This is a genomic window from Pseudomonas sp. Q1-7 (assembly GCF_028010285.1).
GTDB lineage: Bacteria > Pseudomonadota > Gammaproteobacteria > Pseudomonadales > Pseudomonadaceae > Metapseudomonas.
The window spans coordinates 1,440,981-1,497,858 of the sequence record NZ_CP116304.1; the positions used below are offsets into that span (position 1 = coordinate 1,440,981).

General features: G+C 66.0%; 49 protein-coding genes and 1 pseudogene (2 of these 50 only partly in view). 23 read left to right on the forward strand and 27 right to left on the reverse strand.

What is annotated here, in order from left to right; translation table 11 throughout:
- Positions 1-418 carry the 5' portion of a LysR family transcriptional regulator gene (locus tag PJW05_RS06725; protein WP_271410943.1) on the reverse strand. It extends 494 nt beyond the left edge of the window, so 418 of the gene's 912 nt are visible here — the first part of the coding sequence; it begins with the start codon at positions 416-418; its stop codon lies off the left edge, out of view.
- 153 nt (positions 419-571) lie between these two features.
- On the opposite strand from PJW05_RS06725, the gene PJW05_RS06730 reads away from it, so the two are divergent.
- From PJW05_RS06730 to PJW05_RS06755, 6 genes are all read left to right on the forward strand, one after another.
- Entirely contained in the window at positions 572-2,257 is a 1,686-nt protein-coding gene (locus PJW05_RS06730; protein ID WP_271410944.1) for a hypothetical protein, read from the forward strand.
- Positions 2,258-2,449: 192 nt separating this feature from the next.
- Positions 2,450-3,763, forward strand: a complete 1,314-nt coding sequence (locus PJW05_RS06735) for a serine hydrolase domain-containing protein (protein WP_271410945.1) — start codon at positions 2,450-2,452, stop codon at positions 3,761-3,763.
- 89 nt (positions 3,764-3,852) lie between these two features.
- Positions 3,853-5,712, forward strand: a complete 1,860-nt coding sequence (locus PJW05_RS06740; protein WP_271410946.1) for a DUF1302 domain-containing protein — start codon at positions 3,853-3,855, stop codon at positions 5,710-5,712.
- A 14-nt stretch (positions 5,713-5,726) separates the two neighbouring features.
- On the forward strand, positions 5,727-7,076 hold the full coding sequence (locus PJW05_RS06745) for a DUF1329 domain-containing protein (RefSeq protein WP_271410947.1): 1,350 nt from the start codon (positions 5,727-5,729) through the stop codon (positions 7,074-7,076).
- Between the two features lie 76 nt (positions 7,077-7,152).
- A complete protein-coding gene (locus PJW05_RS06750; RefSeq protein ID WP_271410948.1) occupies positions 7,153-8,274 on the forward strand; it encodes a WD40/YVTN/BNR-like repeat-containing protein in 1,122 nt (373 codons plus the stop codon).
- The gene (locus PJW05_RS06755) at positions 8,271-10,670 is read left to right on the forward strand and encodes an efflux RND transporter permease subunit (RefSeq protein WP_271410949.1); all 2,400 of its coding nucleotides are present in this window, start codon (positions 8,271-8,273) and stop codon (positions 10,668-10,670) included. The genes PJW05_RS06750 and PJW05_RS06755 overlap by 4 nt, the downstream gene beginning before the upstream one ends.
- A 417-nt stretch (positions 10,671-11,087) precedes the next feature.
- Here the strand turns inward: PJW05_RS06755 and PJW05_RS06760 are convergent, their stop codons facing one another.
- From PJW05_RS06760 to PJW05_RS06770, 3 genes are all read right to left on the reverse strand, one after another.
- Entirely contained in the window at positions 11,088-12,281 is a 1,194-nt protein-coding gene (locus PJW05_RS06760; protein WP_271410950.1) for an L-dopachrome tautomerase-related protein, read from the reverse strand.
- A 545-nt stretch (positions 12,282-12,826) separates the two neighbouring features.
- On the reverse strand, positions 12,827-13,591 hold the full coding sequence (locus PJW05_RS06765) for an SDR family oxidoreductase (protein WP_271410951.1): 765 nt from the start codon (positions 13,589-13,591) through the stop codon (positions 12,827-12,829).
- 23 nt (positions 13,592-13,614) lie between these two features.
- On the reverse strand, positions 13,615-14,412 hold the full coding sequence (locus PJW05_RS06770) for an SDR family NAD(P)-dependent oxidoreductase (RefSeq protein ID WP_271410952.1): 798 nt from the start codon (positions 14,410-14,412) through the stop codon (positions 13,615-13,617).
- A 104-nt stretch (positions 14,413-14,516) separates the two neighbouring features.
- On the opposite strand from PJW05_RS06770, the gene PJW05_RS06775 reads away from it, so the two are divergent.
- A complete protein-coding gene (locus PJW05_RS06775; protein WP_271410953.1) occupies positions 14,517-15,467 on the forward strand; it encodes a GlxA family transcriptional regulator in 951 nt (316 codons plus the stop codon).
- A 161-nt stretch (positions 15,468-15,628) separates the two neighbouring features.
- Here PJW05_RS06775 and PJW05_RS06780 read toward each other — a convergent pair whose 3' ends face one another.
- A complete protein-coding gene (locus PJW05_RS06780) occupies positions 15,629-16,282 on the reverse strand; it encodes an intradiol ring-cleavage dioxygenase (RefSeq protein WP_271410954.1) in 654 nt (217 codons plus the stop codon).
- A gap of 214 nt (positions 16,283-16,496) precedes the next feature.
- On the opposite strand from PJW05_RS06780, the gene PJW05_RS06785 reads away from it, so the two are divergent.
- The 3 genes and pseudogenes from PJW05_RS06785 to PJW05_RS26700 all read left to right on the forward strand — a co-directional run.
- Positions 16,497-17,861 (forward strand): multicopper oxidase family protein, encoded by a 1,365-nt coding sequence (locus PJW05_RS06785; RefSeq protein ID WP_271410955.1) that lies wholly within the window; start codon positions 16,497-16,499, stop codon positions 17,859-17,861.
- A 7-nt stretch (positions 17,862-17,868) separates the two neighbouring features.
- Complete coding sequence (tadA, locus tag PJW05_RS06790) at positions 17,869-18,360, forward strand: tRNA adenosine(34) deaminase TadA (RefSeq protein WP_271410956.1); 492 nt, start codon at positions 17,869-17,871, stop codon at positions 18,358-18,360.
- A 272-nt stretch (positions 18,361-18,632) separates the two neighbouring features.
- Positions 18,633-18,752 (forward strand): annotated as a pseudogene (locus PJW05_RS26700) (hypothetical protein); the annotation flags it as partial.
- 60 nt (positions 18,753-18,812) lie between these two features.
- On the opposite strand, the gene mltF reads toward PJW05_RS26700, so the two are convergent.
- A complete protein-coding gene (mltF, locus tag PJW05_RS06795) occupies positions 18,813-20,276 on the reverse strand; it encodes a membrane-bound lytic murein transglycosylase MltF (protein ID WP_271410957.1) in 1,464 nt (487 codons plus the stop codon).
- Between the two features lie 166 nt (positions 20,277-20,442).
- Between mltF and purL the strand changes: the two genes are divergently transcribed.
- The 3 genes from purL to PJW05_RS06810 all read left to right on the forward strand — a co-directional run bounded on the left by purL (position 20,443) and on the right by PJW05_RS06810 (position 25,217).
- Complete coding sequence (purL, locus tag PJW05_RS06800) at positions 20,443-24,339, forward strand: phosphoribosylformylglycinamidine synthase (protein ID WP_271410958.1); 3,897 nt, start codon at positions 20,443-20,445, stop codon at positions 24,337-24,339.
- 142 nt (positions 24,340-24,481) lie between these two features.
- Positions 24,482-24,742, forward strand: a complete 261-nt coding sequence (locus PJW05_RS06805; RefSeq protein WP_271410959.1) for a CDGSH iron-sulfur domain-containing protein — start codon at positions 24,482-24,484, stop codon at positions 24,740-24,742.
- 157 nt (positions 24,743-24,899) lie between these two features.
- Positions 24,900-25,217 carry a Nif3-like dinuclear metal center hexameric protein gene (locus tag PJW05_RS06810; protein ID WP_271410960.1) on the forward strand — a complete coding sequence of 106 codons (318 nt, stop codon included), beginning with the start codon at positions 24,900-24,902 and terminating at the stop codon, positions 25,215-25,217.
- Here the strand turns inward: PJW05_RS06810 and PJW05_RS06815 are convergent, their stop codons facing one another.
- On the reverse strand, positions 25,218-26,090 hold the full coding sequence (locus tag PJW05_RS06815) for an AraC family transcriptional regulator (protein ID WP_271412183.1): 873 nt from the start codon (positions 26,088-26,090) through the stop codon (positions 25,218-25,220).
- 147 nt (positions 26,091-26,237) lie between these two features.
- On the opposite strand from PJW05_RS06815, the gene PJW05_RS06820 reads away from it, so the two are divergent.
- Both PJW05_RS06820 and PJW05_RS06825 read left to right on the forward strand, forming a co-directional pair.
- A complete protein-coding gene (locus tag PJW05_RS06820; protein ID WP_271410961.1) occupies positions 26,238-27,143 on the forward strand; it encodes a DMT family transporter in 906 nt (301 codons plus the stop codon).
- Positions 27,140-27,460 carry a cupin gene (locus tag PJW05_RS06825; RefSeq protein ID WP_271410962.1) on the forward strand — a complete coding sequence of 107 codons (321 nt, stop codon included), beginning with the start codon at positions 27,140-27,142 and terminating at the stop codon, positions 27,458-27,460. Before PJW05_RS06820 ends, PJW05_RS06825 begins: the two co-directional genes overlap by 4 nt.
- Before the next feature lie 4 nt (positions 27,461-27,464).
- Here the strand turns inward: PJW05_RS06825 and PJW05_RS06830 are convergent, their stop codons facing one another.
- A complete protein-coding gene (locus PJW05_RS06830) occupies positions 27,465-27,833 on the reverse strand; it encodes a hypothetical protein (RefSeq protein ID WP_271410963.1) in 369 nt (122 codons plus the stop codon).
- 187 nt (positions 27,834-28,020) lie between these two features.
- Between PJW05_RS06830 and bufA2 the strand changes: the two genes are divergently transcribed.
- Genes bufA2 through PJW05_RS06845 form a run of 3 tightly spaced genes read left to right on the forward strand, consistent with a single transcriptional unit; the run spans position 28,021 to position 29,930 of the window.
- Positions 28,021-28,278 (forward strand): BufA2 family periplasmic bufferin-type metallophore, encoded by a 258-nt coding sequence (gene bufA2, locus PJW05_RS06835; RefSeq protein ID WP_271410964.1) that lies wholly within the window; start codon positions 28,021-28,023, stop codon positions 28,276-28,278.
- A gap of 51 nt (positions 28,279-28,329) precedes the next feature.
- On the forward strand, positions 28,330-29,175 hold the full coding sequence (gene bufB / locus PJW05_RS06840; protein WP_271410965.1) for an MNIO family bufferin maturase: 846 nt from the start codon (positions 28,330-28,332) through the stop codon (positions 29,173-29,175).
- Positions 29,166-29,930 carry an HvfC/BufC N-terminal domain-containing protein gene (locus PJW05_RS06845; protein ID WP_271410966.1) on the forward strand — a complete coding sequence of 255 codons (765 nt, stop codon included), beginning with the start codon at positions 29,166-29,168 and terminating at the stop codon, positions 29,928-29,930. Before bufB ends, PJW05_RS06845 begins: the two co-directional genes overlap by 10 nt.
- A 20-nt stretch (positions 29,931-29,950) precedes the next feature.
- Here the strand turns inward: PJW05_RS06845 and PJW05_RS06850 are convergent, their stop codons facing one another.
- The 15 genes from PJW05_RS06850 to yaaA all read right to left on the reverse strand — a co-directional run bounded on the left by PJW05_RS06850 (position 29,951) and on the right by yaaA (position 49,299).
- On the reverse strand, positions 29,951-30,781 hold the full coding sequence (locus PJW05_RS06850) for an SDR family oxidoreductase (protein WP_271410967.1): 831 nt from the start codon (positions 30,779-30,781) through the stop codon (positions 29,951-29,953).
- 157 nt (positions 30,782-30,938) lie between these two features.
- Positions 30,939-31,403 (reverse strand): multidrug transporter, encoded by a 465-nt coding sequence (locus PJW05_RS06855; protein ID WP_271410968.1) that lies wholly within the window; start codon positions 31,401-31,403, stop codon positions 30,939-30,941.
- A gap of 47 nt (positions 31,404-31,450) precedes the next feature.
- Positions 31,451-32,893, reverse strand: coding sequence for a mannose-1-phosphate guanylyltransferase/mannose-6-phosphate isomerase (locus PJW05_RS06860; protein ID WP_271410969.1), 1,443 nt, complete (start codon positions 32,891-32,893; stop codon positions 31,451-31,453).
- A 139-nt stretch (positions 32,894-33,032) separates the two neighbouring features.
- Entirely contained in the window at positions 33,033-33,677 is a 645-nt protein-coding gene (locus PJW05_RS06865) for an alginate O-acetyltransferase AlgF (protein ID WP_271410970.1), read from the reverse strand.
- 70 nt (positions 33,678-33,747) lie between these two features.
- The gene (locus PJW05_RS06870; RefSeq protein ID WP_271410971.1) at positions 33,748-34,893 is read right to left on the reverse strand and encodes an alginate O-acetyltransferase; all 1,146 of its coding nucleotides are present in this window, start codon (positions 34,891-34,893) and stop codon (positions 33,748-33,750) included.
- A gap of 13 nt (positions 34,894-34,906) precedes the next feature.
- Positions 34,907-36,382, reverse strand: a complete 1,476-nt coding sequence (locus PJW05_RS06875; RefSeq protein WP_271410972.1) for an MBOAT family O-acyltransferase — start codon at positions 36,380-36,382, stop codon at positions 34,907-34,909.
- Positions 36,383-36,640: 258 nt separating this feature from the next.
- Positions 36,641-37,738 (reverse strand): mannuronate-specific alginate lyase, encoded by a 1,098-nt coding sequence (locus PJW05_RS06880; protein ID WP_271410973.1) that lies wholly within the window; start codon positions 37,736-37,738, stop codon positions 36,641-36,643.
- Positions 37,739-37,752: 14 nt separating this feature from the next.
- Positions 37,753-39,177: an alginate O-acetyltransferase gene (locus PJW05_RS06885; protein ID WP_271410974.1), complete on the reverse strand. Its 1,425-nt coding sequence runs from the start codon at positions 39,175-39,177 to the stop codon at positions 37,753-37,755.
- An 11-nt stretch (positions 39,178-39,188) separates the two neighbouring features.
- Positions 39,189-40,736 carry a mannuronan 5-epimerase AlgG gene (gene algG, locus PJW05_RS06890; RefSeq protein WP_271410975.1) on the reverse strand — a complete coding sequence of 516 codons (1,548 nt, stop codon included), beginning with the start codon at positions 40,734-40,736 and terminating at the stop codon, positions 39,189-39,191.
- A gap of 41 nt (positions 40,737-40,777) precedes the next feature.
- Positions 40,778-42,220 carry an alginate export family protein gene (locus PJW05_RS06895; protein ID WP_271410976.1) on the reverse strand — a complete coding sequence of 481 codons (1,443 nt, stop codon included), beginning with the start codon at positions 42,218-42,220 and terminating at the stop codon, positions 40,778-40,780.
- 150 nt (positions 42,221-42,370) lie between these two features.
- Positions 42,371-43,729 (reverse strand): alginate biosynthesis TPR repeat lipoprotein AlgK, encoded by a 1,359-nt coding sequence (algK, locus tag PJW05_RS06900; protein WP_271410977.1) that lies wholly within the window; start codon positions 43,727-43,729, stop codon positions 42,371-42,373.
- Between the two features lie 13 nt (positions 43,730-43,742).
- On the reverse strand, positions 43,743-44,903 hold the full coding sequence (locus tag PJW05_RS06905; RefSeq protein WP_271410978.1) for an alginate biosynthesis protein Alg44: 1,161 nt from the start codon (positions 44,901-44,903) through the stop codon (positions 43,743-43,745).
- 29 nt (positions 44,904-44,932) lie between these two features.
- Positions 44,933-46,414: a mannuronan synthase gene (alg8, locus tag PJW05_RS06910; RefSeq protein ID WP_271410979.1), complete on the reverse strand. Its 1,482-nt coding sequence runs from the start codon at positions 46,412-46,414 to the stop codon at positions 44,933-44,935.
- Positions 46,415-46,473: 59 nt separating this feature from the next.
- The gene (gene algD, locus PJW05_RS06915; RefSeq protein ID WP_271410980.1) at positions 46,474-47,784 is read right to left on the reverse strand and encodes a GDP-mannose 6-dehydrogenase; all 1,311 of its coding nucleotides are present in this window, start codon (positions 47,782-47,784) and stop codon (positions 46,474-46,476) included.
- A gap of 735 nt (positions 47,785-48,519) precedes the next feature.
- Entirely contained in the window at positions 48,520-49,299 is a 780-nt protein-coding gene (gene yaaA, locus PJW05_RS06920; RefSeq protein WP_271410981.1) for a peroxide stress protein YaaA, read from the reverse strand.
- Positions 49,300-49,751: 452 nt separating this feature from the next.
- Here yaaA and PJW05_RS06925 point away from each other — a divergent pair, with 452 nt between their 5' ends.
- The 5 genes from PJW05_RS06925 to PJW05_RS06945 all read left to right on the forward strand — a co-directional run bounded on the left by PJW05_RS06925 (position 49,752) and on the right by PJW05_RS06945 (position 53,549).
- Positions 49,752-51,143 (forward strand): PhoH family protein, encoded by a 1,392-nt coding sequence (locus PJW05_RS06925; protein ID WP_271410982.1) that lies wholly within the window; start codon positions 49,752-49,754, stop codon positions 51,141-51,143.
- A gap of 81 nt (positions 51,144-51,224) precedes the next feature.
- Complete coding sequence (gene moaC, locus PJW05_RS06930; protein WP_271410983.1) at positions 51,225-51,698, forward strand: cyclic pyranopterin monophosphate synthase MoaC; 474 nt, start codon at positions 51,225-51,227, stop codon at positions 51,696-51,698.
- A complete protein-coding gene (locus tag PJW05_RS06935; protein ID WP_271410984.1) occupies positions 51,698-51,946 on the forward strand; it encodes a MoaD/ThiS family protein in 249 nt (82 codons plus the stop codon). Before moaC ends, PJW05_RS06935 begins: the two co-directional genes overlap by 1 nt.
- A 1-nt stretch (position 51,947) precedes the next feature.
- Complete coding sequence (gene moaE, locus PJW05_RS06940; protein ID WP_271410985.1) at positions 51,948-52,397, forward strand: molybdopterin synthase catalytic subunit MoaE; 450 nt, start codon at positions 51,948-51,950, stop codon at positions 52,395-52,397.
- Between the two features lie 375 nt (positions 52,398-52,772).
- Positions 52,773-53,549 (forward strand): ABC transporter substrate-binding protein, encoded by a 777-nt coding sequence (locus PJW05_RS06945; protein ID WP_271410986.1) that lies wholly within the window; start codon positions 52,773-52,775, stop codon positions 53,547-53,549.
- 67 nt (positions 53,550-53,616) lie between these two features.
- On the opposite strand, the gene PJW05_RS06950 is transcribed toward PJW05_RS06945, so the two are convergent.
- The 4 genes from PJW05_RS06950 to PJW05_RS06965 form a co-directional block, all read right to left on the reverse strand.
- The gene (locus tag PJW05_RS06950) at positions 53,617-54,378 is read right to left on the reverse strand and encodes an amino acid ABC transporter ATP-binding protein (RefSeq protein ID WP_271410987.1); all 762 of its coding nucleotides are present in this window, start codon (positions 54,376-54,378) and stop codon (positions 53,617-53,619) included.
- Between the two features lie 10 nt (positions 54,379-54,388).
- The gene (locus PJW05_RS06955; RefSeq protein ID WP_271410988.1) at positions 54,389-55,486 is read right to left on the reverse strand and encodes an amino acid ABC transporter permease; all 1,098 of its coding nucleotides are present in this window, start codon (positions 55,484-55,486) and stop codon (positions 54,389-54,391) included.
- Between the two features lie 10 nt (positions 55,487-55,496).
- Positions 55,497-56,681, reverse strand: coding sequence for an amino acid ABC transporter permease (locus PJW05_RS06960; protein ID WP_271410989.1), 1,185 nt, complete (start codon positions 56,679-56,681; stop codon positions 55,497-55,499).
- Between the two features lie 108 nt (positions 56,682-56,789).
- Positions 56,790-56,878, reverse strand: partial view of an amino acid ABC transporter substrate-binding protein gene (locus PJW05_RS06965; RefSeq protein WP_271410990.1) — the 3' portion only. Its footprint extends 940 nt past the window's final position; only the last 89 of its 1,029 coding nucleotides appear in the window; its start codon lies beyond the right edge, outside the window; the stop codon is at positions 56,790-56,792.

The following is a 56,878-nucleotide window of genomic DNA, read 5'->3' on the forward strand; positions in this document are numbered from 1 at the left end:
CTCCCGCACGCAATAGATCCAGCAGCTCCTGGGCCAGCCGGCAGCGGATGCGCAGTTTGGCGGCAGGCCGCTCGCGCATCAGACGGCGGCAGGCGGCCACCAGGAGCTTGTCGGAGAAGGATGGCGAGTAGCCGACGCTGATCATCCCCTGTTCGCCTTTGCCGATGCTGCGCATCTCGCTCAGGGCATCGTCGTAGTCGCGCTGCAGACGCTGCGCCCTGATCAAAAACAGCTCGCCCGCCGCCGTCGGCCGCACGCCCAACGCCCCGCGCTCGAACAGGGGCACGCCAAGCTGATCCTCGACGCGGCGGACGGCTTTGGTAAGGGCCGGTTGCGTCATGCCCAGCGCATCGGCGGCCTTGCCGATGGAGGCCAGCTTCCAGACCAGTAGAACGTACTCCAGATCGCGCGTTTCCATGGCATTCCTATCGGTTATGCCTTCATTACATATGGCTCATTGTGCTTATGGGGGACGTTCTCACAGACTGCCCCGCACTACAACAAGCGTGGCCGTACTGCCCCTCCGAGAGCCGGCAGCCGACCGCTACAACGTCTCCCAGACGGAGTTCCAATGAGCCTTAACCGCCGCAAGTTTCTGAAACTCGGCGCCTCCATCGGAGGTGCCAGCCTGCTCTGCGCCGGCATGAGCCACACCGCCCAGGCGGGCGCCTGGCATGCCGGCGACCTGGCTCACCTGCTGCCCTCGGTCAACCATGAGCGCATCCGCATCAAGTGCTCCTTCCGCCAGCCGCTGCGCTCGGTGCCGCAGCTCCGGGTCGACGACCGCCTGGTGCTCGGGCAGCGTTCCGACAGTCTGGGCCGCTTCTGGCGCTTCGACGTGTCCGGCTGCCGCGCCGACCACGCCTACGAACTGCAACTGCTGGACGGCAAGGGCGCGCCCCTGTGCGATGCGTGGCCCCTGCGCACCTTCCCGGCCCCACAGGCCCGGCCCGAAGCGCTGCGAGTGCTGCTCTACACCTGTGCCGGCGGCCACCCGGCCATGCCCTCACCGGACGGCGCCAAGGCCTTCCTCGGCATGCCCGAGCGTATCCGTCTGCTCGAGCACGGACTGTCGTTCCAACCCGACGTGGTGATCGCCAACGGCGATCACATCTACTGGGATCAGAAGGCCTGGCTGGAGAGCTTCAACCCCAAGGTGCGCGAGGGCGCCAAGGCCTTCTACGGCCACTTTGGCCTGCTGCAGCGGGATCAACCGGCCCTCGGCAGCGTCAACGAGCCCATCCTCACCCAAGTCTGCGACGTGCAGATCGCCGACCTCTACGGCGTGCGTCTGCGCTCCACGCCGAGCTACTTCATCGACGACGATCACGACTATTTCGAGAACGACGACGCCGACGAGCGTTTCGTGACCTTCCCGCCCGACCACTTCATGCTCGATGCCGGGCGCAGCATGCAGCACCTCTACCTGCCGGAATACCTGCCCGATGCCTCGCGCCCCGAGTTCCTCCCGGGTAGCCTGGCCGCCGATCGCGACCCCGGCATCTCCGAGTGCTTCGGCACCCTGCGCTACGGCACCCTGTTCGAGGGGCTGATGTACGGCTGTGCGCGCTTCCTCGACCTCAAGGGCGAGCATGCGCGGCTGGTTCCCGAGGAGGCCGAAGCCTGGCTGCTGTCGCGCACCGCGGCGCTCGATACCCGCCACCTGGCGCACCTGCCCTCGCATCCCATGGGCTGGTCAGCCGGCAAGTGGCGCGAGTGGTACCCGGACATCGTCGCCAGCCGTGGCTCCACGCAAGCGGAAGGCAGCGTGCAGCAGGTGCGCTTCCTGGCCACCGAGGGCGACGACCTGGAGCTGACCACGCGCTACCGCAAGTACTTCTGGCAGGAGGGCTGGTGGGCGCAGCACCAGCGCCTGCTCGAGGCCCTCAGCGCCCAGCCGCGCACCGCCCTGATGCTGTCCGGCGACCTGCATGCCAGTGGCTGTGCGCGCATCGAGAGAAGCGGCGATCTGGATCTGTCGACCAACCCGGTGTACTCGGTGCTGACCGGCACCCTGGCCACCGCCGGCCCCGGCTGGCCCTCCTCCGGGCGCGGGCTAATTCCGTCATGCCCCAGTCACCTGAACATCGAGGAGCTGCTCAAACCGCTCGAACACAACGGTTTCAGCCTGCTCGACGTCACCCCGCAAGGTATGCGCGTGCGTCTGTTCGCCTGGGACCCGGCACGGCCGGCCGAGGCTATCGACGGGCTGCAGCCGGTCCTCGAGTTCGATCTTCCGACCCAAAGCACGGGTTGAAGCCCTTGCACTAACGCCGGCCGGCGGCTGTCGCCACTCCGGTCGGCGCTACACCCCACAGGGCGTTCCCGCTGGCTAAGGGCGGATTCGCCATGGCGCATTGAGCAGAACAAGCACCCTCGCAGACTGCGCAGGGTTGCGAAGGAAAACCGGCACCCACGACTGCCGGCCCCCATAACAAGAGAGTTAGCCATGCCCCTTTCTTCGCGTCTGTACGGCCCCCTGCTGCTCCCCGTCCTGCTCCTGCTTCCCCCCGGCTGGCAGGCCGCCCACGCCGATGTTGCGCGCCCTGCCCTCATGGAGGGCTTCCCGCCAAGCGAGCGGATGCGAGTCACCCGTGCCAACGCCTTTCAGCCGCCCTACCTGCGCTGGGCTGCCAGCCACGTGCGCGAACTCGTGCCCTCGCGCGACATACGGCGGAGCAACGCCCCACTGGCGCTGAGCCGGACACAGACGCCACCTGACTTCGATGAGTTGGCGTTCAAGGTCGGTGACGAGCGCATGAGGCTGACCGACTACCTGGTAGGCAGCGCAACGGACGGATTTATCGTCCTGCACAAGGGCGTCGTGCTGTACGAGCGATACCTGGGCGGCTTCGCCGCGCGTCAACCTCATATCTGGGCCTCGATGAGCAAGTCGGTGACAGGGCTGCTCGCCGCGCAGCTGATCGCCGAGGGCCAGTTGGCCCCCGACGCCAGGCTCGCGCGCTACGTGCCGGAGCTGGCGAACACGCCCTTCGGCGAGGCGACGCTGCAGCAGAACCTCGATATGGAAGTGGCCGTGAGCTACCCGGCGAACATTCCCCCCGATGTGGGGTTGTTCGCCGCGGTCGGCCTGCTGCCGCGCCAGGAGACGATGCCGGCCAGCATCTACGACTTCCTCGGGGTCGCCAGCGGCAGCCCCGAGCTTGCCGGACAACCGCTCTGGTATTACCAGAACGGCTCGCCCGAGGCCGTCGCCTGGGCCATCAGCAGGGTGACCGGGCAGTCCTGGAGCCAGCTGGTCGCGGAGCGCATCTGGTCGCGCTTCGCGCTCGACGACGCCTACAGCCTGATCGACCCGCAGGGCACGGACATGGCCAGTGGCGGCCTGAACAGCAGCCTTGGCGATGCTGCCCGCTTCGCCGAGACCGTGCGCCGGGCGCTGGCCAGCCCGCAGGCCGACGACTCCTTCGTCCAGGCCGTCCAGCGCAGCCTGCGCAACGCCGACAACCGGGAGCTGGTCGCGCGGGCCAACCCGGAACGCGCGGCCTACGCCTATCGCAACTACTGGTACCAGAGGGCCGATGGCGACGGCTCCGTCGAGGCTATCGGCCGCTTCGGGCAGCGGATCTACATCAACCCGGAGCGCGAGATCGTGATCGTCAAGCTGGCCTCGGGCGCCGATATGCGCCCCCGCGCCACCCACGCTGCGCAAGGCGCCCAGGCGCCAAAGCAGCCGCCCCTGGAGTCGCAGGCCGCGTTCGACAACCTGGTGGCCGCCGTGCTGCAGGCCACACCCCGCTAAATGCCTGCCTGGCCCAACCCCGCCGCTCGCCGGCGGGGCCGGCTTCGCTCGCGCCCATCCCCCCAACAACAAGAGCAAGAGGGACAACGATGCACTACCCAAACCTCAGCCGCGCGTGGATCCCCCTTTTCCTGCTGAGCCTCGGCATCAGCACGGCGAGCCAGGCCAACGACTTCGCATGGGGTGAACTCAGTGGCCGCTACAACGGCAGCATCAGCGCCGGCGCGCTGTGGGGCGCCGAAGAGCCGCGCCGAGACTTCATCTACCAGGGCAACGCCGACGCCATCGGCCTGTCCGGTAACTTCAACCCAGCCGGCGGACGCAACGGCGACGATGGCCGGCTGAACTTCCACAAGAAGCAGCGAGTGGTCTCTTCGCCCATCACCGCCCTCGCCGAGATGGAGCTGAACTGGCGCAACTACGGTGCCTTCGTCCGCGGCAAGGCCTGGTACGACTACACCCTGAACAACGAGGAAGTCGACTTCGGTCACTCGGCCAACGGCTACCAGGCCAACAGCAAGCTCGACGACAGCCACTTCGACGAGCTGGCCAAGTTCCAGGGCCTGGCCCTGCTCGATGCCTACGTCTACGGCGACTTCGACATCGCCGAGCACCCGCTGCACGCGCGCGTCGGCAACCAGGTGGTCAACTGGGGCGAGGGCTTGTTCTTCCAGAACGGCATCAACTCGATCAACCCGATCGACGTGGCCGCCCTGCGGCGTCCCGGCTCCCAGCTCAAGGAAGCCCTGCTGCCGGTACCGCTGGCCTACGTCAACTTCGGCATCACCGACGCCCTGAGCCTGGAGGCCTTCTACCAGCTGCAATGGCGCAAGTCCGTGCTGGAAGGCTGCGGCACCTACTTTTCCGCTAACGACTACATCGCCGGCGGCGAGGCAGCCTGCTTCGGGGTGCCGCGTGCCGGCACCGACGACCCGGCCACCTATGCGGGCGACCTGTACATTCGCCGCGCCAAGGACAACGATCCGTCCGACGGCGGCCAGTACGGCATCGCCTTCCGCTACTTCGCCGACAGCATCGGCACCGAGTTCGGTGCCTACGCGATGAACATCCACTCGCGCACCCCTAACGCCAGCGTCATCACCGACCTGTACGGCCCCGCCGGCTCTGGCTGGCGCAACCCGGTGGTCGGCAACAACGACGCCAACAACGCACGCTACTTCGCCGACTTCCCCGAGGATATCCGCATCTTCGGCCTCAGCTTCTCCACCAACCTGTGGGGCTCCTCAGTGTTCGGCGAGTACAGCTACCGGCCCAACCAGCCGGTGCAGTTGGCCACTGGAGACCTGATCCCGGCCTTCGCTGGCAACCCGGTCGCGACTGCCATGGCCATCGGGAAACCATTGACCCTTGGCCAGGACGCCATCAACGCTGCGCCGGGCTCGGTGTACAACGGCTACGACCGCCGCGAGATCTCCCAGCTGTCCTTCGGCTTCATCAAGTCGATTCCACAGGTTATCGGTGCCGACAGCCTGAATCTGCTCGGCGAGATCGGCATGAAGTACGTGCACGACCTGCCGGGCCTGGACGAGCGTCGCTACGTCAAGGGCGACGTCTATGGATCCGACCTGGCCCACGGCAGCACCGCAGGCTGCACCCTAGGCGTTCAGCCGCAGTACCGGAAGTACGCCTGCTCCGACGACGGCTATGCCACCCGCTTCTCCTGGGGCTACCGCTTGCGCGCCCAGTTGAACTACCCGGGCCTGCTCGCCGGCGTGAACATCTCGCCCTTCCTCGCCTTCGGCCAGGACGTCCAGGGCTGGTCCCATGACGGCAACTTCGTCGAGGACCGCCTGCTCGGCTCGCTCGGCGTCAAGGCCGATTACCTGCAGGACTACTCCGCCGAGCTGTCCTGGTCCGGCAGCGGCAACACGCCGTTCGCCCAGACCGACAGAGATTTCATCGCCCTCAGCCTGCGCATGGGCTTCTGATCATGAGGTACGACATGCACCCGAACCTGATCCCCGCCGCCCTGTTCGGCGGCCTGCTCAGCCTGGCCAGCGGCAGCGCCCTGGCCAAACTGGACGCCAGCGAAGCGGCCCGTCTGGGCCAGGATCTGACCCCCACCGGCGCCGAGATGGCCGGCAACGCCAGCGGCACCATCCCGGCCTGGAGCGGAGGCCTGACCACTCCACCGGCCGGCTTCGACTCGGCCCGGGGCTACAGCGACCCCTTCGCCGCCGAACAGCCGCTGTACAGCGTCACCCAGGCCAACCTGGCGCAGTACGCCGACCAGCTGACCGTCGGACACAAGGCCATGCTGGAGAAGTACCCCAGCTACAGGATGGACGTCTACCCGAGCCATCGCACCGCCGCGCTGCCCGCGGCCGAGTACGCGCAGATCGCCAAGGAGGCCACCCGGGTCGAGCTGGCCGCCAGCGGCAACGGCATGCTCAACTACGACAAGACCAGCGTGCCCTTCCCGATTCCCCAGTCGGGCGTCGAGGCCATCTACAACCACCTGGTGCGCTACCGCGCCGGCGGCTATCAGTACTACCCCACCGAGATGGTGGTGCAGGCCAGCGGCAGCTTCACCCCGGTACGCCGCGAGGTGAAGGTAGTGATGGCCTCGGCCATGGGCAACCCCGAGCCGAACCGCCTGTTCTACTACCTCGGCAAGGTCACCTCGCCGGAGTCCGTCGCCGGCCAGCAGACCCTGGTCCACGAGCCCATCGACCAGACCACCGAGGCCCGTCTGGCCTGGACCTATAACCCCGGCCAGCGCCGCGTGCTGCGAGCGCCCGAAGTGTCCTACGACTCGCCGGTGCTCACGTCCGACGGCCTGCGTACCAACGACTCGGCGGACATGTACAACGGCGCCACCGACCGTTACGACTGGAAGCTGGTCGGCAAGAAGGAAATGCTGGTGCCGTACAACACCTACAAGCTGGCCGACCGCAGCCTCAAGTACGCCGACATCCTCCAGGCCAACCACCTCAACCAGGATCTGGTGCGCTACGAGCCGCACCGCGTCTGGGTGGTGGAGGCCACGCTGAAGCCGGGGGCGCGGCACATCTACGCCAAGCGCACCTTCTACCTCGACGAGGACAGCTGGGGCATCCTCGCCGTCGACCTCTACGACGGTCGAGGCGAACTGTGGCGCCTGCAGGAGGCGCACATCCTGCAGCGCTACGACGTGCTCTCGGCCATCCACATCAGCGACCTCGTCTACGACCTGCAGGCCCGCCGCTATATCGCCTACGGTCTGGAGAACGAGGAGAAGACCACCAGCTTCGGCATCACCGCCAAACTCAAGGACTTCAGCCCCGCCGCCCTGCGCCGCGCCGGCCGCTGACTCCACCACGCGCAACTCCATGATCTGGGGGCGAAGGACGCGAGTCCCGAGCCCCGTTTTTTTGAGGCGCCTGCCGATGAAACTCATTTTCCGCCCTGCGTTGGCCTTGCTCTGCCTGCTCGGCACCCTGCCTGCCGCCGCCGAGCCGACCGATCGCCTGGAGCGCCCCTCGCGCCTCACCCCGCGAGCCGCCCAAGCGCCGCTCACCGACCTGCAACAGGTAGGCGACCAACTGGTGATGGTCGGCGAGAGCGGCCACGTGCTGCTGCGCGATGCAGGCGGCACGCTCCGCCAGGCCCAGGTTCCCGTGGACCTGCTGCTGACCGCCCTGCATTTCGTCGACGAGCGCTACGGCTGGGCCGTCGGCCACGACGGCGTGATCCTGCACAGCGCCGACGGCGGCCTGAGCTGGCGCAAGCAGTTCGACGGCCTGGCCATCGGCAAGCTGATGCTGGACTGGGCCGAGGCCGAGGTGGCGCGCCTGGAGGAGGCCAGCGCCGCGGCACCGGACGACGAGGCGCTGAGCGCCGCGCTGGACAACGCCTACTTCGCCGTCGACGACGCCAGGGCCGGTGTCGAGGCCGGCCCCTCGCGGCCCTTGCTCGACGTGTGGTTCCGCAACGCCGAGGAGGGCTGGGTGGTCGGGGCCTACGGCATGATCCTGCACACCACCAATGGTGGGCAGAGCTGGGCATTCGTTTCCAGCCTGGACAACCCCGAGCGTCTGCACCTGAACGCCGTACTCGGCCTGGCCGACGGCAGTCTGCTGGTGGCCGGAGAGGGCGGGCGTCTGCACCGCTCGAATGACGGCGGGCAGAGCTGGGCTGCGGGCGAGGCGCTGACCGACGCCTCGCTGTACAAGCTGTTGCAACTGAGCGACGGCCGCGTGCTGCTGCTGGGGTTCGGCGGAGCCCTGCTGAGCAGCGCCGACCTGGGCTCGACCTGGCAGCCGATCCCGCTGCCGTCGCGCGCCAACCTCTACGGCGCCAGCCAACTGGCCGACGGCAGCCTGCTGCTCGCCGGCCAGGGCGGCACCCTGCTGGTCAGCCCGGATGGCGAGCGCTTCCGGCGCTGGCAGGCGCCGAACAAGGCGGCCCTGCTCGGCGTCGCCCCCTTACCCGCGAAGCAGTTGGCAGTGATCGGTCGCGACGGCCTGCAACTGCTGCCCCATTCCGTTCTCGAGGAGCAGCTGCCATGAATGCCCCGATCAAGCAGGCACACGCAACGTCGGCCCTGCAGCGCCTGGTGAACCTCACCGAACGCGGCCTGTTCCATAACCGCCTGGCGGTGCTGGTCTGCTTCCTGGCGGCCTCTCTGCTGCTGGGCTGGAAGGCCCTGGAGCTGCGCCCCGACGCCAGCTTTACGCGGATGATTCCCACCGGCCATCCGTTCATCCAGAACTACCTGAAGTTCGAGGACGTGCTGCGCCCGCAAAGCAACGTGCTGCGTGTGCTGGTGGAGAACCCTGAGGGCGAGATCTTCACCAAGGCCTACATGGAAACCCTGCGCGAAGTCAGCGACCGGATCTTCTACCTGCCGGGCGTCGACCGCGGCAACCTGAAGTCGCTGTGGACCCCCAACGCACTGTGGAGCGAGGTCACCACCGAGGGCCTGCGCGCCGGCCGGGTGATCCCCGACGGCTACGACGGCAGCCCCGCGGCGCTGGCCCAGGTGCGGCTGAACGTGCTGCGCGCCAACATGCTCGGCAGCTATGTGGCCGACGACTCCCGCTCGACCGTCATTCGCGTGCCGCTGCTGGAGGTCGATCCGCAGACCGGGCAGCCGCTGGATTACGGCGTCTTCACCCAGCGCCTGGAGACCGTGCGCGAGCACTTCGCCGCCCAGGGCGTGAGCATCCGGGTGATCGGCTTCGCCCAGATCATCGGCGACCTGATCGCCGCCGCCAGCGACATCGCGCTGTTCTTCGCCATCACCGTCGGCCTGATCAGCCTGCTGCTGTACGCCTACTGCCGTTGCTGGCGCAGTACCGCGGTGACCGTGCTGACCTGCCTGCTCACCGTGGTCTGCCAGCTCGGTCTGCTCAGCCTGCTGGGCTACGGCCTGGACCCGTACTCGATCCTGGTGCCATTTCTGATCTTCGCCATCGGCATCAGCCATGCGGTGCAGAACATCAACCTGATGATGAGCGAGATGGGCCACGGCTGCGGCCCGGTCGAAGCCTCGCGGCGCACCTTTCGTGCCCTGTTCATCCCCGGCACCACTGCCTTGCTGGCCGACGCGGTGGGTTTCATCACCCTGCTGGTGATCGACATCGGCGTGATCCAGCAACTGGCGATCACCGCCAGCATCGGTGTGTTTGTCGCCATCTTCACCAAAATGTTCCTGCTTCCGGTGTTGATGTCCTATGTCGGCGTCAGCCCGCGCGGCATGGCCCAGCAGCGCAAACGCGCCAACTCCTCCTGGCCGGTGTTCCGCCGTCTGGCGCGGGTGGTCGAGCCGCGCATCGCCCTCCCGTTGCTGTTGGGCGCCCTGGTGTTGCTGGGTATCGGTTACCTCGAGCGCCGTGACCTGAAGATCGGCGATCTCGACGCCGGCGCCCCGGAGTTCCGCCCCGAGGCCCGCTACAACCAGGACAACGCCTACCTGCTCAAGCACTACACCACCAGCACCGACGTCTATGTGGTGATCTTCAAGACGCCGCAGGAGCAGTGCGCGCGCTTCGCCGCCGCCGACCTGGCCAACCGGTTCGAGCAGCACATGCTCGACGTCGAGGGCGTCGAATCGGTGGCCTCGCTATACGGCCACATGCGCTTCGCCATCCTGGCGCGCAACGAGGGCAACCCGAAATGGGCCGAGTTCTCGCGCGACCAATACGTGATGAACGGCGCGCGCTCCGGCGCCTCCTCCGAGTTCGTCGACTCCGACTGCAGCGTCGCGCCGATCAGCCTGTACCTGCGCGACCACAAGGCCGAGACCCTGAGCCGCGTGGTTCAGGCCGTGGAAGCCTTCGCCCGGCAGCAGCCCACCGGCGAATTCGAGATCCTCCAGGCGGCGGGCAACGCCGGCATCGAGGCGGCCATCAATATTGTCATCAGGTTCTCCGAGCCGATGATGCTGGCGTTGGTGTTCTTCATTACCTCGCTGGTGGTGTGGTGGGAGTTCAAGTCGCTCAAGGTGACCTTCGCCCTGATGGCGCCGCTGTACCTGTCCACAGTGCTCTGTGAGGCAGTAATGGCGCAGATGGGCCTGGGTGTGAAGATCGCTACCTTGCCGGTGATCGCCCTCGGAGTCGGCATCGGCGTGGATTACGGCATCTACCTGTACAGCCGCATCGAGGGCTTCCTGCACCAGGGCCTGCGCTTCCAGGCCGCGTTCTTCGAGGCGCTGAAGACCACCGGCACCTCGATTGCCTTCACCGGCCTGACCCTGGCCGTTGGCGTGGCGACTTGGGCCTTCTCGGCGCTGAAGTTCCAGGCCGACATGGGCCTGCTGCTGGTGCTGCTGTTCATCTGGAACATGGTCGGTGCGCTGGTGCTGCTACCGGCCATTGCCTCGCTGCTGAGGAGCGAGCCGGACACTCTCGGAGCAGGCCAGTCAATACGTACCCGCTTCATGAAATGGGCTCGGCGGTAGCTGATGCCCAGCAGTGTCCTAGTAGGCAGTCGATGCACAGCAACCTCGAATGTTTAAGAGTGGAGGAGGCTCAAGACTGCTTCGCGAACCGGTATGGGCGCCTTTATGAATCAGATCTATCTAGCGAGTATGGGCCTCATAAGACAGCGCCAGTTCACGGAATAGGGGACGAATTGACCGTAATGGAGCGTGCTAAGCACGCTCCATTACTCTCCGGGGCGAGGCGGCGAATCGTGTCGCGGGAACGTGGCCTCATGCGGCTTTCCCGGCATCAACCGGTCTGGGCACTGGTGGCATGGAACCCTGGGTCGCCAGTGCCCGGATGGACGATCGGCGTCTCGGGCGTGCCTCGTCCGGCGGCAAGGGCCGTCGGACGTTCTTCGGGAGTTGCTAAGCGTTGCTTGTCGGCATCGGGCTTCAATGCGTCGGCGCAGGGGCCGCGTCGATCTTCACCCGCAACAGGCTGTAGGGCTTGCTGCGCAGGTCGTGGCCATCGTTGAAGCCAGGCGAGCGGTGCAGCTGATTGGCGGTGAAGTACAGATAGCCATCCGGGCCGATGGAGAGGGTGTCCGGCCAGAGCACCCGTGGATCATGCACGATGGTTTGCCAACTGCCGTCGGCCAGGCGTTTGCGGATGCCGTTGTGCTCGTAGTCCGTAGCGTAAACGGCGCCTTCAGCGTCAGCCTCCAGTCCATCGGACGCGCCCTTTTCGCCCAGGTCGCGCACGGCCGCCTGCAATTGCGCTTCGCTCACCCGAGGATCGCGCAGCAACTTGGTAGGCACCGCGTAGAGGTGGCGGCTGGACAGTGGCGAGAAGTACAGCGTGCTGCCGTCAGCGGACAGTGCGATGCCGTCCGAAGCCACTCCCAGCGGCTTCGTCTTGCCGTCGGCGCCTTTGCTCAGCAGCGCCGGCCGGCCCTCGACCATTGGAACGAAATGGCTATCCACGGAGGTCTGTGGCGCACCGCTCAGGCGGCGGCTGGCCGCGCCGCTGGCGATGTCCATGACGATGATCCCGCCAGGGCCGGACACCGATGAGTCAGTGACGTAGACCGTACCCTGCGCGCCTGCGCGGAAGTCGAAGCGCATGTCGTTGACGTAGGTGCTCGGCAGGATCACCTCGGGTGGAAACACCAGGGTCTTGACGACCTTGTCGCTGGCGAGGTCGATGGCTACCAGCTTGGCGCCCCCGGCGCGCGGTGTGGAAAATTCCGGTGCGGCGGTGTCCAGCACCCAGACGCGCCCCTTGCCATCGGCAACCACGCTTTGCACGCTAATGAAGCCCTTGGACGGGTCGTTCGGGTCTGCGACGTTGATGGCGGCGTTGGGGTATGGCTCCACAGTGCCATTGCGGATTTCGCCGACGGTGAAGGGAACGGTGTCGCCCCAGCGCGGGAAGTTGACGAAGATGCGACCCGTCTCGCTGACGGTTACGCCAGTGGGCATCGCCCCATGAAAGGCGAACACCTGATCGATCACTCCCACCGGCTTTTCTGCGGCGGCGCTGGCCGGCAGCGGTTGCAGCTGGGCTGCAAAAGTGGCAGGGCTGAGGATGGCCAGGGCCAGGGCCAGGGCCAGAGCTGTGTGCCGGATCGGCAGGGGGATGCGCATGAGGATTCTCCGTTGTCTGCAATGAGGGCAGTAGGCTCGAACGAGTCAGAGGCTTTCAGAGCGATCTTGCCTCTGGCTGTGCCGCTTTCGATCCAGGTCTCTCGATGTGACCCAGGTGCCCGCCCCACGACGCGGCCTTCGATGGACAGACTTGGGTCGCTAACAACCAAGGTGTCCATGGGGTGACTCCTGCGGGGACATAGGCCGGGAGCGGAACGCGAAGCCATCTTCGGCTTATCGTCTGCGGAGAAAAAGGCGCTGAACCGATCAACACTTTCATTCGCAGAATGAAAATACGTTCGGTTGAAGCCCCTGACCGTTCGGGCAGTTTTGCGCTGTCGGCGGGCTCGTGCGGAATGGCGAACGTTATGCCCTTGGCTTCACCGGACCGTCGCCGGGGAGGTGGCGATCCCCTTGGATCAGCTCGACCTGTGAGTCTGTCCAGCCGTTCGGGCAGCGCCATACCGCCCAGGGCCGGACAGAAACACAGCATCGAAGACTCCGCAGGCCCGCGACCTGTCACGGGACAGGTCCAGCCGGCGTTCTCACGCCACGGGGATCGGGTTGTCCACCAGCGACTGGTTGAACTGGTTCACCAGCGTATGCTCGTTCGGTCCGACATTGGCGCGCAGTGGAACCACGCCGTCGACCAGCACTTCGGTAGTCGCCTGTTCGAGCTTGGCCAGCGTCTCGCTCAGGAACGCGTCCAATGGCATGGCGCGGGGGTCGCCGCTCTTGTGAATCAGATCGGTATCCACCCATGGCGGAGCGATCTCGAGGACCCCGACGCGGGTGTCGCGCAGGGCGAAGCGCTGCGACAGCGTGTAGGAGTGGATGGCGGCCTTGGTGGCGGAGTACAGCGCGGTCGCGGCCAGGGGCAGGAACGCCAGCACCGAGCTGTTGTTGATGATCCAGGCCTGCGGCTGGCGCTTGAGGTGCTCGACGAATGCCGCGCTGACGCGCACCGGGCCGAGCACGTTGGTGTTCAGCAGGCCAATGGCCTGATCATCGTCCAGGTCGCCCGAGGCCGGATTGTCGAACGGCATGATGCCGGCGTTGTTGATCACCACGTTCAGGTCGGGGTGGCGTGCGATCACCTGCTCGGCGACGGCCTTGATCTGCGCCGGGTCGTTGATGTCGAGTTCCACGGTATCGATACCGGGATTGGCCGTGGCGATTTCGTCCAGCAAGGCCTTGCGGCGGCCGGCGATGATCACCTGATTGCCCAGGCGGTGGAAGGCTTCGGCCAGTCCGCGGCCGATACCCGAGGTGCCGCCGGTGATGAAGATGGTATTGCCAGTCAGTTTCATGGTCTGTGCTCCTGATGTGCGATTCAGTGGGTGGCGTAACGAGGTGCAGGTGTGTTGCTGGACAGCTGAGCGGACATCTCACGACGCTTGGCCTCATAGGCGCGCCATTGCTCGAAATCGTGGAGAGACGGGATGGAGATCAGTTCGCCGCGGTCGTAGTCGGTCAGCGCCGAATCGACCAGTTGGTCTGCGCGCATGACGATCTTCGGGTCCAGGTGCTCAAGGGGCAGGCCGCCGGTCTCCCAGAACTCGGTAGCGGTCGCGCCTGGCAGTACGGCTTGAACCTGGATGCCCTGGCCGGCCAGCTCATGGTGCAGGGACTGGCTGAACGCGGTGACGAAGGCTTTGCTGCCGCCATACACGCCGTTGAGAATTTCCGGGGCAATGCTGACGATCGACGAGATATTGATGATGCCGCCATGGCCTCGTGCAACCATGCCCGGCACGGCTGCGTAGCTCAGGCGAGTCAGCGCGGTGACGTTCAGGTCGATCATGTGGCTCATCTGCTCGACGTCACTCTGCAGCAGCGGCGTGTGGGTGCCGATGCCCGCGTTGTTCACCAGCAGGGTGATGCTGGCATCTTCCTTGAGTTTGGCTTCTACCGTGGCCAGGGAAGCACGATTGCCCAGGTCGGCATCGAGGACTTCCACCGTCTGGCGGGTCTCGGTCGTGATCCGCTTTGCCAAGGCATTCAGACGCTCACGGTTGCGTGCGACCAGAATCAGGTCATAGCCGCGGCGGGCGAGGCGATCCGCATAAATGGCGCCGATGCCGGATGAGGCGCCAGTGATCAGGGCAGTACCCGCGTTTGAACGATTCATGATGGGCTCCAGGGTTGTGTTGATTCGGTGGAGCCATGTTGCCGCGTCTCGACAGCGTCTCAAATGACGTTTATGGTCGTGTTTTGAGACATTGGGGGTAGGTCATGCATCGCATCGGCTATCTGCTGGCGGACGGCTTTCAGGTGATGTCGCTGGCTACGCAGACTGTGTTCGAGTTGGCCAATCTGGTGGCGGGTGAGTCGTTCTACATAATCGAGAACTTTTCGGCCTCGGGCCGACCCGTTCGCTCGTCGCTCGGGATGTCTGTCGAAACCCGCGCGTTCCAGGCCCCCGGATACGCCGACACCTGGATGGTCGTGGGCGTCAATGATCCTCTCGGCAACCCGCCCGATCCGGATGTGCTGGCATTCGTGCGTCTTGCCGGCTCCCAGGCGCGGCGCACGGCGGGCATTTGTACAGGGGGCTTCGTGCTCGCTCAGGCTGGCCTGCTGGAAGGCAAGCGTGCGACCACGCACTGGGCGTATGCACGGGAGATGCAGAGCCGCTATCCGGCCATTCATGTCGAGGAGGACCGCATCTTCATCATCGATGGCGCGGTATGGACATCGGCTGGCATGACTGCGGGACTCGACCTGGCGCTCGGCATGGTGGAAAAGGATCTTGGCGCCGAGGTGGCGCGCTCCGTCGCGCATAAGCTCGTCATGCACCAGCGCCGCTCTGGAGGCCAGTCGCAGCATTCGGAGATGCTGGATCTGGCACCGAAATCCGATCGGATGCAGCAGGCCCTGAATTACGCCCGCCAACATCTCAACCGCGCGTTGAGCGTCGAAGAGCTGGCGGAGCACGTTCACCTCAGTCCCCGGCAATTCACCCGGGTGTTCACTGCCGAAACGGGCCAGTCGCCGGCCAAGGCCATCGAGAGCCTGCGACTGGAAGCGGCGCGCCTGATGGTTGAACAAAGCCGCCACAGCCTGGATGTCATTGCACGGGAAACCGGGTTTCGCGATCGACGCCATATGCGTGAGGTCTTTGTGCGTGGATTCGGGGTGCCGCCTCAGGCGGTCAGGAGGGCGGTGCGGAAGATGCCGGCCTGAAATGGGGCGAGCCAAGCCCGGCAGCGGGCTCGTGCGTGACCTCGGAGGCCCCTGCGCCAGGGCCCGGATGTAGCCGAACGGATCATCCAGGACGCCAGGCGCCATGCCATTCGTATGGGGCCCGTGCCGCTCGACCCACCCTTCCCGGCTTCGACACGCGATCAGGCGTTGGCGCGGGTATCGACCACCAGCGTCAACCGCGCGATGAACCCCTCGCCATCCGGCTGCATCTCGGCAACGGACTGGTCACCTTCCCGCCGGCGATAGAGGTAATCCTGCTCCCGGGAGGTCCATGCCTGGCCGGGGTGCGCGTAAGGCGGCCTGGCCATGGCGGGGCGGATGATGTCCTCGGGGAAATACAGCTGGCCGGTGTGGATATCCCGTTCGCTCAGATGCACCTTGAGGTGCACGTGGTTGGTGCGACCCGGGTAGTAGCCCGGGAGGATGCTGCGGAACTCCGCGCGGCCTTCTTGATCGGTGATCTGCACGCCGCGCAGGAAGCGGCTCGTGTCGCCCGCGCCGACGCCCGAATAGGCGCCCCCGGCATCGCAATGCCAGATCTCCAGCGCGGCATCGCCCAAGGGGCGGCAGCCATCCAGCTCCAGCACGTCGAATTGCAGGCGCAGGGGCGTGCCCGGTTTGCCGTCCGTGATGTCCTGGCGCAGCAGCGCATCTTCCAGGTAGAAGGGCCCGGCGGTCTGTTCCGGGCTGAGGCGGCAGGTCCTGGTGTTGTCGGCCTGGCCGAATCGCGGCCAGCTCAATAGCACCAGGCCGCCGAGACCGAATTGCATCAGTTGACGGCGGGTGGGATGCATGGAGACGCTCCTCTGCAGAGAGTCGGGACATCCTTTTCAGCCTAGGCCGGGCACGGCAGAACTGCTGCGCCCATCGGTCGCGGCCATTGCACAGGCTTTCGCTTATCTTTCTTGGTTGCTGGGTGTATCGTGTGCGCCCCTAAGCCGGCCCGGCAGAGGCCGGTTCGATTAGCCGATGGGACAGCCCCGTTCTTTTCCAGAGGAGCCTGACCCCATGTCCTTCACCCGCAGACAGATTCTTGGTGGCCTGGTAGGCCTCGGCGTGGTCGGCCTCGGCGCCGGTGGCGCCCGCTATTGGCTGGGCCGCACCCTGGACGCCAAGACCCACGACTACGAGCTGATCGCCGCCCCGCTGGGCGTCGAACTGGTCACCGGCCACACCACCCCGGCCTGGGCCTATGGCGGCCAGGCACCGGGGGTGGAGCTGCGTTCGCGTCAGGGCGACTGGCTGCGGGTGCGCTTCATCAACAAGCTCGACGAGCCCACCACCATCCACTGGCACGGTATCCGTGTGCCGCTGGAAATGGATGGCGTGCCCTATGTGTCGCAGCTGCCGGTGCTGCCCGGCGAGTACTTCGATTACCGCTTCAAGACCGATGACGCCGGCAGCTTCTGGTACCACCCGCACCTGTCCAGCGCCCACCAGCTGGGGCGCGGCCTGGTCGGTCCGCTGATTGTCGAGGAGCGCGAGCCCACCGGGTTCAGGCACGAGAAGGTGCTCAGCCTGAAGACCTGGCATGTGGACCAGCAGGGGGCTTTCACCGCGTTCAGCGTGCCCCGCGAGGCCGCCCGCGAAGGTACGCGCGGCCGCCTGACCACCGTCAACGGGAAGCCGCTGCCGACGCTGGAGCTTCCGGCCGGCCAGGTGGTGCGTCTGCGCATCCTCAACCTGGACAACACGGTGACCTACCGCCTCAACCTGCCGGGTGGCCAAGCGCGCATCTACTCCCTCGACGGCCATCCCGTGGAGCCCCGCGACCTGGGCAAGGAATACTGGCTGGGGCCGGGCATGCGCCTGGAGCTGGCGCTGAAGGTGCCGGCGGAAGGCACCGAACTGCCGCTACGCAATGGCCCGCTGCGCCTGGCGACCCTGAAGAGCGTGGCCAGCAGCGAAGCGCCCGGCGATTGGCCGGCGGCGCTGCCGGCCAACCCGGTGCCGGAGCCCGACCTGGAGAAGGCCCAGGTGCTGCGTTTCAACTTCGAATGGGCGGCGACCCTGGCCAGCGGCGCCGGCCGGCCGAGCAACTATTGGCAGATCAACGGCCGCGCCTGGGACATCGACGACAAGACCTGTGCGGATCGCCCCATCGCCAAGCTGAAGAAGGACGGCCACTACATCTTCGAGCTGCGCAACATGGCCCAGTACCTGCACCCGATCCATTTGCACGGCATGGCTTTCAAGGTGCTGGATTCCGATCGCAAGTCCATCATTCCGTACTTCACCGACACCTACCTGCTGGGCAAGAACGAAACCGCGCGCATTGCGCTGGTGGCGGACAACCCGGGGGTGTGGATGTTCCACTGCCACGTCATCGACCATATGGAAACCGGCCTGATGGCCGCCATCGAGGTTGCCTGAGCCGAGCATGCGCCAGCCCCAGATCATCGACCGCAGCCGCGACGAACACTTCATGCGCGAAGCCCTCGAACTTGCCCGCCAGGGGGCGGAGCTGGGCGAGGTGCCGGTGGGCGCGGTGCTGGTCAAGGACGGCGAGATCGTCGGCCGCGGCTTCAACTGTCCGATCTCCGGCCATGATCCCAGCGCCCACGCCGAGATGGTGGCGGTACGCGACGCCGCCAGCCGCCTGGAGAACTACCGGCTGGTGGGCAGCACCCTGTACGTCACCCTGGAGCCCTGCAGCATGTGCGCCGGGCTGATCGTCCATTCGCGGATCACCCGCGTGGTCTATGGCGCCACCGAGCCCAAGGCGGGCGTGGCGGTCAGCCGCGGCGAGTTCTTCAACCAGGAATTCCTCAACCACCGCGTGCTGGTGGAGGGCGGGGTGCTGGCGCAGGCCAGCAGCGAACTGCTCTCGGGCTTCTTCCAGGCCCGGCGGGCGGCGCGCAAGGACGCCTGATGGTTCATCGCCATGCGACCAAGGTCGCGCGCGTCTTGCCTGGCCCCTCGCGCCCGATGTGTAAGGTGCGCGCCCGCCCGTGAAGGGCGGTCCGGAGCGGTCCGATCCGACCCGCCTGGGCGGGTCCCGCATCCGGGGCCAATGCCAGGAGGCGCCCTCAATAGGCTGACCTCCTGCTGGGGGGGCTGGGCGGCAGCATCCTGACCCACATCTTCGACACGTTTCGCCGGCTCGGCCCGGAAACCAGCCAAAGAATCGGCTGCTGGTGCTCGGCCTGGCAGTGCGGTTGGATTGCCCATCCGCTGGTGCAGGTGGTCATCGTACTGATCTACCTGGCCAGTGCGGCCTACGCCATCTACAGCGCGCTGAACCTGCTGCGTTCGGACGGGTGATCGGCAGTCAGCAAAAAGACCCGCTTCGTGCGGGCCTTCTTCTGTACCCCGGGACGGGCATCAGAGCTTTTCGTCCGGTTGCTCTTCCGGTGGACGTGTCTTGTTGATGCCGGGCAGGTGGCTGGTGTTCTCGGCCAACTGGCTGCCTTCCATCTGCGGCTGGGTCACCCAGGTGAGGATGTCGTAGTAGCGGCGGATGTTCTGCACGAAGTGCACCGTCTCGCCGCCGCGTGCATAGCCGTAGCGGGTCTTGCGGTACCACTGCTTCTGCGACAGGCGCGGGAGCATTTTCTTCACGTCCAGCCACTTGTTGGGGTTCAGGCCTTCGGCTTCCGCCAGCTTGCGCGCGTCGCCCAGGTGGGCGATGCCGACGTTGTAGGCGGCGAGGGCGAACCAGGTGCGGTCCGGCTCCTTGAGGTCCTCGGACAGCCCGTTCTTGATCATGGTGAAGTACTTGCCGCCACCGAAGATGCTCTGCTTGGCGTTCAGGCGGTTGGACACGCCCATGGCCTTGGCGGTGTTTTCGGTCAGCATCATCAGGCCGCGCACGCCGGTCTTGGACGTGGCGGTGGGTTGCCAGAGCGACTCCTGGTAGCCGATGGCGGCCAGCAGGCGCCAGTCCACGTCGTTTTTCTGGGAGGCCTGGCGGAAGTGCTGCTCGTACTTGGGCAGGCGCTGTTGCAGGTGCTTGGCGAAGGTGTAGGCGCCGACATAGCCGAGCACGTCGACATGGCCGTAGTAGCGGTCCTTCAGACGCTGCAGGGTGCCGTCCTTGCGGGCCTTGTCGAGGAAGGCGTTGACCGCGTCGTACAGGCTGTCGTCCTCGCCCGGCGCCATGGCCCAGGCCAGGCTGGTGGCGTCGCCCAGGTCGAAGGCCACGCGCACGTTGGGGAAGTAGACCTGGTTCATCGCCAGTTCGTTGGAGTCCACCAGGGTCAGGTCGATCTGCCCTTCGTCGACCATGCGCAGCAGGTCGACCACTTCCACTTCGTCGGACTCCTCGTACGTCAGGCCGGGCAGGGTGACCTTCAGCGCCGCCAGCTGCTCGGCGTGGCTGCTGCCCTTGAGCACCAGGATGCGCCGGTCGACCAGGCCCTCGGGGCGGGTGGGGCGGCGTTCGCCGTTGCGGTAGATGACCTGCGGGGTGACGTCCAGGTAGGAGCGGGAGAAACGTATTTCGCTGCGGCGCGCCTCGCTGGCCACCAGACCGGCGGCCGCCAGCACCGGACCATTGGCCTGGCCCAGGCGGGAGAAGACTTCGTCCAGTTTGTCGGCGGTTTCGATTTTCAGCTCGACGCCCAGGTCATCGGCGAAGCGCTTGACCAGTTCGTACTCGAAACCGGTTTCGCCGTTGCGATCCTCGAAGTAGGTGGCCGGGCTGTTGCGGGTTATCACACGTAGCACACCTTCCTCCTGAACGCGCTCGAGGGTGGTGGGCTGCTTGCAGCCGACGAGCATCAGGAAGAATCCGGTAGCCAGGGCCCAAAAGGCCCGACGTGTGCCGAACACGTGGTGATTTAGCATCCACGGAGTATACGCAAAGCCTGGCGGGTGCCATATCTCGACAGGGCGCATCATCTCTGCTAGCGGTCGGGCGACGCGAGGCACCTTCGGAGGTGCCGGAAAGCGGCGCTTTGCGCTAGAATGCACGGCCTCCCAGCACACCCCTTCCCCAGAGGCTGTCCCGAAGATGTTGATCCTGCGCGGTGCTCCCGCCCTTTCCGCTTTTCGCCACGGCAAACTGCTCGAGCAATTGACCCAGAAGGTCCCCGCCGTCAGCGGACTCTACGCCGAGTTCACCCACTTCGCCGAAGTGACTGGCGTACTCAGCGGGGAGGAAGAGCAAGTCCTGGCCCGTCTGCTCAAGTACGGTCCCAGCGTCCCGGTGCAGGAGCCCAGCGGCCGCCTGTTCCTGGTGGTGCCGCGCTTCGGCACCATCTCGCCCTGGTCGAGCAAGGCCACCGACATCGCCCGCAATTGCGGCCTGGCCAAGATCGAACGCCTGGAGCGTGGTATCGCCTACTACGTGGCCGGCGAGATCAGCGACGCCGACGCGCAACTGATCGCCAGCAGCCTGCATGACCGCATGACCCAGCTGGTGCTGGCCGGCGAGGAAGAGGCTGCCGGCCTGTTCAGCCACGCCCAGCCCAAGCCGCTGACCGTCGTCGACATCCTCGCCGGCGGCCGCGCCGCGCTGGAGAAGGCCAACGTCGAACTGGGCCTGGCGCTCGCCGAAGACGAGATCGACTACCTGGTGAAGAGCTTCAACGAACTGGGCCGCAACCCCCACGACGTCGAGCTGATGATGTTCGCCCAGGCGAACTCCGAGCACTGCCGCCACAAGATCTTCAACGCCAGCTGGGACATCGACGGCCAGGCGCAGGAGAAGAGCCTGTTCGGCATGATCAAGAACACCTACGAGATGCACCGCGAAGGCGTGCTGTCCGCCTACAAGGACAACGCTTCGGTGATCGAGGGCTTCACCGCCGGCCGCTTCTTCCCGGACCCGGCGACCCGCCAGTACGGCGCTACCCAGGAGCCCGTGCACATCCTGATGAAGGTGGAGACCCACAACCACCCGACCGCCATCGCCCCGTTCCCCGGCGCCTCCACCGGTTCCGGCGGCGAAATCCGCGACGAAGGCGCCACCGGTCGCGGTGCCAAGCCCAAGGCCGGCCTGACCGGCTTCACCGTCTCCAACCTGCAGATTCCCGGTTTCGAGCAGCCCTGGGAGAAGCCCTACGGCAAGCCCGAGCGCATCGTCACCCCGCTGGACATCATGATCGAAGGCCCGCTGGGCGGCGCCGCGTTCAACAACGAGTTCGGCCGTCCGGCCCTGACCGGTTACTTCCGCACGTTCGAGCAGGCTATCGACACGCCCCACGGCGAAGAAGTGCGCGGCTACCACAAGCCGATCATGCTCGCCGGCGGCATGGGCAACATCCGCGCCGAGCACGTGCAGAAGGGTGAGATCTCCGTCGGCGCCAAGCTGATCGTCCTCGGCGGGCCGGCCATGCTCATCGGCCTGGGCGGCGGTGCCGCATCGTCGATGGCTACCGGCGCCAGCTCCGCCGACCTGGACTTCGCCTCGGTGCAGCGCGACAACCCGGAAATGGAGCGCCGCTGCCAGGAAGTGATCGACCGCTGCTGGCAGCTGGGCGCCGAGAACCCCATCAAGTTCATCCACGACGTCGGCGCCGGCGGCATCTCCAACGCCCTGCCGGAACTGATCAACGACGGCGGCCGCGGCGGCCGTTTCGAACTGCGCGCCGTGCCCAACGACGAACCGGGCATGAGCCCGCTGGAAATCTGGTGCAACGAGTCCCAGGAGCGCTACGTGCTTTCCGTGGATGCGGCCGACTTCGAGCGCTTCAAGGCCATCTGCGAGCGCGAGCGCTGCCCCTTCGCCGTCGTCGGCGAGGCCACCGAAGAGCGTCACCTGACCGTGAACGACAGCCACTTCGGCAACAAGCCGGTGGACATGCCGCTCGAAGTCCTGCTCGGCAAGCCGCCGCGCATGCACCGCTCGGTCAGCCGCGAGGCGGAGCGGGGCGATGACTTTGCCGCCGCCGAGCTGGACATCGAAGAAGCCGTCAGCCGCGTGCTGCGCCATCCGGCCGTGGCCAGCAAGAACTTCCTGATCACCATCGGCGACCGCACCATCACCGGCCTGGTGGCCCGCGACCAGATGGTCGGCCCCTGGCAGGTGCCGGTGGCCGACTGCGCCGTCACCGCCACCAGCTTCGACGTCTACACCGGCGAAGCCATGGCCATGGGCGAGCGCACACCGCTGGCCCTGCTGAACGCGCCGGCCTCCGGGCGCATGGCCATCGGCGAGACCATCACCAACCTGGCCGCCTCGAAGATCGAAAAACTGGGCGACATCAAGCTCTCCGCCAACTGGATGGCCGCCGCCGGCCATCCGGGCGAGGACGCCCGCCTGTACGACACCGTCAAGGCCGTGGGCATGGAGCTGTGCCCGGCGCTGGGCATCACCATCCCGGTGGGCAAGGACTCCATGTCCATGAAGACCCGCTGGCAGGACGAGGGTGTGGACAAGTCCGTCACCTCGCCGCTGTCCCTGATTGTCACCGGCTTCGCCCCGGTCAGCGACGTGCGCCAGACCCTGACCCCGCAGCTGCGCCTGGACAAGGGCGAGACCGACCTGATCCTGGTGGACCTCGGCCGTGGCCAGAACCGCCTGGGCGGCTCCATCCTCACCCAGGTCTACAGCCAGCTCGGCCAGCAGGTGCCGGACGTCGACGACGCCGAAGACCTGAAGGCCTTCTTCGCCGTGATCCAGGGCCTGAATGCCGACGGCCACCTGCTGGCCTACCACGACCGCTCCGACGGCGGCCTGCTGGCCACCGCACTGGAAATGGCCTTCGCCGGCCACTGCGGCCTGGACCTTTACCTCGACGCCCTGGCCGACAACCGCGAAGGCGTGGCGGCCGTGCTGTTCAACGAAGAGCTGGGCGCGGTCATCCAGGTCCGCCAGGACGCCACCCCGGAAGTGCTGGCCCAGTTCAGCGCGGCCGGCCTCGGCGACTGCGTGGCGGTGATCGGCCAGCCGGTGAACGGCGCCAACGTCGCCATCAGCTTCAACGGCGAAGCCGTGTTCGGTGGCGAGCGCCGCCTGCTGCAGCGCCAGTGGGCTGAAACCAGCTATCAGATCCAGCGTCTGCGCGATAACGCCGACTGCGCCGACCAGGAGTTCGACGCCCTGCTGGAAGAAGACAACCCCGGCCTGTCGATCAAGCTCGGCTTCGACGTCAACCAGGACATCGCCGCGCCCTACATCAAGAAGGGTGTGCGTCCGCAGGTGGCGATCCTCCGCGAGCAGGGCGTCAACGGCCAGGTGGAAATGGCCGCCGCGTTCGACCGCGCCGGTTTCGCCGCGATCGACGTGCACATGAGCGACATCCTCGCTGGCCGCGTCAGCCTGGACGACTTCAAGGGCCTGGTGGCCTGCGGCGGCTTCTCCTACGGCGATGTGCTCGGCGCCGGTGAGGGCTGGGCCAAGTCGATCCTGTTCAACAGCCGTGCCCGTGATGGCTTCCAGGCCTTCTTCGAGCGCAAGGACAGCTTCGCCCTCGGCGTGTGCAACGGTTGCCAGATGATGTCCAACCTGCATGAGTTGATCCCCGGCACCGAGTTCTGGCCGCACTTCGTGCGCAACCGCTCGGAGCAGTTCGAGGCCCGCGTGGCCATGGTCCAGGTACAGGAGTCGTCCTCGATCTTCCTGCGCGGCATGGCCGGCTCGCGCATGCCCATCGCCATCGCCCACGGTGAAGGCCATGCGGAGTTCGAGAGCGAGGAAGCCCTGCTGGAAGCCGACCTGTCCGGTTGCGTGGCCATGCGCTTCGTCGATAACCACGGCAAGGTCACCGAGACCTACCCGGCCAACCCGAACGGATCGCCCCGTGGCATCACCGGCCTGACCAGCCGCGACGGCCGCGTGACCATCATGATGCCGCACCCGGAGCGCGTGTTCCGTGCTGTGCAGAACTCCTGGCGCCCGGACGAGTGGCAGGAAGACGGTGGCTGGATGCGCATGTTCCGCAACGCCCGCGTCTGGGTGGATTAAAAGGCGGCAGGCCAGCCGATGACCCTCTCCCCCAGGGGAGAGGGTGCCCGAAGGGCGGGTCCGATTGGCCCCCTCGGTCATCGACAGCGAAAGGCGGGAGAAGGCACTCTTCTCCCGCCTTTTCGTTTCCGAGCCCCCTTTCATGCCGGACCCGATACTGCCTGAAGTCCGTCTGCTGCAATCCGGCGACCAGTGCCGCCTCTGCCGTTGCGGCCGGTCGGCGTGTTTGCCCGACTGCCCGGCCGAGTGTCCCGACGGCCTGCATCTGACCGCCGGCCGCGAGCAGCGCCTGCTGCTCTGCCGCTGTGGCCGCTCCGCCCGCCTGCCCTACTGCGACGGCAGTCACAGCCCGCCAGCGGCCGGCTTTGGCCAACGCTGGCGACGCTTCTGGAGGGGTGAGTAGGGCGTCGCCCTTAGTGCAAGGCAGCCTATGGCCATGCCGAACGCTTCACTGCGTTGTGGGTCCAACTCGCCGTATGTGAACGGCGCCACTGTAATATGGCGTCAAAATGCCATCATTTTGGGTATCATCTCGCCGATCCATCCCTGCGGAGAACCTGATGTACAAGCTGTGCTTCTACGTTCCGGAGAGTCACCTGGAACCCGTGAAAAACGCCATCTTCGCCGCGGGCGGCGGGCGTATCGGTGCTTATGACAGTTGCTGCTGGCAGTCCCTGGGCCAGGGCCAGTTCCGCCCGCTGGAGGGCAGCAAGCCTTTCCTCGGCCAGACGGGCGTGGTCGAGCAGGTGGCCGAGTGGAAAGTGGAGATGGTGGTCGCCGACGAGCTGATCCACGATGCGGTCAAGGCCCTGAAAAAGGCCCATCCCTACGAGACGCCAGCCTTCGAGGTCTGGCGCCTGTCCGACCTGGTGTTCTGATCAGCGGAAGGCCGCCCGGAAGGCCCCGGGCGTGCCGCCGAGCGCCGCGCGGAAGCGATTGCTGAAGTGACTGGCACTGGCGAAGCCGCACGCCAGGGCGATTTCCCCCAGCGGTAATCCGGTGTCCCGCAACAGCTTGCGGGCCCGCTCCAGGCGGCGTGCCAGCACATACTGGTGCGGCGGCACGCCGAAGCTCTCGCGAAACATCCGTGCGAAGTGATACTCCGACAGCGCCGCGAAGGTCGCCAGCTCGCCGAGGCTGACGGGCTCGGCGAGGCGATGCTCGATGTAGTCCGCCAGGCGCTTGCGCAGTGCCGGCGCCAGCCCCCCCTTCAGGCGCAGCCCCTCGCGCATCCCGGCCTGGGTCAGCAGGCTGTGGTGGATCATGTCGAAGGCCAGGCTGGTGGCGCGCAGGCGTTCGGCGGGTTCGTTCCAGTCCAGGCGGATCAGTTGGTGGAAGTTGCGTGCCTGCCGAGGGTCGTCGAGGAAGGTCCGTTCGCGTAGCTGCAGCTCGCGGGGCTCGCGGTCCAGCAGGGTCACTGCGGCCTGGGCGAAATGCTCGGCGCTGAAGTAGAGGTGGGCCAGGCGGATCTCGCCGTTGATCACCCAGGATGACTCATGCCCGGCGGGCAGGATGCACAGCTTGTCCGGCGCGCCCTTGGCATCCGGCCGTTCGCGGCGGTAGGTGCCCGTGCCGCCGGCCAGGTAGCAGGACAGGGTGTGGACCTTCGGTCCCTGGTAGTCCCGCGCATCGTGGTGGTTGCTCCACAGCGCCGCGCCCAGGCCGTCGCCCAGTTCCGCGCTGTGTTCCAGGCGGGCATGGGGCGAGCTGGCGAGGGACTGGAAGACCTGGTTCTGTTCGAGTAGCGACATGGCGACGTGGGCCGGGCAGCGAATGGGGTTCATCCTAACGCGCGCGCAGACGGCCGGGCAGGTCTCCGACGAGATAAGCGCAAGTTTGTGCAAGCGGGCGGGGTGGGGCAGGGGGAGACTGGAACCCTCGAAACCGGAGTTGCCGCGATGAACCTGTCCCTCTACCTGCTCACCGTCCTGATCTGGGGCACCACCTGGATCGCCATCAAGCTGCAGATGGGCAGCGTCGCCATTCCCGCCTCCATCGCCTACCGTTTCGCCCTGGCCGCCGCCGTGCTCTTTGCCCTCCTGCTGCTCAGCCGCCGCCTGCAGAAGCTCGACGGTCGCGCCCAGCTGATCTGCCTGGCCCAGGGCCTGTGTCTGTTCTGCGTCAATTTCATGTGCTTCTACACCGCCAGCCAGTGGATCCCCAGCGGCCTGATCGCCGTGGTGTTCTCCACCGCCACCCTGTGGAATGCCCTCAATGCGCGCCTCTTCTTCGGCCAGCGCATCGCGCCCAACGTGTTGGCCGGCGGCGGCCTCGGCCTGCTGGGGCTGGGGCTGCTGTTCTGGCCGGAGCTGTCCCACCACGCCGCCAGCCGCGAAACCCTCATTGGCCTGGGCCTGGCGCTGTTGGGGACGCTGTGCTTCTCCGCCGGCAACATGCTCTCCAGCCTGCAGCAGAAGGCCGGTCTCAGGCCGCTGACCACCAACGCCTGGGGCATGCTCTACGGGGCCCTGCTGCTCGGCGCCTGGTGCCTGGCCAGCGGTACGCCCTTCGCGATGGAGTGGAACACCCGCTATATCGGCTCGCTGCTGTACCTGGCCATCCCCGGTTCGGTGATCGGCTTCACCGCCTACCTGACCCTGGTGGGGCGCATGGGGCCGGAGCGCGCCGCCTACTGCACGGTGCTCTTCCCGGTGGTGGCGCTGAACATCTCGGCCTTCGTGGAAGGCTACCAGTGGACCCTGCCGGCGTTGTTCGGCCTGGCCCTGGTGATGGCGGGCAACGTGCTGGTGTTCCGCAAGCCCAAGCCGCTGTCGCCGGCTGTGGCCACGGCGGGGCGCGCATGAGCGCCGGCCGGGTGATTCGCGGCCGCGCGTTCACCGCGGAGCGGGCCTGGGGCGCGCTGGATGTGGCCAACCTGGACGGCACCACGGTGCGCCTGCACTGGACCGACCAGCCCTACGTCTGGCACGTCAACGATGGCCAGGAAGTCTTCGTGGTGCTGGAGGGCGAGGTGGAGATGCGCCATCGCGAGGGGGGCGAGGAGCGGCGGGTGCTGCTGGGCGTGGGCGACATCTTCCATGCCGGGGTGGGCTGCGAGCATGTGGCCCACCCCCGGGGCGCCGCCCGCATCCTGGTGGTGGAGCGGGAGGGGAGCGTCTAGCCGCTCAGCGGACGTTCGCGAAGAACCGCTCCGACAGCAGCAGCGCGGCCAGCACCGGGTAGCAGAGGTAATGCACCAGGAACAGCAGGACGCCCATGGGGCTGGGCGTGTCCTGCAGCGTCATCATCACCAGCAGTCCCAGGTACAGCAGGCCGAGCAGGCCGCCATAGACGAGCACGATGCGCCAGCGCTCGCCGGGCGACGGCGCGCGCCGCTGGATCAGCCGGAAGGCGAGGGCGATCAGCGCCGCCGTGGCAGCGGCGATCAGCAGGGTGGCGAAGAGGCCGCCGACCTTCACCAGGCTGCGCAGCAGCAGGTTCAGAACCGTGGCCAGGGCCACGCCGCCGACGGCGTAGCGCAAGGAAAGCGACATGGTGAAATCCCGTGATTGAAGTGCGGCCACTGTAACCCGGATACAGGGCGGGATCGCCTGACCCAGGTCCGTTTCCGGACGGCAAAAAAATTCCTCGCGCGGCTGTAACGCCAGGCCCCCGTCATTCTCTACCTCTATGTCCGGCGCAGTGAGCCGGCTGACGATCACTTTCCGAGGATGCATAAAAATGACCATGAAAAGCACCGCCACCTTCACCGGCTTCGCCCTGGCCCTGACCGCCGCCAGCCTGTTCGCCGGCTTGCCCGCCCAGGTCATGGCCGAAGAAGGCATGGTTCACTGTTACGGCATCAATGCCTGCAAGGGCCAGAACGACTGCAAGACCGCCAACAACGCGTGCAAGGGCCAGGGTGCCTGCAAGGGCCAGGGCTTCAAGAGCACCACGCTGGCCGAGTGCAAGTCCTCCGGTGGCAAGGTCGGCCCGTAATCCGGAACCGGGGTGGCCTGCGGGCCACCCCTGGCCCCAGGGAGGCCCGTCATGCGCGAACACTCGTCCAGCCTGGGCTTCGGCCTGGGACTCAGGAGCCAGTACCACCAGGAAATCCTCGAACAGGAACCCGCCGTGGACTGGTTCGAGGTGATCTCCGAGAACTACCTGGTGGGCGGCGGCAAGCCGCTCTATTACCTCGACGCCATCGCCGAGCGCTATCCGCTGGTGATGCACGGCGTGTCGCTGTCCATCGGCGGTCCGCACCCGCTGGATACCGACCACCTGCGCCAGCTCAGGGCCCTGGCCGAACGCATCCATCCGCGGTGGGTCTCCGACCACCTCTGCTGGAGCCGTGGCAACGCCCACCAACTGCACGACCTGCTGCCGCTGCCCTTTACCGAAGAGAGCCTGGCCCACGTGGCCGAGCGGGTGATGCAGGTGCAGGATGCGCTGGGCCGGCCGCTGGTGCTGGAAAACGTCTCCAGCTACCTGCGCTGCGCCGACAGCGAGATGAGCGAGTGGGCGTTCCTCTGTGCGCTGGTGGAGCGCAGCGGCTGCGAGTTGCTGCTGGACGTGAACAACGTCTACGTGAGCGCGTTCAACCAGGGCTTCGACCCCTGGGACTTCATCGCCGCTTTGCCGCGCCAGGCCATCCGTCAGCTACACCTCGCCGGCCACAGCGACTACGGCCACTACCTGATCGATACCCACGACGCGCCGATCTGCGACCCGGTCTGGCAGCTCTACCGGCGCACGCTCGAACACCTGGGCCCGGTGGCCACCCTGCTGGAACGGGACGACCACCTGCCGCCCCTGGATGAACTCCTGGCCGAACTGTACCAGGCGCGCGCCCTGGCCGAGGCGACGCTGGGCAAGGAGGTGGCATGCGCCTGAACGAATTCCAGCAACGCTTCGAGGCCTACCTGCTGGACGAAAGCGGCGCCGTGGCCCCCGAACTGCTCGCCGCCATTCGGGGCGGTCCCGAGCTGGGTGCGCTGGAGGGGCTGCAGATCTACCACCACGCCTACCGGGCGCGCCTGGTCGATGCCCTGCGCGGCGATTACCCGACGGTGCACCACTGGCTGGGCGACGAGGAGTTCGAGTCCCTGGCCCACGCCTACCTGCGTGTCCATCCATCGGCCCATTTCAGCCTGCGCTGGCTTGGCGCGGGGCTCGCGGACTTCATCGAAGCCTGGCTGGTGCCCGAGCAGGCCGAGCCCCTGGCCGAACTGGCGCGGCTGGAGTGGGCCTTCACCCTGGCGTTCGACGCCGCCGACGGTGAACCGCTGACCCTGGAGCACATGGCGCGATTGTCGGCCGAAGACTGGCCGGCGTTGCGTCTGGCGCTGTTACCCAGCGTGCAACGGGTGCCGTGCCGGCATAACAGTCTGGCCCTCTGGCGCGCGGTGAAGGAGGCACGCGAGTTTCCCGGCAGCCGGCTGCTGGAGCGGCCCGAACTCTGCCTGGTCTGGCGCCGGGGGCTGGTCGGGCAGTACCGCAGCCTGTCCGGGGAAGAAGGCGGGGCGCTGCTCGGCATGGCGGTGGAGGGATGGAACTTCGCCCGGCTCTGCGAGGAGCTGGGCGAGCCCCTGCAGGCAGCGCAGTGGTTGAAGCTGTGGATAAGCGAAGGGGTGGTCGCGCGGGTCTGACGGGCAGCGCTTCGCGCGGCTCAGAGCGATACACCGAGGCCGAAGCGCTTCTTCAGCACGCGGTCCAGCAGGCTTCTCGGTACCCAGCGCGCCAGCAGCGGCAGGGCGCGGCTGCCATTGCCGATGCGCACCAGCGCCGGGCGCGGCTTGCGCTGCACGGCGACGAGCAGCCGCCGGGCGAATGCCTCGGCTGAGGTGGGGTTGTCCTGGGAGGCGCGTGCGCGGGCGCGGATGCCTTCGCGCAGCGGCCACCAGGGCGAGCCTTCGGCGATCAGCGCTTCGGCTTCGCGGGTGGCATTGGCGCCGAAGCTGGACGCGATGGCGCCGGGCTGGACTTCCATCAGTTCGATGCCGAACGGTGCCAGCTCCAGGCGCAGGGCGTCCGACAGGGCATGCACCGCCGCCTTGGACGCGCAGTAGGCGCCGGCGAAGGGCGTGACCAGCACGCCGGATACGCTGCCGATATTCACCACCAGGCCGCGGCGCTGGCGCAGCAGCGGGAAGCAGGCGCGGGTCAGGTCCACCAGGGCGAAGACGTTGGTGTCGAACTGCTTGCGCAGGGCCTCGACGCCGCCGTCCAGCAGCGGGCCCATGGCGCCGTAGCCGGCGTTGTTCACCAGCACATCGAGGCCGCCGGCCTCCCGTTCCAGGCGTCCGGCCAGGTCGGCCACGGCGTTCCGGTCGTTCACGTCCAGCGCGACCGCGACAAAGCCGGCCGCTTCAAGCGTGGCCAGGTCCTGCGCCTTGCGGGCCGTGGCCCAGACGTCGTAGCCAGCGGCCTTGAAGGTGTTGGCCAGGGCGCGGCCGATGCCGCTGGAGCAGCCGGTGATCAGGGCGATTGGGGTGGGCATCTCAAGTCCTGTGCAGGGTTGGCGTTCCGTTACCCGCTCCCGCGCGCCCTCGCCCTGAAAGGGAGAGGGGCGTAAAGCAGCACGTGCGGTGTTCGATCGCTACGCGGACCGCCCCCTCTCCCGCTTGCGGGAGAGGGTTGGGGAGAGGGCCGTGTTTTCAGTCGACGAATGTGCCACGCAGATCGGCGGCGCGAAACTCCAGGGATTGTGCGCGATAACCCTGGCGAATGGGCGGAAGGGGCAGGCAGTCCTGCCAGCTCGCGCCGGGCTGCAGTTCGGCGGGGCCGAGGTAGCGAGGCCGGTCGTAGCTGGCCTGGGCGAGATTGATGGTGTCGCCGGGGCGCATGGCCTGAACCTGCCAGGCGAAGTTCTGCAGCACGGCATCGGTGCCGTTGCGCAGGGTGATGGCCAGCGGTCGGTCGGCCGGACATTGTTCGGGATCGAGGCGGAGCTGGATTTCCAGGCGGGCGAAGCGATTTTCTTCGATGCTTTCCTGCCAGAGGACCCAGGCGGCCACCAGCCCCAGGCCGGCCACCGCGGCCATGGAAAGGGGCAGGGCCTTGGCCGGGTAGCGCAACAGCAGGATGAGCCAGGTCAGGATGAGAACGATGCCGATCAGCATGGGAGACCTCCGTGTGAGGCCTCCCATGCTAACTCAGTCAGCGGCCGTCAGCGGGCGATGCTGTGCACCGTGGCGCCTTGCGGTGCGCGACCGTAGACATCGTCCAGGCGCTCGATGTCGTCTTCGCCCAGGTAGCTGCCCGATTGCACTTCGATGATCTCCAGCGGGATCTTGCCAGGGTTGGCCAGGCGATGCACCGAGGCGATCGGGATGTAGGTGGACTGGTTCTCGGTGAGCAGGAACACCTTGTCGTCGCAGGTCACCTGGGCGGTGCCGGAAACGACTATCCAGTGTTCGGCGCGGTGGTGGTGCATCTGTAGCGACAGCTGCGCGCCGGGCTTCACCGTGATGTGCTTGACCTGGAAGCGGCCGCCCATGTCCACCGAGTCGTAGGAGCCCCAGGGGCGGTACACGGCACAGTGGTTCTGGGTCTCGCTGCGGCCGTCGGCGTCCAGCTTGTTGACCAGCTTCTTCACATCCTGCACGCGGTCCTTGTGGGCGATCATCATGGCGTCCTTGGTTTCCACCACCACCACATCGTCCAGGCCGATCACCGACACCAGCTTGCCGTTGCCGTGCACCAGGCAGTTGTGGCTGTCCTGCACCACCACGTCGCCCTTGGTGACGTTGCCGTCCCGGTCCTTGTCGTGCACTTCCCAGATCGAGCTCCAGCTGCCCACGTCGTTCCAGCCGGCGGCCAGCGGCACCACGCAGGCGCGCGCGGTCTTCTCCATCACCGCATAGTCGATGGAGTTGTCCGGGCAGCAGGCGAAGGTGGCGGCGTCGATGCTCACCGCGATGCCATCGCGCTTGCTGCGTTCCAGGGCCAGCAGGCAGGTGTCGTAGATGTCCACGTCGTGGTGCTTGAGCTCTTCCAGGAAGCGGCTGGCGCGGAACAGGAACATGCCGCTGTTCCAGAAATAGTCGCCGCTGGCCACGTACTCGCGGGCCTTGTCTTCGTTGGGCTTCTCGACGAACCGGGCGACCCGGGCGATGCCTTCCGGCAGCGCGCCGTCGGCCTGGCTGCGGATGTAGCCGTAGCCGGTTTCCGGGCGTTCGGCGGGCACGCCGAAGAGCACCATCTCGCCTTGCTCGGCAGCCAGGCTGGCCAGCGCCAGGGCCTGCTGGAAGGCACCCTGGTCACGCAGCACGTGGTCGGCCGGGAGCACCAGCATCAGCTCGTCGCGGCCCTCGGCCAGCAGTTGCATCGCGGCCATGGCCACCGCCGGCGCGGTATTGCGGCCGAAGGGTTCGAGCAACAGGCTCTGGACCGGCAGGCCGATGGCGTCGAGCTGTTCCTGGACGATGAAGCGGTGGTCCTGGTTGGCCACCAGCACGGCCGGCTGCATGCCTTCGAAGTTCAGGCGTTGCAGGGTCTGCTGGAACAGGGTGCGTTCGCCGGTGAGGGCGAGGAACTGCTTGGGGAATTGCTTGCGCGAAAGAGGCCAGAGGCGAGAGCCGCTACCGCCAGAAAGGATCACGGGAATCATGGGTGTTTCTCCTAACGCGTTTGTGGGTTTCAGGCACTGCTTCCATCGATCACATTTCGTTCTTTCCCGCCCTCTGCGTGGCGGGTAATGACCGGCGTGGTTCATCCCGCGCCGGCTGTCGCTCCGTCGAAGCGGCTGCTCAGGATTCCACCGGGCGCTTGACCCAGACCGGGGAGAGCTTGCCGCCGCTGCCGGTGACGTAGAGGCAGACCACCTCGCCGCGCTGCAGCGAGACCGGCTTCAGGTCGCTGACCTTCCTGTCGCCGTCGAACAGGGCCAGGCCCACCTTCACCGGGTTGATCTCGCGTTCGCCACGGCCTTGCGGGGCCACGTCCGCGACCACCGGGGTTTTGCCGTCGGCGGTCTTCAGGCTGAGCTTGGCGTCGGACAGGTTCTGCACGCGCAGCAGGGCCTTCTGCTTGTTGCGGAAGGGCGGCTCCTCGACCAGTTGCGGGTTCTTGCCGGTCTGGTTGACCAGGGTGTAGTAGCGGTCGGCTTCCAGCTTCACCGAGAGGCTGCCGTTGCCCACCTGGGCGCTGTAGTTGCCCGCCGGGAGGAACTTGAAGTCGCTGGAGCCCAGTGGCGGCACGTCGGTCAGCGCGGTGTTGCCGACGTTGACGCTGAGCTCGTGGCTGCCGGCGTTGTAGGCGCGGACGAAGGCGGACCCCTTGGGCGCCTGCGGGCCGTACAGGCCGCCTTCGTCGGCCTGGACCTGCAGGGCGCCGATGCCGAGCGCCAGGGCGCAGGCACAGGACATCCAGCGGCGTGTGTTCTGTCGGTTCATGAGGTGTTCCTCCATCTTCTCTCTTGATCGGACCGGGTTCGGCCCTGTGTTCCCCTGGCGAGGGGATTGCTCAGTGGCCCGTGCGCGAGGCCAGGCGTGTGTCGTCCACGCTGCCTTTGCGCAGGCCGGCGACCCAGTCGGGGTCGAAGTCGGACAGGTCGCTGGGCATCGGCAGGTAGCGCTCCGGGAACTCCCAGATCACCAGTTGCGGCGCGGCGTTCTTCAGTTCGTCGCTCTGCAGGTAGCGGAGCATCGGCAGGATCGGCCCGTGGCCATCCTCGGCATGGTTCACCAGGTCGCGCTGCAGGGCCTGGCGCAGGGCGCCGGCGAAGTTCCACTTGTCGTTGGCGCTGTAGCTGGTGCCCACCAGGGCCACCGGCACGTCGGATTCGGCGAACAGGGCGTCGTCGCCGACCGCGTCGTCCTGGCGGCGGGTGGTGCGCTTCTGCAACTGGTCCGGCGCCGGCATCAGGTCCTCGAACAGCGGCTCCAGGGGCAGGAATCGGGTCAGGTCGCCCTTGTAGTCCTCGTGGCCTTCGATCTCGGTCAGGTACTGCTGCGGCGAACCGCGCAGGGTCATGGCCTCGCCCACCGCCTGGCCCAGGCGTCCGGCCACGGCTTCGGCGCCCATGGGGGTCCAGTGGGTGTCGGTGCGCAGGAAGACCTGGCCCTGGTTCTTGGCGTCTTCGAGGGTGGCGAGCAGGTCCGGGGCGGTGATCCCGGCCTTGCGCACGGCGCCACGGAAACGCTCGTAGAGGTCCTGGCGCAGGGCCGTAGGTGTGGCCTCGCCGACATGCTCGGGGTAGAGACGCGATTTGGACGGAATGATTGCCAGCACCAGCTGGATATCGCGCTGAGCCAGTGCATCGCGCACGCCCTGGACCAGCGCCAGGTTGTCGCGCATGTGGCGGCTGCCGTCGGCGACCGGGTCGAATTCCTCATTCGAGTAGAGCCAGCCGTCCTGGCCGATGATCACGCCCTGGCGGCCTTCGCCGAACAGCCCGTAGTCCAGCAAGGCCCAGAGGTTGGTACCCAGGCGTTTGGCGGGAAATTCCTCGTCGTAATGCGTCTCGAAGGCCTGGGCCAGTGTGCCGTTGAGCACGGGCGTGCCCTCGGCCACGGAGAAGTCGAGCAGTCCGTTCAGCGACCAGAGGCTCAGTCCGGCTATCAGTCCGCCGAACGAGGTGGCGTAGAGCAGGTTTTGCGTAGGGGTCATGGGCCGGTTCCCTTCAGAACTGGAAGTAGAGGAAGGGCGAGAAGCTCTGGGCCGAGAGCTTCAGCACCGAGGCGGTGAACAGCGCGAGCAGCGCGGCGCGGGTGGCCGCGGTTGTCCACTGCAGGCGCATCGGCTGGCGCAGGCTTAGGCTGCCGTCGGCGTTGGCGATGGCCTCCACGGCCGGCTCATCGCCACGCGTCTGCGCGCGGAATTCGCGCAGGCCGAACCAGGCCAGCACCGCGTAGGCCAGCAGCAGCGTGGCGATCTGCAGATCGTTGATCTGCGCGCGGTTGAGTTCGGAGAGCTGCCAGCCGTTGAAGCTGAAGAGCGCGGCGTACATGCGCCAGGCGACGTCCAGGTTCTCCGCGCGGAAGATCACCCAGCCGAGCATCACCAGGAAGACGGTGAAAGCCCAGCGCAGCGGCTGGAACACCAGGGGTGCGGCGTTGATGCCCAGCGCCCGCTCGATGGACAGCCACAGGCCATGCCAGGCGCCCCAGATCAGGAAGGTCCAGTTGGCGCCGTGCCAGAAGCCGCCCAGCAGCATGGTGAGGAACAGGTTGCGGTAGGTCTGGAAGGTCGTGCCGCGATTCCCGCCCAGGGGGATGTAGAGGTAGTCCCGCAGCCAGGTGGACAGGCTGATGTGCCAGCGCCGCCAGAACTCGGTGATGGACTGGCTGATGTAGGGCTGGTTGAAGTTTTCCATGAAGCGGAAACCCATCATCAGGCCGAGCCCGATGGCCATGTCGCTGTAGCCGGAGAAGTCGAAGTAGAGCTGCGCGGTATAGGCCAGCATGCCCAGCCAGGCATCGCCCGTGCTGGGGTTCTGCAGGGCGAAGCAGTGGTCCACCAGCGGGGCCAGGCTGTCGGCGATGAAGACCTTCTTGACGAAGCCCTGCATGAAGCGCGTGGCGCCTTCGGAGAATGTGTCCAGGCTGTGGCGGCGGTCGGTGAACTGGTCGGCCAGGTCCTTGTAGCGCAGCACCGGCCCGGCGATGAGCTGGGGGAAGAGCGCGATGAAGGCGGCGAAGTTGATCAGGTTGCGCGTGGGCTCGGTATCCCCCCGATACACGTCCACCAGGTAGCTGATGGACTGGAAAACGTAGAAGGAGATGCCGATGGGCAGGATGACCTGGGTCAGCAGCACCGGGTCCCAGCCGAAGGACTCCAGCACGCGGTTGAGGTTGGCCGCACCGAAGTTGGCGTACTTGAAATAGCCCAGGGTGAGCAGGTTGCCCAGCACGCCCCAGAGCACCCAGCGCTGTGCGGCGCGTGTGTCCTTGCCGGCGCTGTGGATACCCAGGCCGAAGACGTAGTTCCACAGCGTGACCGCCGCGAACAGGGCGAGGAAATCCACCCGCCACCAGGCATAGAAGATGTAGCTGCCGATCAGGATCAGCAGATTGCGATAACGGTTCCCGCACAGGTAGTACAAGCCGAGGAAGGTCGGTAGGAACAGGAACAGGAACACGTTGGAAGAAAAGACCATCCGAGCCTCTCCGTTGAAGCACTCGTTTCAAGGCCGTCGCAGGGCTTTCCAGCCTGGCGTGCGGCCCGCCAATCCCTCCCCAGGGTGTGGCGAAATCCTTTGGCTCCGCCCTGTCTCTCGCAGGGTCGGAGAACCCTCTCCCCCGGCCCCTCTCCCTGAAAGGGAGAGGGGAGGCAAGCGGCCCGCGCGTGAATCGACAGCGGCACGGACGGCCCCCTCTCCCGCTTGCGGGAGAGGGTTGGGGAGAGGGTGCTTTTGCTAGCTCCCACCCTCCTTCTTCGGGTGGAACACCTGGGTCACATCCCCGCCGAGGCGGAAGGTCTTGTAGGGGCCCATCGCCGCCTTGCGTTCCAGGGTCGCGGCGGAGCAGGCGTAGAGCGAGCACCAGGGCTCCAGCCAGGCGAACTTGGCGTGCTTCTTCAGCTCGCTCATGTCCTGGTCGTCGCCGGTCTTCTCATCGAAGGCGTCGGGGTCGTCCACGCCGGCGATCACCTTCTCACCAAGGCGGCGCAGGGCGCCGTGGTTCTCCTCGCGCAGGTCCACGCCGTTGGCCTGGGCGAAGCTGGCGACCATCGCCAGCGGCGGCAGGCTGTAGTTGTGGTAGGCGAGGGCGCGCTGCTGGCGCTTGAGCTCGTTGGGCAGGAAACCGTCCTTGTCCACCTGGCCGGCGGCCACGCGGAACTGCGCCACCGACCAGTCGAAGAGGTCCTGGCGGTTGGTGGCGACGGCGGTGGCCATCACCGACCAGGCGGCCCAGTAGGCGTGGTTGTTGATCTTCTTCAGCGGCAGGCCGCTCCAGTCGCGCACCACCTGGTCGGCCAGGCGCGAGAACCAGGATTCGATCACCCGTGTCTGCGCGCCGTAGGGCGCCAGGGGCTGCGACGCGGAAAACTTCAAGCGCAGGTAGGCCGCGGCCATGCTGCCCAGGGCCCATTTGCGCATGGACTTGCCGGTGTGGTTGTACGCGGTGCTGAGCAGGGCGTTGGCCTGGGCCCAGCTACCCAGCCACTGCAGGGTGCATTCGAGTTGGGTGCGCTGGCCCTTGTGCATGTACGCCGTGACCATCCTGCTGATGCCGCGCTCCATCTCAGTGATGTCGGCGGTCTTCTCCCGGAAGGCCTTTTCCGCCTCGGGGTTCAGCGTGGCGCGAGCCTTGTCCGAGCCTTCGTACTTGCTGCGGAACTCCAGCTTGGCGGTGTAGGGCGCGGGCGGCGCCTTGCAGTGGCCGCCGGGCTTGGCGTCGACGTCCACCGCTGCGTAGTAGCCGCGCGGCGGGACCAGGTCGGCGGACTGGGCCTGTCCGGCGAGCAGGAGGCCGGCGAACAGGGGAGCGAGCAGCCAGGGTCGGGTGTGCATGGGAGCCTCCTTCCTCACTCAGCCTTGGCCGCGAGGGTGTTGCCGCCTTGGCCCGGGCGCGCGCAGACGCCGACCTCGACGCTGAGGTCCTGGGGCATCTGTTGCGGGCCGTGGATTTCCACGGCGAGCAGGTTCAGGTCGGCCCAGTCGGGATCGTTGCGCAGCTCGAACACGTAGCGCCCACCGGTGTCGGTGCGGTCGCTCTGTTCCAGCTTGACGTTCTCGCGGCGGCCGTTCAGGTACCAGATGGTGGCCTTGGCCTCGTGCACCGCGGGGTCGCTGAAGGTCAGGTCCACCTGGTAGTCACCGCCGCGCAGGTCGCGCGGGGCCGAGCCCCGGCCATTGACCAGCACCTCGTTGGCGCCGGGGCGCAGTGTCATCTTGTTCTTCAGGGCCAGGGGGCGGCCTTCGCAGCCGTTGTTCACCAGCGGCACGGCCTGGCGATAGAAGCTCTTCTGCGCCATGTCGTAGTGGGTGGCGAACTCCCAGATCAGCACCTTGGGCGGGTGTTTGTGGAATTCCTGGCTGCTCATGTACTGCAGCAGGGCGCTGTCGAAGCCGCCGCCACTGACCGCCACGTTGAGCACTTCGGCGCCGCTGTGCTGCTGCAGGAAGCCGGCGAAGTTGTAGGCGGGGCCGCTGTTGGAGGTGCCCACCAGGGCCACCTGCGGGTTGGACTCGTCGCCGAACAGGCTGTCGCCGCCATCGCCGGATGCCTCGGTCTCGTAGCGCTCCACGTACTGGGTGGCATAGCTGGTGCCGCAGAGCTGGCCGGCGGTCTTGTGCAGGGTGCCGGCCTTGGGCAGCAGGCCGACCACCTTGCTCTGGAAGTCCTTCTTGGGAATGTCGTCGAAGCCGGGAATGTCCTTCAGGGTTTCGGCCACCAGCCTGGCGGTACGGTCGGCGCCGGCGGGTGTCCAGTGGTGGTCGGCCTTGAAGTAGTAGTCGGTGCCCACGCCCTTCTCGTCGAATAGCGGCGAGAGGTCGGTGGTCCAGATGCCGGCCTTGCGGAACTGCTCCAGGGCGGCCAGGTAGTTCTGCTTCGCCAGGTCGTAGTTGAAACGGGCCTTCTCCTCAGGGGTGAGCTTCTCGCGGTTCACCAGGCCACGGGTGGGCTGGTAGACCACCAGCAGCTCGATACCCCGGGCCTTCAGTGCGTCGCGCAGGCGGCGGAATTGGCTCCAGCCGTAGCGCGTGGTGCCGAAGTCGGTGCGCAGGTCATACCGGGTGCGGAACAGCCAGTCGTCCTGGCCCTGCACCAGGGCGGTGAAGAAGCTCAGGTACTGGGTGTTGTAGCGGGCCGGGTCCTGTGCGGCGGCGCACAGCGGACCGGTGCGCTGCACGCTGTACTCGGGGGCCGCCTGGGCGCCCTGGGCAGTGGCCAGCAGGGCGACCGCCAGGGCGGAGGGGGTCAGCCAGTTGCGGGAATGTCTTTGCATGATCGCGTGCCTCAATCCTGGAGTTCGGCCTGGCTTTCGACGGGGTCGATCAGCACCGCCTGCTTGCGGCGCACCATCAGGTCGAGGATTTCGTCCTGCTTTTCGCCGAGGATGCCGGCGAAGCTGATGCCGGTGGATTTGCTCGGGGCGAGCAGTTCCACGCGGTACAGCTCGACCGACAGCGGCGAGTCGATGGAGAGGGGGCTGGAACCATTGCCGGCGAGCTTGCCGCCCACCAGGATCAGCGAGACCTTGGTGTCGAAGGGGTCGAGTTCGATGTTCCGGTCGGTATCGGAAAGGTCCTTGATGTGGCCATACACGCCGGTCAGGCCATTGGCCGCCGAGAGGTTCTCGTAGAGGCGGATGTTCACGCTGTTGCGCACGCGGATGCCGTGGCGCTGGTTGCCGAGGATCTTGTTGCCCCAGAGCAGGTTGTTGGAGCTCTCGTACAGCGTGATGCCGTCGGAATGGTTCTGGTAGACCTCGTTCCAGGCCACGAGATTGTTCACCGAGTTACGGTCGATGACGATCCCGGAGAGTTTGTTGTCGTAGCTCTTGTTGTGGACGATCCAGCTGTCGTCCACCTCGCGGGAAATGATGATCCCGTGCTTCTTCCTGGTGCCGAAAACGCTGTTGTGGGCGATGACCAGGCCGTGGGAACGGTCGTGGGGGTCGATGCCGTAGACGATGTTGTCGCGGTAGGTGTTGCCCTTGATGACGACGTTCTCCGCCTCGAAGCAGTAGAAGCCGTACCAGTGGTCGACGAACTCCGAATCCAGCAGCCAGCCGGTGGGCGCCGGGCGTTTCAGGCGCGCATGCATCCCCGGGGTGTACTGGGTGATGGAGACGCCGTAGGACTTGGAGTTGTCGTAGCCGAGGCTGGTGACCGTGCTGCCGACTATGTACAGCTCGCTACCGCCCCAGGACACCAGGAAGGGACGGAATTCCTCGGGCTTGCGGAACCAGGCCGGCGACTTGTCCTTCTCGTTCCAGGCCGTGAGCCGGGTGTCGGTGATGAACAGCTTGCCATCGTTGACGAGGAAGGCGCCGCGCTCCTGGGAGAGGCGGAAGTCCCTGGTTTCCTTGCCGATCTGCAGGCTCGCGCCCTGGGCCACCACCAGCGGCAGGCGGGCGAGGTAGACACCCGGTTCGGTCTCGCTGAACTGGCTGTCGGGCAGCGCCTTGGCGAGGTCTTGCGGGGTCACGTAGCCGCCTTCGATGAAGATCGCCTGGGGCATGCCCTGTTGGCGCTTGACCCATTCGCGCAGGCGCTCGTCACCGCCGATGAAGTCTTTCAGGGCGTCCTGCTGGAGCATACGCCGGACCACCACACGGCCACGGGTGGCGCGGTCGATCTTCGCGTCCACCGCCTGCGCGGTATAGCCGGACAGGTCCGGCACCTTGGGCGTATCCAGGTGCAGTTGTTCCGCCGGCGCGGTCAGTACCTTGTAGTTCTTGATCGGCTTGAGCTCCTGGGTCAGCTCGGCACCCTGCACCCAGGGCGCAGCGAACTGCAGGGCGCCGAGCACGACGCCGCCGATCAGCAATGTGGTTCCCATGCCACGTTTCATGGCTGTTCCTCCCTTGCGCCGGATGAGCATCAGAAGCGCCAGATGAAATCGACGAAGGCGCGGTGCATCAGCGAATCGGTGCCGCTGGCATAGGCATCGCCCGGCTTGAACACGCCGCCACGCAAGCGCACCAGGGCGGAGCGCTCATCCAGGTGCTCGGCCATGGAGGCCGGCAGCAGGCCCTGCTTGAAGTAGCGGGTGACCACCAGGTCCATCTCCTGGCCGATGTCCTTTTCGCCGTCTTCCAGTGGCGCGATGATGCCGCTCTGGCCCACGTCCTGGTTGTCGTCCACGCGCCAGAAGCGGTGGTAGACGACGCTGGCGTCGTAGTCCTCGCCCAGTTGCCAGGAGGCGAAGGCGGTGGCCACCTGCAGGTTGCTCAGCTCGCCGCGGAAGGCCTCGCCGAAGCGGTGCATGCGCGCGTCGGTGCCGGTGAAGTTGGAGCGGTTGCTTTCCAGGCCGGTCTGGCGGAACTGTTCGGAGCCGTCGTCATCGCCGCCGCTGCCACGGGCGTAAGCGCCGCCGACCTTCCACTGCTCGGAGAGGTTCCAGCGCAGGCCGAGGTCGATGGCCCAGGCGTCGACATCGACATTGCGCTTGCCGGCGGCGACGGCCTGGTCGCCGACCACGGTCTGCTGCAGCTCGTCCACATCGCCGGTCAGCCAGGTGGCCTGGGCCCAGTAGTTCAGCGGCGCGGTGGAGCGGCGGTCGTAGAAGCCGCCGTCGGCCTCCAGGCCCAACCAGGTCAGGTCACCGGTGGTGCGCTTGGACAGCTCGTCCACGTCCTCGCCCACGTTGGGCAGATCGCCGGTGTCGTGGCTGTGGTGCAGCTTGGCGCCGACCCAGTGGCCGGGACGCCACTGGGTGGCGATGTCGCCGAAGAGGTGCTGGCGGTCTTCGTCTTCCGGGGCCAGCTCGTCGATGTCGGTGCGGTACTCGCTGAAGCGCTCGGCGATGCCGGCGTGGGCGCGCAGCAGGGTGGTGTCGAAGCTCCAGCGCAGGGCCTCGATATTGGTGTCCCACCAGGTGCCTTCGTCGCTGCGCACACGCTGGCGACCGAAGCGCAGGTGCTCGCCGGGGTAGGCGGTGAGGCCGCCGTAGTCGACCCAGAATTCGCGCATCGCCAGGTAGCTCTTGTCCGGCTCGCGGCCGTCGTTGCGCTGGCCGCCGTCGGCTTCGATGTCGCTGGATTCCAGGGTGTCGGTCTCGACGATATCGGTGGCGGTGACCGCCTGGCCCATGGCGAAGGCGCTCCAGTCGCCGCGCTCGCCATAGACCCAGGGGCGCAGGTCGAGACCGATGCCGTTGACGTCGCCGCCATCACGGGTGCCGAGGTCGCGGTCATCTTCCGATTGCGCGGTGATCTTCACGTCCAGGCCGACATTCCGGCCCTCGGGCTGGGCGGCGTGGGCGATGGCGGAGGCCAGGAGGGACAGGCCCAGGCCAGCCTTGATCCAGGGATTCTTGTTCATGGGTGATTCATCTCTCTCGGTCCGCGGGCTGCGCTTTTTCGTAGGTTGGTGCCGAGCCTGCGAGGTCCAACGCGGAGGGGTACGCTGCGCGCACCTTGTTGGGTTTCGCTGCGCTCAACGCCAACCTACGAGGGCGCTGCGGATGGGAATTCATAGGCTGCTCATCTGGGCGTCGGGCGCTGCTGCGCCGCGCACCGCGCGTTCTTCCCGCAGCAGCTGTTCGGCGCGGGCGCGCTCGGCCGGCGCCAGTTGCTGTTCCACGCGTTGCGCCAGTTCCAGGGCCTGCGGGGTGTTCTTCGGCAGCGCCAGTTGGCTGAAGACATAGGCGTTCACCAGGTTGGGCTGGATGCCTTTGCCCTGGGCGTACATCTGCCCCAGGGCGAAGTCGGCGTTGATCTGGCCATTGCGCGCCGCGCTGAGCAGGTGCTCCAGGGCCTTGTCCGGGGCGATGTCGCCCAGGTAGCCGCGCAGGTAGATCTGGCCCAGCAGGTAGTTAGCGGTGGGTTCGGTGGGGGCGGCCTTTAGCAGGTGTTCCTCGGCCTTCTGCGGGTCCAGCGGCACCAGCTTGCCTTCGTAGTAGAGGCGGCCCAGCAGCAGCTCGGCGCGGGGCAGCGAGGCAGCGCGGCCCTTCTCCAGGTAACCCAGCATCTGCTCGGTGTCGCCCTGGCCGGGGTATTCGTAGAGCAGCTTGGCCAGGTTTACCCAGGCGGCGGGGTAGGCTGGTGCAACGGCTTCCAGCAGTTCCTGGGCCTGGCCCTCGTCGGGCGTGCCGAGGTCGGCGTCAGCCAGCACCTGGGCCACGGAGTCCACGCGCTGGGCGGGGATGCGCCCGGTGCGATAGCCCGCCATCAGCTGGTCCAGCAACGTCTGCCGGGCATCGGCATTGCCCTGCTTCTGGTAGACGGTGGCCAGTTCGACATAGCAGATGTCGGCCACGGCCAGGTTGGCGGTGCAGATGCGCTCGATCTCCGCCAGGTGCTGGTCGTAGGTGCCCTGGGTGCGATAGAAGAGGATCTGCGCCAGCTCGGCCTGGACATGCCCTTCGGCACGCCACTGGGCGATGCGTGCCGGCACGTTCACCGTGGGGAAGTCCTGCGGGTACTGCAGGTACAGCATCACCAGCGGCAGCAGGCTGCTTGCTTCGCCGGCGGCGAAGGACTCCTCCAGCAGCTGCGCGGCCTCGCGACGCTCGGCCGGGCTGGGCTCGGTCTTGCGCGCCAGCAGCTTGCCCAGGCGCGATTTGGCGCGGGACGACTGGTCCATGGCCTGGCGGTAGGTCTGTTCGGCCTTGCGCAGTGCGTCGGGGTCGCCGCTGGCCACCTGCAGGTCGGCCAGACCGACCGCGGCATCGGCGTAACCGAGTTCGGCCAACTGGCGGAAGTGCTGCTCGGCAGTGGCGCTGTCGCCCTGCTTGAGCGCTTCGCGGGCAAGGCGCTCGTCGGGCAGTCCGGCACAGCCGGCCAGGGCGATGGCGGTGGCCAGCAGCAGCGGGGTTGCGTGATGGGCCATGGTTGCGCCCTCCTCAGAAGCCTGTGGCGAGGGCACGGTCGATCAGCCAGTCGACGGACGGGCCACGATCGATGCTGACCTCCACCGGCTGGCCGGCGAGGCTGCTCGGCAGCGGCTCGTCGGGCTGGATGGTGGCGCGGATGTCGGCGGACAGGCTGCCGTCCTGCAGGTGGCTGCCGAGGATCTTGCCGTGGCGCACCTGGTCTTCGCCGGCCACCCGGAAGCTGACGCGGGCACCGGGTCTGGCCTGGGCGATGTTGCGGAAGGGGAAGCGCGCCTGCACGGTGGCCTGGGTGTCCTGGGGCACCAGTTCGAAGATCACGTCGCCCTTGCTGGCGAACTGGCCGTCGGCCACCAACTGGCGGGCGATCTTGCAGTTGCAGGGGCTGGTGAGGGTGCCCTTGATCTGCTTGCCGAACAGTGCTTCGACGTTCTTCGGCGTGAGCTGGTCGTCGCTCAGGTGGCCCTTGAGCATCTCCAGCAGGGTTGCGTTGAAGGAGGCGATGGGGGCGCCTTTCTCCACGCTGGCGTCCGCCTCCACCAGGCTCTGCACCGTGCCTTCACGGGGCATGGTGACCTGCATGGAGGGCACCGCGACCATGGCCGAGTCGGCATGGGTGACGAAGTACAGGCCGTACAACGCGTTGAGGATGTAGGCGAAGGCGCCGACGCCGACAACGAAGATGCCGGCGCTGAATCCCACCGCCTTCACGCGTGCCAGGGGCCCCATGCCGCCGCCCGCGCCACCCTTGCGCGGCTTGGTGAAGTTCTCGCGCTGCAGGGTGTTGAGCAGGTCGCCGGCGCTGACCAGTTCGCCCGAGAGGTGGGCGCTGATGAGGTAACGCAGGGTGGCGATGTCACGCGGCTGCAGGTTGTGGAAAACGCAGCCGATGCGACCGTTGCGGCTGTCCACGGCGCGCACCTGGAACTCCACGTCCAGGCCCAGGCTCAGGCCGTCGATCTGGAACATCAGGCGGCCCTTGTGGTGGTCGCCGACACGGGCGCCTGCAGGGGCGGCGGTGAAGGCGAAACCGCCGGCGGAGACATCCAGCAGCGCCGCCTCGAGGCGTTCGCCCCGGGCGATGTAGCGGACCTTGCCGGGGATCTTCACCCGCGCGTGCTGGCGCTGGGCTTCGGATTCATGCACCACATTGAGGTTGACGGCTGTATTCATGGCTTCGATTCCTGTCAGGTTCCTTGTGCTCACACGATCGCCAGCAGCGTGGCGATGAATACGCTGGTCGCGGAAAAGGTCATGGCGCGTGAGGACCAGGTGTTGAACCAGCGCGAGAAGCTGGCGAGGTCACGGTTGAGCTTGGTGTTCTGGCGGGTCCAGGACTGCTGGTCGAGGCGGAAGAAGACGTAGATCTTCACCAGGGCCCCGACGATCTGGTTGTAATAGAGGATCAGCGGATAGGCCGGCCCGATCCGGTGGCCGCTGATGCTCAGGAGCAACGTCAGGGCCAGGCGGGTGAGGCCGATCCACAGCAGGTACACCAGCAGGTAGGCGATGCTGTACTTGAGGCTGGCGATGATGGCCACGGCCAGGCCCAGCAGGCAGGTCCACATCGAGGCGCGCTGGTCGGCCAGGACCACGGTGGTGAACCAGCCAAGGCGGCGTGGACCCAGCGCCAGGGCGCGGGCGTTCTGCCGCAGGTTGTTGCCGTACCAGCGGAACATCAGCTTGCGGCTGGCCTTGACGAAGCTCCTCTCCGGCGGGTGTTCCACCGTGTTGATGGCGGCATCCGGCACGTAGAAGGTGTCGTAGCCCAGGCGCATCAGGCTGTACCAGCTGGACTTGTCGTCACCGGTGAGGAACTGGAAACGACCCAGGCGCCAGTGGTCCAGGTGGTCGCTTTCCACATCGGCGATGAAGTCCGGATCGGTCACCACGCTGGCGCGGAACACCGACATCCGCCCGGTCATGGTCAGCACGCGCCTGGAGAGCGCCATGGAGCACATGTTGATGTGGCGCTGGGCGAAACGCAGCTTGTGCCACTCGCTCATGATGTAGCTGCCGCGCACCTCACAGAACTCGTTGGTGGTCAGGCCGCCGACATTCGGGAAGAGCGTGAACCAGGGCACGGTCTTGCGCACCACGCCTTCGGCCAGCACCGTATCGCCGTCGATCACCGCCACCACTGCGTTGGCATCCGGCAACTGCCGGGAGATGGCGCGGAAGCCGTAGGCCAGGCCGTCGCGCTTGCCGGTGCCGGGAATGCGCACGAAGTCCAGCTTGACCCTCGCCGGCGGGGCGAGCCTGGCCCAGAGGTTCTTCACCAGCAGCTCATCGGACAGCTCGACGATGGAGCAGACCACGGTGGTCGGGTAGCCGCAGTCGATGGCCTCCTGGATCACCGAGCGATACACCATGGCGGTGGTGAGGGCTTCGATGCGGAAGCTGGTGACCAGCAAGAACACGTGGGACGGGGCGGCCGCGTCGCCCAGTTTCGCCAGGCGGCGCTTGTACCAGGGGTAGACGACGTAGAGGAACAACGTGCCGCGCACGAAGTGCAGGGCGCCCATGGAATAGCGCCAGATGCCCACGGCGCCGATCAGCAGCAGGAAATGCCTGGAGTCGGGGTCGAATACCGACGTGGGCAGGGCCAGGGCCAGCAGCATCAGCGCGATGAGGTAGAACAGCCAGCCCGAGGCTTCGAGCAGGCCATGCTTGATCTTGTCCATAGGTGTTCTCGTCCCGATGGCGTTGGGCGTGCCCCTCCCGCGAGGGGAGGGGCGGGCGCTTACCAGCAGATGCCCTCGGCGTTGCCTTGGGTGCCCCTGGGCATGAAGCCCACCAGGTCGATCACCTGCTTGCCGGCCGGGGCTTTCTGGGCCAGCGGCGCGAACAGCTCGTCGCGGTTGCCCAGGACGATGATGTCGGCCTTGTCGACCACCGCGTCGAAGTTGCTGTCCAGCAGCGAGGACACATGGGGGATCTTCGACTCGATGTAGTCCTTGTTGGCGCCGTGGACGCGGGCGTACTCGACGTTGCGGTCGTAGATGCTGAGGTCGAAGCCCTTGCCGATCAGCATCTCGGCCAGCTCCACCAGCGGGCTCTCGCGCAAGTCGTCGGTGCCGGCCTTGAAGGACAGGCCGAGCAGGGCGATCTTGCGCTTGTCGTGGCCGGCGATGATGTCGTAGGCCTTCTGCACCTGGCCGGCGTTGCTGCGCATCAGCGAGCCGATCAGCGGCGAGTCCACGTCGAGGGAGGTGGCGCGGTAGTTCAGGGCGCGCACGTCCTTGGGCAGGCAGGAGCCGCCGAAGGCGAAGCCCGGGCGCATGTAGTACTTGGACAGGTTGAGCTTGTTGTCCTGGCAGACCACGTCCATCACCTCGCGGCCATCGACGCCGACCGCCTTGGCGATGTTGCCGATCTCGTTGGCGAAGGTGACCTTGGCGGCGTGCCAGACGTTGCAGGTGTACTTGATCATCTCCGCGACTTCGATGTCCTTGCGGATGATCGGCGCGTCCAGTTCCCGGTAGAGGGTTTCCAGCAGGTCGCCGGCGGCCTTGTCCAGCTCGCCGATGACGGTCATGGGGGGGAAGTCGTAGTCCTTGATCGCGGTGCTTTCGCGCAGGAACTCGGGGTTCACCGCCACGCCGAAGTCGACGCCGGCCTGCTTGCCGGAGCAGTCTTCGATGATCGGGATCACCACGTTCTTCACCGTGCCCGGCAGCACGGTGCTGCGCACGACCACGGTGTGGCGTTCGGTCTTGTCGCGCAGGGCGAAGCCGATTTCGCGGCAGACGCCTTCGATGTAGTCCAGCGACAGGTCGCCGTTCTTCTTGCTCGGGGTGCCAACGCAGATGAACGACACCTGGGTGTCACGCACGGCACCGGCGACATCAGTGGTGCCGCGCAGGCGGCCAGACTTCACGCCTTGTTGCAGAAGTTCTTCCAAGCCGGGTTCGACAATGGGCGACTTGCCCTTGTTGATCAGGTCGATCTTGGTCTGAGAAACGTCGACACCGACAACTTCATGACCACGAGCAGAGAGGCAGCCGGCGCACACTGCACCAACATAGCCCAAACCGAAGATGCTGATTTGCATCGTATTCACCTCGTCCTTTAAGCACGCTGTTTAATAAGTGACGTTACTGTCGCTTTGGTTTGCACCGTTACGTTGCACTAGCAACTTTCCAGTGCGCAGGCATGAGTAATACCGGACGCCAAAGTTAGGGCGCCTGAACTGGGCTGGTCGTAACGCTTGCCCGGGTAGAGTCCTGAGCTGATCGCCGCAATGGCTCTGGCTCGCTGGTTTTGTCCAGTTGGTCGAGTTTGTTGTGTTTCTCCTTAATTAACTTGTTTGGTTTTCACCAGATAAAAGCTATCCCTCGGCTGTATGCCGATAGCGATCAAGGCAGTTTGAAATCACACCGGAACAGGGTGTGAGGAATTAAGTCTCGGGGGTATGAGTATCCAGCTTTTCGGATAGTTCCTGCCGTTCGTCCCTGTTTTTCACTGTTGCAGTTTTTTGACTATTGCCAGCGTTCTTCTCGTGGCACTTTCAGAGTTGGCTGGATTTGGAAAAGTTCCGGGTAGTGCAAAATACCGATTTTGCGATATTGCATTTTGCAAGTTGGCCACTATTCGAGAACAAGTTGGCCAGTACAGAAAAGCAACTTGGCCAGTATCAAGTTCGTAGGGGTGGCGGCTATATGATCTTGAAGTGATATTGAGTTCGCATTGCCGGGTGCTGTGCGCACCAGCGGAGCGGCGCTGGGAGGGTAGGCAGGGTGCGGGGAGGCACACATGAAAACCCCGCCGGGCGGCGGGGTTGGTGCTGTCAGTCCTGTGGATGGTCCCGCAGGAACACCAGGCTGTCCGGCTTCGAATGCTCCGCGGAGTAGCGGTAGCCCTGGTCGTTGAAGTCCTTGAGGCCTTCCGGGTCGGTCAGCCGCTCCTTGATCACGTAGCGGGCCATCAGGCCGCGGGCCTTCTTGGCGTAGAAGCTGATGATCTTGTACTGGCCGTTCTTCAGGTCCTTGAACTCGGTGTCGATCACTCGCGCGTTCAGGGCCTTGCGCTTGACCGAGCTGAAGTATTCGTTGGAGGCGAGGTTGAGCAGGATGTCATCGCCCTGTGCCGCCAGCGCGTCATTCAGCCAGCCGCTGATGCGCTCGCCCCAGAAAGCGTAGAGGTCCTTGCCGCGGGCGTTGGCCAGTCGGGTGCCCATTTCCAGGCGATAGGGCTGCATCAGGTCCAGCGGGCGCAACAGGCCGTAGAGGCCGGAGAGCATGCGCAGGTGCTGCTGGGCAAAGTCGAAATCCGCTTCGCTGAAGTCCTCGGCTTGCAGGCCGGTGTAGACGTCGCCCTTGAACGCCAGCAGGGCCTGCTTGGCATTGTCCGGGGTGAAGTCCGGGTGCCAGCTGCCGTAGCGGGCGGCATTGAGGCCGGCCAGCTTGTCGGACAGGTGCATCAGTTCGGCGATCTGCGCCGGGCTCAGCTCGCGCAGTTGCTGGATCAGCTCCTGGGCATGGTCGAGGAACTGCGGCTGGGTGAAGCGCGGGGTTGCCGGCGGGGTTTCGTAATCCAGGGTCTTGGCAGGGGAAATCACCAATAGCATCGAATCGTCTCCTTCGGGAATGCGGCGATTCTAGGGATTTGCCCGCCGTGGCTCCACCTATCCCGCCGATAGGCAGGCGCGGGAAAACGGGATGGCGGATGCGGGGAGGCGCCGTCGAGGGGCGAACCGGACTCGACCGATGTAGGAAAATGGCGAGATTTCATCAGAGGGGACTTTCGACTTTAACGGGCGCTTTCCTACACGCCAAGGCCTTTTTGTGTGTGTGTGAAAAAAGACTCGTACAGGCAAAAAAATTCTTTTTTCTGTCATCCCGAATGGAGTATTAAAAAAACAGACCGCCGAACCCTGCAGACAGGTGGCGGCCATTGGCCCTCACCTTGTTGGCACCTTCTCCCGCCCGGCATGACCCGGAAGGAAGAGGTCGGCGGCCCTTCGCGGCGGAGCGCCAGCCTGGCATTCCGTCGCCTGGCCCTATAAGAAGGTGACCGAGTATGGATGACCACGGACGCTCCCGCCCTACCGCTCCAACCTTGTACGCGCTCGACACCAACGTCCTGATCCATGATCCCAACGCGTTGCTGAACTTCCAGGAACACCACGTGGCCATTCCGATGACCGTGCTGGAGGAACTGGACAAGCTCAAGACCGGCAAGCAGGGCGTTGCCGCCGAATGCAGGCAGGCCATCCGTAACATCGACAAGATCCTCAGCGGCGCCACACCCGAGGAAGTGGAGCACGGTGTTCCCATCCAGCGCGAGAAGAGCGGCCCCTGCGGCTTCCTCTCGATCCTCATGAGCAAGCGCGCGGCGCCGGTCACCTGGCTGCCGGAAGACCTCAACGACAACAAGATCATCAACCAACTGGTGGAGCTGAAGAGCCGCAAGCCGGGGATGGACGTGGTGCTGGTCACCAAGGACATCAACATGCGCCTGAAGGCACGGGCCTGCGGGATCGACTCCGAGGACTACCACACCGACCAACTGGTGGACGACGTTTCCCTGCTGTCCCGTGGCTACCACGACATGCCGGGCTCGTTCTGGGACCGCGTGAGCAAGGTGGAGACCCGCCAGGACCACGGCCGTACCTGGCACCGCGTCCAGCTCACCGACAACCTGCCGGCGGTGCACGTCAACGAGTTCATCGTCGACGAGCAGGGCTTCGTCGGCTGGATCAAGGGCATCAAGGCCGATGAACTGCTGATCCTCGACCTGCACCAGGAACCGCTGCTGCACCAGGAAGCCTGGGGTCTAAGGCCGCGCGACGTGTATCAGGCCCTGGCGCTCTACGCGCTGCTGGACCCGGATATCCACCTCGTCAACCTCACCGGTGCGGCGGGTTCGGGCAAGACCATCCTGGCGCTGGCCGCGGCCATCGAGCAGACCATGGTGAGCAAGCGCTACCGGCGCATCATCGCCACCCGCAGCGTGCAGGGCCTGGACCAGGAGATCGGCTTTTTGCCCGGCACCGAGGCGGAGAAGATGGAGCCCTGGCTGGGGGCGATCACCGACAACCTGGAAGCCTTGCACATGGAGGACGAGAGCACCCACGGCAGCGTCGACTACATCCTCAGCAAGGTGCCGCTGCAGTTCAAATCCCTGAACTACATCCGTGGCCGCAGCTTCCAGCAGAGCCTGATCATCATCGACGAGTGCCAGAACCTGACGCCGCACCAGATGAAAACCATCATCACCCGTGCCGGCACCGGGTCCAAGGTGATCTGCCTGGGCAACCTGGCGCAGATCGACACCCCCTACCTCTCCGCGCCGAGTTCCGGCCTGACCTACCTCACCGAACGCTTCAAGGATTTCCCCCACGGCGTGCACATCACCCTCCAGGGCGTGCCGCGCTCCGTGCTGGCGGAGTTCGCCGAAGCACACATGTGACCCACGACTCCCGTCGGGCGGCAACTGCCGCCCGGCGCGGGTTTCTGTATACAATCGGTCTCCTGTGCAAGGAGACCTGCTGTGCTTACTCATCTCGATTCCGAAGGCCACGCCAACATGGTCGACGTCACCGACAAGGCGGTGACCTCCCGTGAGGCGACGGCTGAAGCCCGTGTGCGCATGCGCCCGGAAACCCTCGCCATGATCCAGGCCGGCGGCCACCCGAAGGGCGACGTCTTCGCCGTGGCCCGGATCGCCGGCATCCAGGCGGCGAAGAAGACCTCCGATCTGATCCCCCTGTGCCACCCGCTGATGCTCACCAGCGTCAAGGTGGAGCTGCAAGCCGAAGGGGAGGACTGCGTGCGCATCGTCGCCCGCTGCAAGCTGGCCGGGCAGACCGGGGTGGAAATGGAGGCGCTGACCGCCGCCAGCGTCGCCGCCCTGACCCTCTATGACATGTGCAAGGCGGTGGACCGCGGCATGACCATCGAAAACGTGCGCCTGCTGGAAAAGCGGGGCGGCAAGAGCGGCCACTACCAGGCCGGGGAGCAATGATGATTCGCGTGCAGTATTTCGCCCGTTACCGTGAAGCGCTTGGCATCGAAGGCGAGCAGCTCAACTGGGACGCGGCGTTCGCGAAGCTGGACGACCTGCGTCAGCACCTGCTGGCCCGTGGCGGCGTTTGGGAAGTGCTCGCGGAGCAGAACCTGATGTGCGCCCGCAACCAGGAGTTGTGCAGCCTGGACGAGGCGCTGGCCGATGGCGACGAGGTGGCGTTCTTCCCCACGGTTACCGGAGGCTGAGATGGCCGTTCGCGTGCAGGAAACCGGCTTTGATCCGGGTGTCGAACTCAACGCGTTGCACGCGGCCAATGTCGGCATTGGCGCGGTGGTCGGCTTCGTCGGCTACGTGCGCGATTTCAACGACGGCCAGGAGGTGGCGGGCATGTTCCTCGAGCATTACCCCGGGATGACCGAGAAGGCCCTGGAGAAGATCGCCGTCGAGGCGCGGGAACGCTGGCCGCTGCTCAATGTGGAGATACTCCACCGCATCGGCCGGCTGGAGCCGGGCGAGCCCATCGTCTTCGTCGGCACCGCCAGCGCCCACCGCCAGGCGGCGTTCGACGCCTGCAACTTCATCATGGATTACCTCAAGACCCGCGCGCCGTTCTGGAAGAAGGAAGACACCGCCGAAGGCCCGCGCTGGGTGGAAGGGCGTTACAGTGACAAGGCGGCGGCCGAGCGCTGGGAATAAGGGGTGGCGAAGTATCCGTTTTTCTGTAGGAGCGAATTCATTCGCGAAGCAGGCCAACGGCCCGCCATACGGGAACCTTGGGGCCGCGCTGCGGCCTTTCGCGAATAAATTCGCTCCCACAAGTCATTCGTGGCACCGATCAGCAAGCCCGGCCCCGCCGGGCTTACTTTTGGGTGATTGACGATATGTACATTTAAGTCCAGTATGGACTTACAAGTACAAGATAGCGGCATCCACCATGATCCCCAGCCAGCTACTCACGCCATCCCCATGTCCGCCCGTCCCGGCGGCCTTTTCTTCTGCCTCGCAAACCCATTCCGAACCGGTTCGCCAAGTCCTCTGGCGGGCATCCATCCGTACTGCGGGAGTCGCACCATGAAGAAACTCGTTCTGCTGGGCAGCCTTGCCCTGAGCCTGCTGGCCTCCAGCGCATTCGCCGCCGACAAGCCCCTGCGCATCGGCATCGAAGCCGCTTATCCACCCTTCGCCTTCAAGACCCCGGAAGGGCAGATCGCCGGCTTCGACTACGACATCGGCAATGCCATGTGCGAAGAAATGAAGGTCAAGTGCCAGTGGATCGAGCAGGAGTTCGATGGCCTGATTCCCTCCCTCAAGGTGAAGAAGGTGGATGCCGTGCTGTCGTCCATGACCATCACCGATGAGCGCAAGAAGTCCGTGGACTTCACCGGCAAGTACTACTACAGCCCGGCGCGCCTGGTGATGAAGCAGGGCGTCCAGGTCGACCCCGAGTTCAACAGCCTGGTGGGCAAGACCGTGGGCACCCAGCGTTCCACCACCACTGACCGCTTCGCCACCGAGGTGCTGGAGCCCAAGGGCATCAAGGTCGTGCGCTACAGCACCCAGAACGAGATCTACCTCGACCTGCTTTCCGGCCGCCTGGATGCCGTGCTGGCCGATGTCTTCCCGCTCAACGAAGGCTTCCTCAAGACCGAGAACGGCAAGGGCTACGCATTCGTCGGCCCGGTCTTGAACGACCCGAAGTATTTCGGCGAGGGTGCCGGCATTGCCGTGCGCAAGGGGGATGACGCGCTGCGCGAGAAATTCAACGCCGCCATCAAGACCCTGCGCGAGAACGGCAAATACCAGGCGATCCAGGCCAAGTACTTCGACTTCGATATCTACGGCGAGTGACCCCGCTCACACAGCGTGTTCAAAAGAAAAGGGAGCCCGAAGGCTCCCTTTTTCATTGCGCCGATCCTCAGTGCAGGATTTGCCCCAGGAACAGCTTGGTGCGCTCGTTCTGTGGGTTGTCGAAGAAGGCATTGGGCTCGTTCTGTTCCACGATCTCGCCCTTGTCCATGAAGATCACGCGGTTCGCGACCGTGCGGGCGAAGCCCATCTCATGGGTCACGCAGAGCATGGTCATGCCGTCTTCGGCCAGCCCGATCATGGTGTCGAGCACTTCTTTCACCATTTCCGGGTCGAGCGCCGAGGTGGGTTCGTCGAACAGCATGATCTTCGGCTTCATGCACAGCGCGCGGGCGATGGCCACGCGCTGTTGCTGGCCGCCGGAGAGCTGGCCCGGGTATTTGGCGGCCTGCTCCGGGATGCGCACGCGCTCCAGGAAGTGCATGGCGATTTCCTCGGCCTGGCGCTTGGGCATCTTGCGTACCCACATGGGCGCCAGGGTGCAGTTCTGCAGCACCGTGAGGTGGGGGAACAGGTTGAAGTGCTGGAACACCATGCCCACTTCACTGCGGATCAGCTCGATGTGCTTGAGGTCACTGGTCAGTTCGGTGCCGTCGACGACGATACGGCCCTGCTGGTGCTCCTCCAGGCGGTTGATGCAGCGAATGGTGGTGGACTTGCCGGAGCCGGACGGGCCGCAGAGGACGATACGCTCGCCCTGCTGCACGTCGAGGTTGATGTCCTTCAGCACGTGGAACTGGCCGTACCATTTGTTCACGCCTTGCATGCGGATGATCGGCTCGTCGGCAACTTTCTTGCTTGCTTCAGTCATGGAGTGACTCCTAACGCTTGTGGCCGGTGTCCAGCTTGCGCTCCAGGCTCATGGAGTAGCGGGACATGCCGAAACAGAAAATCCAGAACACCAGGGCGGCGAAGACATAGCCTTCGGTGGCCATCCCCAGCCAGGCCGGGTCGGTGGTGGCTTGCTTGATGCTGTTGAGCAGGTCGAACAGGCCGATGATGATCACCAGGCTGGTGTCCTTGAACAGCGCGATGAAGGTGTTGACGATGCCGGGGATCACCAGCTTCAGGGCTTGCGGCAGGATCACCAGGCCCATCATCCGCCAGTAGCCCAGGCCCATCGCGGCCGCGGCTTCGTACTGCCCCTTGGGAATGGCCTGCAGGCCACCGCGCACCACCTCGGCGATATAGGCCGACTGGAACAGGATCACGCCGATCAGCGCCCGCAACAGCTTGTCGAAGTTCAACTCCTCGGGCAGGAACAGCGGCAGCATCACCGAAGACATGAACAGCACGGTGATCAGCGGCACGCCCCGCCAGAACTCGATGAAGGTGACGCAGATGACGCGGATGGCCGGCATGTCGGAACGACGCCCGAGGGCCAGCAGGATGCCCAGGGGCAGCGCGCCGACGATACCCACCGAGGCAATCACCAGGGTCAGCATCAGGCCGCCCCAGCGGCTGGTGGAAACCGTCGGCAGGCCCAGGAAGCCGCCGTGCAGCAGCCAGTAGGCGAGGATCGGATACACCACCAGGAAGCCCAGGCCGTAGTAGGCCTTCCACTGGAACTTCGGAATGAACAGTGGCGCTGCGCCGATGATCGCCAGCCAGACCGCAAGGTCCGGCCGCCAGCGCAGGGCTTCGGGGTAGAAGCCATACATGAATTGCGAGAAGCGCTGCTGGATGAACACCCAGCAGGCACCTTCGCCGGTGCAGTCGGCGCGGGTGGTGCCGGTCCAGTCGGCCTTGAAGAGGGCCCACTCCAGCAGCGGCGGAACGATCAGCCAGATCAGGTAGATCGCCAGCAGGGTCAGCAGGGTGTTGAAGCCGTTGGAAAACAGGTTGGCGCGCAGCCAGCCCAAGGCGCCGACGCTCATCCGGGGTGGCGGCTGGTCGGGCTTGAATACGTGTGTCGTCATGGCTCGGACCTCACCGCTCGATCAGCGCAATGCGCTTGTTGTACCAGTTCATCAGGATCGAAATGCTGATACTGATGGCCAGGTAGACGCTCATGGTAATGGCGATCACCTCAATGGCCTGGCCGGTCTGGTTCAGCACCGTGCCGGCGAACAGCGACACCATGTCCGGGTAGCCGATGCCGGCCGCCAGGGACGAGTTCTTGGTCAGGTTGAGGTACTGGCTGGTGAGCGGCGGGATGATCACGCGCAGGGCCTGCGGGATGATCACCAGGCGCAGGGTCTTGCCGCCGGGCAGGCCGAGGGAGCGCGCGGCTTCGGTCTGGCCGTGGCTGACCGCCTGGATACCGGAACGTACGTTCTCGGCGATGAACGCCGCCGTATAGATGGTCAGCGCCAGGGTCAGGGCGATCAGCTCGGGGATCACCACCCAGCCGCCGCGGAAGTTGAAGCCTTTGAGTTCCGGCAGGCTCCAGGTGAAGGGGGCACCGAACGCAAGGGATGCAAGCCCCGGTATCGCCACCAGGAGCACCAGCGCGGTGATCAGCACCGGGAAGCGCTGGCCGGTCGCCTCGCGCCGTGCGTTGGCCCAGCGAGCGACGACGAAGATCGCCAGCAGCGCCAGCGCCAGGGCGACCAGGAAGGGCCAGAACCCTTCGATCGGCGTCGGGGCCGGCAGGTACAAGCCACGGTTGTTGAGGAAGAAGTGCTCGCCCAGGCTGAAACTCTGTCGTGGGCCGGGCATGGGCAGCATCACGGCGAAGTACCAGAAGAAGATCTGCAGCAGCGGCGGGATGTTGCGGAAGGTCTCGATATAGACGGTCGCCAGCTTGGAGATCAGCCAGTTCGGCGACAGCCGCGCCACGCCGAGGATGAAGCCGAGGATGGTCGCGAAGAAGATACCGATGCCAGAGACCAGCAAGGTGTTCAGCAGGCCGATGACGAAGACGCGGCCATAGCTGTTGCTCTCGCTGTATTCGATCAGGTGCTGGGAAATGCCGAAGCCGGCGCTTTGCTGGAGGAACCCGAAGCCGGACAGGATGCCTCGTTGTTCAAGGTTGTGCTGGGTGTTCTGGAACAGGTACCAGCCCAGCCAGATGACCGCGACGACCGCGACGATCTGGAATAGCCACGCGCGCGCCTTGGGGTCGGTCAGGACCGAACCACGCAGACGCGGAGCGTTATCAGGAGTTTGCATGACAGCCCTCTCGGAAGCCCGGCCGATCCGCTTCCCTGCTGACGGCCGGGGTTCTCGTTACTTGGAACGCAAACCCGTCGACGGCTTCCTGCCGCCGACGGGTGACGGTCAGCGCACCGGCGGTGCGTATTGCAGACCGCCCTTGTTCCACAGGGCGTTGAGACCACGTTCGATCTTCAGCTCGCTACCGGCACCGA

Coding starts and splice junctions, on each gene's coding strand:
- PJW05_RS06730 (WP_271410944.1), top strand. CDS start 572: ATGAGCCTTAACCGCCGCAAGTTTCTGAAACTCGGCGCCTCCATCGGA.
- PJW05_RS06735 (WP_271410945.1), top strand. CDS start 2,450: ATGCCCCTTTCTTCGCGTCTGTACGGCCCCCTGCTGCTCCCCGTCCTG.
- PJW05_RS06740 (WP_271410946.1), top strand. CDS start 3,853: ATGCACTACCCAAACCTCAGCCGCGCGTGGATCCCCCTTTTCCTGCTG.
- PJW05_RS06745 (WP_271410947.1), top strand. CDS start 5,727: ATGCACCCGAACCTGATCCCCGCCGCCCTGTTCGGCGGCCTGCTCAGC.
- PJW05_RS06750 (WP_271410948.1), top strand. CDS start 7,153: ATGAAACTCATTTTCCGCCCTGCGTTGGCCTTGCTCTGCCTGCTCGGC.
- PJW05_RS06755 (WP_271410949.1), top strand. CDS start 8,271: ATGAATGCCCCGATCAAGCAGGCACACGCAACGTCGGCCCTGCAGCGC.
- PJW05_RS06760 (WP_271410950.1), bottom strand. CDS start 12,281: ATGCGCATCCCCCTGCCGATCCGGCACACAGCTCTGGCCCTGGCCCTG.
- PJW05_RS06765 (WP_271410951.1), bottom strand. CDS start 13,591: ATGAAACTGACTGGCAATACCATCTTCATCACCGGCGGCACCTCGGGT.
- PJW05_RS06770 (WP_271410952.1), bottom strand. CDS start 14,412: ATGAATCGTTCAAACGCGGGTACTGCCCTGATCACTGGCGCCTCATCC.
- PJW05_RS06775 (WP_271410953.1), top strand. CDS start 14,517: ATGCATCGCATCGGCTATCTGCTGGCGGACGGCTTTCAGGTGATGTCG.
- PJW05_RS06780 (WP_271410954.1), bottom strand. CDS start 16,282: ATGCATCCCACCCGCCGTCAACTGATGCAATTCGGTCTCGGCGGCCTG.
- PJW05_RS06785 (WP_271410955.1), top strand. CDS start 16,497: ATGTCCTTCACCCGCAGACAGATTCTTGGTGGCCTGGTAGGCCTCGGC.
- tadA (WP_271410956.1), top strand. CDS start 17,869: ATGCGCCAGCCCCAGATCATCGACCGCAGCCGCGACGAACACTTCATG.
- mltF (WP_271410957.1), bottom strand. CDS start 20,276: ATGCTAAATCACCACGTGTTCGGCACACGTCGGGCCTTTTGGGCCCTG.
- purL (WP_271410958.1), top strand. CDS start 20,443: ATGTTGATCCTGCGCGGTGCTCCCGCCCTTTCCGCTTTTCGCCACGGC.
- PJW05_RS06805 (WP_271410959.1), top strand. CDS start 24,482: ATGCCGGACCCGATACTGCCTGAAGTCCGTCTGCTGCAATCCGGCGAC.
- PJW05_RS06810 (WP_271410960.1), top strand. CDS start 24,900: ATGTACAAGCTGTGCTTCTACGTTCCGGAGAGTCACCTGGAACCCGTG.
- PJW05_RS06815 (WP_271412183.1), bottom strand. CDS start 26,090: ATGTCGCTACTCGAACAGAACCAGGTCTTCCAGTCCCTCGCCAGCTCG.
- PJW05_RS06820 (WP_271410961.1), top strand. CDS start 26,238: ATGAACCTGTCCCTCTACCTGCTCACCGTCCTGATCTGGGGCACCACC.
- PJW05_RS06825 (WP_271410962.1), top strand. CDS start 27,140: ATGAGCGCCGGCCGGGTGATTCGCGGCCGCGCGTTCACCGCGGAGCGG.
- PJW05_RS06830 (WP_271410963.1), bottom strand. CDS start 27,833: ATGTCGCTTTCCTTGCGCTACGCCGTCGGCGGCGTGGCCCTGGCCACG.
- bufA2 (WP_271410964.1), top strand. CDS start 28,021: ATGACCATGAAAAGCACCGCCACCTTCACCGGCTTCGCCCTGGCCCTG.
- bufB (WP_271410965.1), top strand. CDS start 28,330: ATGCGCGAACACTCGTCCAGCCTGGGCTTCGGCCTGGGACTCAGGAGC.
- PJW05_RS06845 (WP_271410966.1), top strand. CDS start 29,166: ATGCGCCTGAACGAATTCCAGCAACGCTTCGAGGCCTACCTGCTGGAC.
- PJW05_RS06850 (WP_271410967.1), bottom strand. CDS start 30,781: ATGCCCACCCCAATCGCCCTGATCACCGGCTGCTCCAGCGGCATCGGC.
- PJW05_RS06855 (WP_271410968.1), bottom strand. CDS start 31,403: ATGCTGATCGGCATCGTTCTCATCCTGACCTGGCTCATCCTGCTGTTG.
- PJW05_RS06860 (WP_271410969.1), bottom strand. CDS start 32,893: ATGATTCCCGTGATCCTTTCTGGCGGTAGCGGCTCTCGCCTCTGGCCT.
- PJW05_RS06865 (WP_271410970.1), bottom strand. CDS start 33,677: ATGAACCGACAGAACACACGCCGCTGGATGTCCTGTGCCTGCGCCCTG.
- PJW05_RS06870 (WP_271410971.1), bottom strand. CDS start 34,893: ATGACCCCTACGCAAAACCTGCTCTACGCCACCTCGTTCGGCGGACTG.
- PJW05_RS06875 (WP_271410972.1), bottom strand. CDS start 36,382: ATGGTCTTTTCTTCCAACGTGTTCCTGTTCCTGTTCCTACCGACCTTC.
- PJW05_RS06880 (WP_271410973.1), bottom strand. CDS start 37,738: ATGCACACCCGACCCTGGCTGCTCGCTCCCCTGTTCGCCGGCCTCCTG.
- PJW05_RS06885 (WP_271410974.1), bottom strand. CDS start 39,177: ATGCAAAGACATTCCCGCAACTGGCTGACCCCCTCCGCCCTGGCGGTC.
- algG (WP_271410975.1), bottom strand. CDS start 40,736: ATGGGAACCACATTGCTGATCGGCGGCGTCGTGCTCGGCGCCCTGCAG.
- PJW05_RS06895 (WP_271410976.1), bottom strand. CDS start 42,220: ATGAACAAGAATCCCTGGATCAAGGCTGGCCTGGGCCTGTCCCTCCTG.
- algK (WP_271410977.1), bottom strand. CDS start 43,729: ATGGCCCATCACGCAACCCCGCTGCTGCTGGCCACCGCCATCGCCCTG.
- PJW05_RS06905 (WP_271410978.1), bottom strand. CDS start 44,903: ATGAATACAGCCGTCAACCTCAATGTGGTGCATGAATCCGAAGCCCAG.
- alg8 (WP_271410979.1), bottom strand. CDS start 46,414: ATGGACAAGATCAAGCATGGCCTGCTCGAAGCCTCGGGCTGGCTGTTC.
- algD (WP_271410980.1), bottom strand. CDS start 47,784: ATGCAAATCAGCATCTTCGGTTTGGGCTATGTTGGTGCAGTGTGCGCC.
- yaaA (WP_271410981.1), bottom strand. CDS start 49,299: ATGCTATTGGTGATTTCCCCTGCCAAGACCCTGGATTACGAAACCCCG.
- PJW05_RS06925 (WP_271410982.1), top strand. CDS start 49,752: ATGGATGACCACGGACGCTCCCGCCCTACCGCTCCAACCTTGTACGCG.
- PJW05_RS06935 (WP_271410984.1), top strand. CDS start 51,698: ATGATTCGCGTGCAGTATTTCGCCCGTTACCGTGAAGCGCTTGGCATC.
- moaE (WP_271410985.1), top strand. CDS start 51,948: ATGGCCGTTCGCGTGCAGGAAACCGGCTTTGATCCGGGTGTCGAACTC.
- PJW05_RS06945 (WP_271410986.1), top strand. CDS start 52,773: ATGAAGAAACTCGTTCTGCTGGGCAGCCTTGCCCTGAGCCTGCTGGCC.
- PJW05_RS06950 (WP_271410987.1), bottom strand. CDS start 54,378: ATGACTGAAGCAAGCAAGAAAGTTGCCGACGAGCCGATCATCCGCATG.
- PJW05_RS06955 (WP_271410988.1), bottom strand. CDS start 55,486: ATGACGACACACGTATTCAAGCCCGACCAGCCGCCACCCCGGATGAGC.
- PJW05_RS06960 (WP_271410989.1), bottom strand. CDS start 56,681: ATGCAAACTCCTGATAACGCTCCGCGTCTGCGTGGTTCGGTCCTGACC.